This window comes from Candidatus Poribacteria bacterium, assembly GCA_009839745.1.
Taxonomy (GTDB): Bacteria; Poribacteria; WGA-4E; order WGA-4E; family WGA-3G; genus WGA-3G.
This window is the reverse complement of record VXPE01000108.1, coordinates 1-57671: the sequence shown is the minus strand read 5'-3', so window position 1 is coordinate 57671 and position 57671 is coordinate 1. Positions and strand designations below refer to the sequence as shown.

Below are 57671 nucleotides of genomic sequence, written 5' to 3'. Positions count from 1 at the left end.
CTCTGTCACACAAGCAATCCTTAACGATCCAGAGGCGAGTGATGTCAATGTCACTATTATTTCTAAAGACAAAGACCTCGAACAGTTGTTAATCGGCAACCGGGTTACAATGCTTGACCTCCATAACGATAAGATTATCGACGAACGGTCGCTGCTGGAGACGAAAGGCATAAAACCGTCTCAAGTTGTGGATACGCTTGCCTTAATGGGAGATACTTCAGACAATGTCCCAGGTGTTGCGAAAATCGGCTTGAAAACCGCATCGCAATTGATTCAGCAGTACGGCTCAATTGAAGGCATTTTTGAGAATATTGATCAGATTAGAGGGAAACGTCGCGAAAATTTGGAGAAGTCCCGTTTACAACTCGATCTTTCACGAGAGCTTGTAACCTTGAAGCGAGATGCGACTTTGGACTTCTCCATAGAACAAGCACGCGTCAAACCACTTGACCTCCAGAAGATCCTCCCCCTCTTCCAAGCGTTAGAACTCAAACGCTACGAGCAGGTTGTGCGGGAACTTACGGGGGGTGATTCTACGTCCACCGTTCCTTCTACACCAACGACCCGCAAGGAACGGGTTGCGGCGTTAGCACAGAAAACGGATGCCATTTTAGACAAAGGCGATTACGAGACCGCTGAAACGGGGGACTATTCGGCGATCGTTACGCTCGATCAACTGCAAGATCTCGTTGATACACTATCGGAAACCCAGGAGATTATCAGTTTTGATACCGAAACGGATGGCTTGGAACGCGACGCGAGGCTGTGCGGATTGAGTTTCTCATGGAAACCGAAGCAAGGTGTTTACGTTCCCGTGCGTTCCCCGCACCCCAAAGATCATCTGGATACAAACACTGTGCTTTCGGCACTTCGGCCGATTTTAGAGAATCCAGCACTCCCGAAATGTGGACATAATCTAAAGTTTGATGCCAGCATTCTTATCAGGAACGGGGTTAAACTCCAAGGTGCTGCTTTTGATACACTGCTGGCGAGTCAATTAGTTGATGCACAGATCCCCTCCCACAACCTTGATACACTGGCGTTGCTCCATTTAGAACACAAGATGATCTCGTTTGAGGAACTCACGACGGATTCAGATAGGACGGGCGAGGCAACCTCGCCCCTACAAGCGACGGACTTAGGTGAACTGTTTGAAACGGAGGCAGATCGGCAGAAAACAATCGATGAAGTGCCATTGGCAGAAGCCACAATTTACGCCGCAGAAGATGCTGACGTTACCCTCCGCCTCTATCATTTCCTGATGCCCAAACTTGATGAGATGGGGATCACAGCATTAGCGCGTGATATAGAGTCACCGCTCGCCCCTATTCTCGCTGAAATGGAGTATAACGGTATCGTTTGCGATAAGGAGGAACTCAAACGCCAAAACGTTGTGATTAGCGAACTTGTTGATGCTCGACAAAAGGAGATTCACGAAATCGTTGGATACCCGTGTAATATTGATTCACCGAGACAACTGGCACGGGTGCTGTTCGATGAACTCGGTTTCAAACCTGTGAAACGGACCCGGGGTGGCAAAGTCTCCACTGATGTGACGGTGTTAGAAGCACTCTCACTGAGAGAAGATATCAACGATGCGAAGACAAGTGTGCCGCGCTTAATAATTGAGTACCGCCAATTCCGTAAGCTACAGAGCACATATCTGGCGCAACTCCAGAATGCAGTTGACCCAAAAACAGAGCGTATCCACACACACCTCTATCAGCTAACGACAGCGACAGGACGTTTGAAGTCCGACCACCCGAATCTACAGAACATCCCTGTCCGAACGGAGATTGGCAGACAATTGCGGCGCGCTTTTAGGGCACCCGAAGGGCATAAGTTAATCTGTGCAGATTACTCACAGATTGAACTTCGCATTCTCGCACATTTCAGTGAAGATGAAAGTTTAATCGAGACGTTTACACAAGATTTAGACATCCACACAGCGGTCGCTTCGCAGGTGTTTGAGGTGCCGGCTGCCTCGGTTACGCGTGAACTTCGTGATAAGGCGAAGACCATCAATTTCGGTATCATTTACGGGGTTTCGCCAACGGGTCTCTCGCGTCGGATTAAGGGGATGCGTGTGAAAGAGGCGGCTGCCCTGATAGAGGATTACAAAACGCGTTTTCCGGGGATAGATCGTTTTCTACAGCAGTGCGTTCAGGAGGCATCGGATCATGGATATGTTCGCACGCTCACGGGCAGGCGACGCGCCATCCCTGAAATCTATGCGACCAACCGGAGTCGGCGAAGCCTTGGGGAGCGGCTGGCAATCAATACTGTGGTGCAAGGTTCCGCTGCAGATTTAATGAAGGCAGCAATGGTCCAAGTGCAGCATCGCATTGATAGAGACAAACTTCCCTTAAAAATGCTTCTACAGATTCATGATGAGTTAGTGCTTGAAACGCCAGAGGCACTCGCGGTGGAATATGCCGCGATTGTTTGTCAAGAGATGGAGAACGCGATGACGCTTCGGGTACCGCTTCGGACAGAGGCAGGAATCGGCGATAATTGGATGATCGCGAAATAAAATTATTCAACAGATAAAATTAATATTGACAAGTAATATAAATTGTGATATAATTCTATGTAAATTTGTTTAAGGGAAATGTGGATAGTGTCCGCTGGCAAAGTTACGAGTAGTGTTTTGACAGTTTTACGGTTTGGAACCGAAACATGCTCATTGTAAGTGTGACGAGGCTTCCAACAAGAGATTGATGAGAGTTACTTTTTCCCAATCCTTGCTATTTGGGCATTGCGTGCAATGTCCGCCTACGCTTGCTGCCAAATTTCTGCCTTTGAAAATGCTGACAGTGCTCAGTTTTCTCATTTTCCCGTATTTCTATTCCCTATACTGGTTTTTTGAGAGACACGGTTCGCGTGAATGTGCCGGTTGTCTTCGTGATGCTAGGTTAGGGTACATATAATTTCTAAAAGGAGAAACGAGATGAATATCTACGTTGGCAACGTGCCTTATGCGGCCACGGAAACCGACCTCGAAGAACTCTTTGGAGAGTATGGTCAGGTTGCAACGGCTACGATTATCCGTGACCGGTACGATGGTCGCTCCAAAGGGTTTGGCTTCGTTGAGATGGAAAACCAAGAGGACGGCGAGCGAGCGATAGAAGCATTAGATGGCCAAGAGATGATGGGACGTCCGCTGAAAGTTAATCCTGCACGTCCTCGCGAGCAACGTCGCGAGCCGCGCCGGTATGACGATTCAGACAGGAACATGTAGTCTGTTTTTAACAACTCCAATACAGTTCCAATGGCATAGACCTTTGGAATTGGATTGGTACATTGTCGCGATGGGATGGTAACGACTATTTCGCGTCCTGCTGCGCTGATAAATTTTGCCCCGGTTTGGGATTTGTTTTCTTTAAAACGAGCCTTGAACCGGGGTTTATCGGTTAAAATTGGACATAGGACGGGTTGTGGATACAGCGGTGAGCACCGCGCCGCTCACCCGTCCTGTGCTAAAAATGCTTAGTATTCCTTCTGCTTGAGGATACCCCATGTTACTGCGATTTTCCCTGCGGGTTCTACCGCAACGCCTAAGGCAGTCAAGCCATTATTCATAATATCAGTAATATCGGCATCTGTCAAAGGTGCGTGGAAGAGTCCGACCTCATCCATTGCCCCTGTGAACCAATTACCGTTAGGATCCCAAATACCACATCCGCCGATGTTCACGTTGAAATCGGACCTGCCGTGATTGGACCACCTACCGTTGACTGTGGTCGCCTCGCCATCCACGTAAACCTTCGTGAATTCCCCAGAAGCCACAGCGGCGACATGGTGCCATTCACCGGGCGGATGCTCATACGGATGATTATTACTACCAGCTGACGGCGTCCATAGTGCAACGGTATCCGGGTTAATAAAACCGAATTCCGGTGAATCGTTCTGTCCTATTAGTCCGATCCGATTCTCGGTGATCGTTCCCGGTTTTACCCACGCAACAACCGTGAATTCCTTCCTGCCGTTAAGAAGTTTTTTGTTTGTGTTGACACAACTGCCATCAAATGCTAAAGCACTACCGAATCGCCCATCCACCCAAATGGGTGCGTTGACAATCGTTCCATGGTTATTGTTTCCTGAAGCGTCCATCACTGTGCTTCCGCCCGCTTCGTCGAACAGCCAAATACCGACAACACTGCTCGGATCAATTGCAGCACTACTACTGTTCACCGTAACGAGACTGATCGCTATCAGCCCTAAACTAAACAGGATAAATGTTAAAGTGTTAAATTTCATTTGAATCCTCTCACTTTCTTTAGAGATTTGCCGCGTCGCAACGCGGACTGTTTCGTGGCACTACTCCACTGTCTGTCAAACTATCGGCGCATGTTGATTGCCTGATGTCCCGCGTAACATAGAAATAGGAGTTAAATATATTTTGACATATCTTGCATTAAAATGCAAGTTTTTTTTATAGCAACGCTATTTCATCATTATAGCAGACCTGTTCAATAATTAGCAAACGAAATTAATATCTGTCTCTTGAGCAATTTTCTCAGTTGACAATAGCATACTTCAGTACACGCGCGAATCGAGTTTATAGACTTTCCGAATCTACACGCCGACCGCTTTGCGAACCTTCGTCAGAATCGGTCCGGCGATGTCGCGTGCTTTTTGTCCCCCTTTTTCAAGTATTTTATCCAACTCATCTGGATCTTCCATTAAGGCATTATACCGATCACGTTGCTCGGAAAAGGTCGCTTCCAGCAACGCAAATAACTCTTTTTTCATCTCGCCATACGCGAGTCCACCTTCAAGATAGAGTTTCCGCTTCGCTTCAACGGCATCTACCTTCGCGAGATGACGATAGATTGCAAAGATGTTACATTCGTCCGGGTCTTTGGGATCTTCTGGTCGCTTGGAATCGGTTACAATGCGCATGACGGGTTTGCGTACTTGGTTAGAAGGCGCGAAGATCGGGATGACGTTGTTATAACTTTTGCTCATCTTTCTGCCATCGATACCGGGAATCGTCATCACCTCTTTCCGAATCACGGCTTCCGGAATCGTTAAGACGTTGCCGTAATTTTTGTTGAAAGTCAATGCAATATCGCGGGTAATTTCAAGGTGTTGCTGCTGGTCAAGCCCAACCGGCACGATGTGTGTTCCGAAAAGCAGAATGTCAGCTGCCATCAAAACCGGATAGGTGAAAAGTCCGGCGTTAATGTTCTTATCCTCTTCACGTCCCTCGGCGATATTGTCGTCAACAATCGCTTTGTAGGCGTGCGCACGGTTGAGCAAGCCCTTGGTTGTAAAACAGGATAACACCCACGACAACTCGAATACTTCTGGGATGTCTGACTGCCGGTAGAAAATTACCTCATCAGGGTTTAATCCCAATGCTAACCACGTCGCAGTGGCTTGATACGTTAAATGTGCCAATTCCTTCTTATCCCGGACGGTCGTGAGTGCGTGATAATCCGCTATAAAGTAGAGTGCTTGAAAATCCTTTGCGAGCTCCAATGCGGGTTTGATCATGCCGAGATAGTTACCGATGTGCGGTTGTCCTGTTGGCTTGATTCCAGTTAAAGTAATCTGTTTCAATTCCGTTCCATCCTCCTGTCCGGATTTGATTTTATCTTATTATAACCTGCTTGGGTTTATATATTCAATCAAACCTTTGCACTACGACCGTATCCCCCCATTTTATTCCCAATCCCTCTTTGGCATTCCCACCATTTATAGCAATTTCTAACAATCCGCAACTTCCAATCATTGCCAAAGGTTCGCCAATATCAGATTCAGCATAAGCACGGTTCAGTCGATTAAGTCTGGCACTGCCGACCCTAATTTCATAAATAGGTGTCTCCGCCGTAGACGTACTTTCTAAGCGAGCAATTGCGGTTTCCGATATATTTGTTATTGCATTTCCGAATCTGTCAATTTTAACAATTTGTCCTGTCAATGTATTACCGGTGAATTCGGGCACTTGAATCGGTAGTCGAACGAGGGTTTTCACCCGTGGACCGATGTCATCAAACGGCACGCCGAGCGATAGGTGTGCCGCGACGGGTGCGAAAATATCCCTACCGTGGAATGTATTGCTTACTTCTGGCAAATAGTATGCCGCGTTCTGAATCGCCACGGACTCTATGGGGTGTGCCCCCGCGTTCTCAGCACCATGCAATAGATAACTCAAAACGCCATTGTCGGGACAGACGAAGAATGCGTTGTCTATATGACTCACTATTGCCTGCCGATCGCTCCCTACCCCAGGATCCACCACGATAATATGAATTGTTCCTTTTGGAAAGTAGCTGCGGGCGGCATAAATTGAGAAAGCCGCTTCGTAGATATCTTGTGGTGGGATAGCGTGCGTGAGGTCAACTATCTGTGCCTTCGGATTAATACTGAGAATGACACCTTTCATGATTCCGACATAAGTATCGCTCGTGCCGAAATCCGTTGTTAGTGTAATGATACGAGAGCGTTCATTCATCGGTTACAGGTTCGCTTGCATCCATGTAAAACTTTTTCTTTGACCCGTGCCGTCGTTTTCTCTACCTTCATATTCGCAGCACCAGACACCCTCATAGCCTACTTCTCTGAGACAGCGGATTGCCTTCGCGAGGTCTATTTCACCTTCACCGAGTGCTTCGCCGCGGTAATCTCCACGTGAACCCGTTCCGTCTTTGAGGTGTGTGTGCAGTGTATAAGGTGCGACGATCTCGTAATATCTGCCCACGGTTTCCAAATCGTGGCCCGCCCACCGGTAATTCATTGTGTCCATATTCGCACCGACATATTTGGAACCGACGCGTTCAAAGAGCTCTACCTGCAGGTCTCCGTCATTTGTAACGATGCCGTGGTTGTCCACTGCCAAGTAGACCTCGTCCCGTTCGGCGAATTCAAGACACCGTGTGAGACATCCAGCCATTGCTTCAACCCATCGACTTTCTGGGACAGCGTCTTTTGCGGCGCCCCCCTCAGTGCGGAGCACCGAAGTGTCGAGAAGTTTCGCAAGTCCTGCGATGCGTTCCATCCGTGCCACTTGCGCCTGGATAGTTTCCTCTTCCAGCACAACGAAATCGTTCCCTGCAGCGAGTGCGGAGACCTGTAAACCGTAACCCTCAGCCTGTTTTCTCACGGCTTCTGCGTTTTGTTCAGGATTCTCGGCGTCGGGGTTCCATACATCGCTAATTTGCAGTTCGACGTAGCTGAACCCTGTTTCACTCGTAAATTTCAGAAAATCGTCAAGTGATTTACTTGCGTAATTGTAATGGATAAGTCCTAATTTTGGCATAAATTTATTTGCTCCGCTTTGAGTGTCCAAATCCGATAAAAGCAGCGACAATCCGCTCCCACCGTGTGTAAATAACCGCTGACCGTTGACAACTAAAAAAGACTTGCATCTTAAAAGTTGCTATGCTATAATACCCTTACTAAGAAACAGGTGTCAAGCAATTTTTCACTTTAACTATAGCAAATTTGGGTTTGCCAAATTCCTGGGAAAATGGAGAACCAATTAGGATTAAAGAAATAATGGAGAACTATAGCCGTTTTACGGATCCCAAGTTGCCTGAAATCTACGAGAAAGTCAAGACGGAAGAACGACTCTCCTTTGAGGAGGGGGTCGCGCTTTATGAAAGTCCAGATATTACGGGGGTTGGATTCATAGCGAATCATGCCCGCGAACGCCTCAATGGAAACGTCGCTTACTATAACATCAACCAGCATATAGATTATTCAAATGTCTGTATTCTACACGCCCGGTGCCATTTTTGTGCCTTCGCCCGGAAAAACATGCAAACCGAAGGGGCCTGGGAAATGAGTGTAGATGAATTTTTAGACAAGGCGATGTATTCTATAGAGCACGGATGCACTGAGATTCATAGCGTCGGTGGGTTACATCCTAAATTACCCTTCGATTACTATTTAGATATGATCCGCGGGCTCAAGGAACGGATGCCGCAGGTCCACCTCAAATTCTTCACAGCCGTTGAAATTCATCACTTCTCACGTATCTTTAAAATGTCGATAGAAGAAGTTTTAACGCAATTGCGGGATGCGGGTTTGGATTCGTTGCCCGGGGGTGGTGCTGAAATATTTGCGGAAGAAACGCGGGAGAAGATTTGCCCAGGAAAACTGAGCGCAGAAGGGTGGCTGGAAGTTCATGATATCGCGCATCGTCTCGGTATTTCGACGAACGCAACGATGCTTTATGGGCACCTTGAGACAAATGAGGACAGAGTCGATCATTTCATTCGGTTGCGGGAACAACAGGATAAATCCGGTGGTTTCGTGACGTTCATTCCACTTGCGTTTCATCCTCTCAACACCCGTATGGCGTATCTACCCTCGACGACGGGTCTGACCGATCTTCGGAACATCGCTGTTGCACGTTTGATGCTCGATAACATGCCGCACATTAAAGTTTACTGGATTATGACCGGCTTGAAAACTGCGCAGGTCGCCCTCCGTTTCGGGGCTGATGATATTGATGGCACTGTAACCGAGGAAAAAATCACACACATGGCAGGAGCGGACACGCCGGAGGCGGTTTCCGTTTCGACACTCACACACCTCATTGAGGAAGCTGGCTTCGTGCCTGTTGAGCGGGATACGCTTTACAATGAGGTCATTCGAGAGGGGAATCGGTGGTACAGAAAAGCCGCTTAAGGGTTGGGGCAGTCTCGTTTCTGAATACCAAACCGCTTATTTATCCTCTTTTAAAGGAAGAAATTCAAACGGATATTGCCTTGAGTGTTGACATACCGAGCCGCGTTGCAGCACTTTTAAGCAAAGGTGAACTGGATGTTGGATTAATTCCGATTATTGAATATTTTCGAGCGAATCCTTTGGATACGTCTTACTGTATTTTACCCAAAATGTCGATTGCGTCCCACGGAAGCGTCAAAAGCATCCAACTTTTCAGTCGCGTTCCGATTCCAGAGATTCGACGTATCGGACTCGATACGAATTCCCGAACTTCTATTGCCTTGCTGAAAATCCTACTCGCTGAGAAGTATCAAATCTCCGCAGCGTTCACAACATGTAGACCGACAATAAATCCGAAGACAGTCCTTCAAGATCACCAAGCGCCCTCTTTTGATGCGATCCTTCTCATCGGAGACTCAGCACTCAGGCATCTGGGTTCAACGGAATATAACTTAGATCTTGGTGAGGCGTGGTATAAGTTAACCGGTTTACCCTTTGTCTATGCGTGTTGGGTTGCCCGGACGGAAACGCAGCTTGGTAATTTATCGGAGGTGCTCCTCGAATCGAAAGCACGGGGTATCACACGCATCCCAGAAATCGCACGGATTGAGGCGCGAAAGCTTGATTTTCCTGAAAAACTTTGCCGCGATTATTTGCAACATCACATCAAATACGACTTGGATGCACCTGAGATCAAAGGTCTTGAACTGTATTATAAGTATGCCGTGAAGAACGATCTTGCGCCGCCAGATCGTCATATATCTTTCACTACCAGTTGAAAGGGGCGGAAAATGGAAACCGCTGAAGAAACGACTCGCGATATAGAGTTTGCAAAGCAATTTGAAGATTACCTCAAAAGCTATGGACTCCGTTTGACCCAAAAACGATTAGACATCTTAAACCAAGTCTTTGACTATCCGGGACATTTTCAGACAGAAGATCTCTTGGTTCAGATGCGTCGAAACGGTTACCGTGTGTCGCGCCCAACGATCTATCGGACGTTGCCGCTGCTGGTGAGAAGTGGACTGTTAACAGAATTCATTGACGCGCAGAAGAACACTCGCTATGAGAGTATTCATTCACTTCGGGAACACGCGCATCTTATCTGTCTGCGATGTAATCAGATTGTTGAGTTTAAAGAACCGCAAATTGATGCCTTGCAGAAAGCGGTGTGTGAAGCGCACGCCTTTAAACCCGTGCGTTTTCGCAATGAGATAATCGGTTACTGCGCTGAGTGCCAAGCAGAGTTAGAGCCAAAGACACTCGATGAAAACGAGGAAACTACTGTTTGAGTCAACTTGTTGTAAACTTTAAAAATTTGACAAGCGTTTGGAAATATGGTATAATAGTTTTCAGTATCGGATTTTCTACGAAAATCCTTTCAGTCCACAGTTTTCAGTTAAGAGTTCCCATTTAACAAAATCTTTTTGTAACTGACAACTGCTAACTGACAACCATGATCATGTATACGCCACAGGTAACCGAACATTACGAAAACCCGTGCAATATCGGAACTATTGTCGATGCGGATGGCACCGCCAGTGTTGGTTCTCCTGCTGACGGCGAAATGATAAAATTGACACTCAAAATAACGGATGACATGATCGTTAGGGCGAAATTTCGGGCATTCGGTTGCCCTACGGCTATCGCGAGTGCTTCAATGCTTACTGAACTCATTACGGGAGTTCATATCCCAGAGGCATTAGAGATTACCGCTGACCAACTTTCTGATGCGTTGGGAGGACTGCCACCGGATAAACAGCGTTACGCGAACACAGCTGAAAAAGTCCTAAAAATGGCAATTGCTGATTTTCTGTCCAAGAAGGGGGTGCAATGACTATGATTACTGTTACAGAATCTGCCGCCCAAAAAGCGACCACTCTCATTAACAGCAGCGAAACCTCAGATGAATCCGAACTCGGCTTGCGGATGCAGGTCGTCGGCGGTGGATGCTCCGGTTTCCAATATAATCTTGAGTTTGGCACCGCAAAAGGGACCGACAAAGTTTTTGAATTTCACGGCTTGAAAATCTTCATCGATCCTCGTAGCACGCTTTACCTTGCGGGTTCCGTATTAGACTACAACGACGGCTTGATGGATTCAGGCTTTAAGATAACAAATCCGAACGCTAAAAATACATGCGGTTGTGGTGAGTCGTTTAGTGTTTAGTACGTTTGGTCTGTTCTGTAGGCGCGCTGGCAAGCACGTCCGTAGAAAATGACCGCTTTAAAATATTAATCGTTATTCAAGCGCGCCTGAGAATTTCTATGATTTTCAGGCGCGCTTTTTGGTGGATTGGGTTTCCCAATAAATTTTATTTATTCGGTATTACACCCACGAAGATCTTAACTCGTGTACCTTCAGTGATACTAACGTCGCTGGACTTCCCTCGGCGTAGATTCCGATGTCTGCGTTGTCCAGATCTGGGAGGAAATAGGACGTCATTGAGAGTTCACCGTCATTTCCGAAGGCTTCAATAGAGATACGATCGACTAAAATTTGTAAGCGGATTTTCCCATTTTGTGGTACGAGGGGTCCGCTCCTTTCTAAGAATGTGAGTTCCTGTGCTGCAACATCGTAACGGACATCCTGCCCGCGAATTTTGAAACCAACGGCGGTCGCATCGTTCAGTGCCAGTTCAGCACGGATATCGAACAATTCACCTGTCAATCCTGCGAGTGGATCTTCACCCGGTTTGAGGGAAAGGTCGCTCCAGGCATGGGTATACGTATGGATGTTTTCGATCTCTTCAACGGGTTCTCGATGTAGACGTATCCCCTCTGGTGTCGTTCGAAGGGTCAACTTGCAGGGGAAACTCATCTGCTGATTAAAAGGCATATCCGGGGGTTTACTGCCACTCATCCAAGCGATTTGGATGCGTCTGCCATCGGATTCTGGCACATCGCTCCACGTTTGCGCTGCATAGAAGTTCGCACCGTAGTCGGCGCGCTGCGCGTCACCTTCGGGTGTAAAGGTCGTTCCATCGAAACTACCGATGTAATATTTTCCCGCCGCACCCCAGAAAACCCACTTCGTATTATCGGCATCGTCATCAACGGGAAGTTCAAAGATATCTGGACACTCTGTATCGGGAATCTGTAGGTCGGATAACCGTGTCCACTCCTTCAGGTCTGTTGAACCGAACAGGGTATAGTCATTCTGGTCGAGATAGAGTGCCATAACCCATTTCTGTGTGGGTTCGTGCCAGATTACCTTCGGGTCGCGGTTATCCCTGACGATATGCTCAATCACAGGGTTCCCTTCATATTTTGTCCAACTCCGTCCGCGATCGTTGCTGTAGGCGATGCTTTGTGTGAATGGCACCTCTTTCGGCGCGTGGCTGCCTGCAGATGTGTAGAAATTGACGAGCACTGCTTCGTCACCCGTCTGAAAACCGCCGGTATTCTTCCAGTCCACAACACCAGAACCTGAGAAGATTGTGCCGAGTTCATCTGGATGGATGGCATGCGGGAGTTGCTTCCAATGGACGAGGTCTGTGCTAACGGCGTGTCCCCACGTCATGTTGCCCCAGTCGATGCCGAATGGGTTGTGTTGAAAGAAAAGGTGAAACTCGCCTTTGTAGTGGATTAAGCCGTTTGGATCGTTGGTCCAATTGGTTTTCGGTGTAAAGTGGAACTGCGGACGATATGCTTCCTTGTAAGCCGTCTGAATCATTAACTATTTCCTTTCGGTTTTGATAGAATTCTTCTAAATTCTACCACAAATTTGTATGGGTAGCAAGGCATTTTCGCGTCAATGCCACACGATATACGTCGGCATCTCCAGCACCAATCCGATTAAACTCCAGACGCATCCAAGCGTATAATCTCCCAAAATCAATCCCAGAAAGAACGGCACTGCCTGTCGATAGAGTTTCACGCCTCCGATCTTCAGCACAGTCGCTTTCGCCAACCAACTCAGGAAAATCGGAAACCACAGACCGCCCATCCCTGTCCCGCTGACGAGGACATAACCCCCGGGATGCAGGGGCCACCACAGAAATCGGATCTTCATCAGCATCAGGAAGATCGTGAACAGGAAACTCCCACCGACAACCCCGAGTTCAGGCACAGCCGTCTCCCGCGGACTGACAAGCCACGTCTGTAAACGATTGAACGTCTCCCACCCCATATAGACGATCCAGCCGCGCGCCTTGCTCCCCGCACCCATATCGTAGAGGACGTGCAGATACGCCCAAAACGTTATCAGGATACCGAACACAATCGCCAAGATCATCCCGATGAGCAACTGACGATACCCAATCTGGCTCCGTTCTGCCAGACGGAACGCCTCCAACTCACTCGGTGTCGGATGCGCACGGAAACAGCGGACAAACGGGTAGAGAAACGTGAGTCCCGTCAGGTTGCCTGCCCCGAGACGCCGCGTGCCCAACGCAAGCACCATCGTCCGTCCGGGATCGACAAAGATAAGTTGATGCAACGGGGGTCCAATTTCAGCGCGGATACGCGTGATCCCGATAACCAGCGGGAAATAGAAGAGAAAAAAGAGTCCAATCGCCCAGAAGGTCATCCCCATCTGGAAACAGAAAAAGAAGAGACACAGCATCCCGATCGTGAACAGTCCCGCCGCAGTCCGATAGCGCATCGGTTCACGCGAATCGTCAGGTGCTGCTTCACCGCGGCGTTGAGCAATGCCGAAGACCTTCCGAAGGATGCGTCCGTAGTGCCGTCGTCCGATCCACAACGGGATACATCCGAACGCTATCCACGCCCCCGTTTGTTGTTCGAGATGATAGATATTCCGTGCCCCGAGCGCGTCCGTTACAATCAGTTGGAGGCGACCGAGAAGCCAGAAGAACCAACAGGAAAACGAGAGGTCTAAGGGTGTGAAGAACATCAAACCGATACTAAACGGGTAGAAGGAGATACGTATCGGTCCCATCGCACTCCACGGCTTCGAGCTGAATTGCCCAATCGTCTTGCCTTTAATCGGTAGGGCAGGTATATCAGGAAATAGATAGTTCAAACCGTTCAGCAATTCCGCGCTCCCTGCGAGCGCGAAACCGAGCCACATCCACGGCGAAGTAAAAAAGCGTTTCGGATTGCTCGTGAGTGCTAAAGGGAGCTGGACGATAGGATAGTTCAGTCGTTCATTTTCCGTCCACTGCTTCCGGAGAAAAACCGTCACCGCCAACAACGTCAGCCAGAGCGCAATCACGAAACCCGACCACGCCAACACCGGCGGTATCCATGCGTTTAAGGTGGGGGAGTTATAGAGTGTGGAATCCCCCTCGTAGAACCCGTCCAAAATGCGTGGGCTTTTAACGGCAATCCATGTCGGAACGTGATGCCCGAATAACGGAATCCATTCGTTTTCTGGCGTTGCGAATTGAAAGGCGTGAGCGAGGACGGGGATGAGGTAGCCCATCATGGTATGCCCACTGATAGTCGTCAGCATAACGACCATCACGTAGATGGTTTGCAGATCGGCTTCCGACATCGCCAGACGGGGCAGGAATCGCTGGAACAGTAGGTTGACGAGAACGAAAACAAGGAGGGTAAAAACGGCATTGAAAAACAGAGAGGCGATCGTCAGCTGTGTAGAGTGCCATACCTCGGTCCCCATCAGGCACCAGTAGCTATTAAAGACGACAAGCACCAGTCCAATCAGCAGAATATGCGGTTTGACAAGATTGGTTTTTCCGTTTCCGTTAGTCTCCATTCCCGCTCCTGCTGATGTGCCGTAATGCTTCCTGTAACGCCGCTGCGTTGCTGTATCTTTTCAGGGTATCCTGTGCTGAGGGATCGCTGAAGTCCCGAATCTCTTCACATAACAGTGGCAACGCTCGGACGACGTTATCCACGATTGTGATACTCGCTTGCTTCGCTGTGCGCGACATTGGGTTCAGATCGATGGTTACGACGGCTCTGCCCATCTTTCGGAGTGCTTCACATCTGTCGCCGTCCTCAAGCGGCACGAAGACGACATCTGCTTTAAAAATCCCGTCTGGATGCACGAACTTCCGATTGGAGTCGATATAGGAGAGTTGCGCCTCGGTTGTCGGCATCAGCACGTCGGGTGCGCCGTGTTTCAGGAGATATTCTCGGATCCTCTGCTCGCGTCCCGTCTCCGTGTGGAAAATATTGACCTCTAACGGCGCGTTCAGAACTTGTCCGAGTTCAATGAGTGCTTCAGGTGCCAACGCAGCGACATTGCCATTGACCGAAATGACGGGGTGTTCAGCAAGACATAGCATCGCCGCGGCGGCGTGGATTGCCTCCGTCGCGAAGGGTTGTGTCGTTTCCCCGATGAGGTAATCGAAAGCCTCCCCGCGTCCGTGCGCGATAAGCCCGTGGACAGAGGTAATCCCTTGTTCCACACCTGCAACGATGGTATCTCGTAACGTCAATGAAAGGTAACGGGGATGTGTTTTGGGAACGTCGCTCAATTGCGTAGCACCTCAGCAGAAGTTTCCTTCTATTATACTGCTCTTTGCATAAGTTTTCAAGGGTCCTGAACACCTCAATGCCACACAATATAGGTCGGTATCTGCAGCACCAGCCCGATGAGACTCCAGACACATCCGAGCGTGTAATCCCCTAAGATTAGCCCTAAAAAGAATGGGATTGCTTGTCGATAGAGTTTCACACCGCCAATCTTTAGCACAATCGCCTTCGCTAACCACCCCAAGAAGATTGTAAACCATAACCTCCCCATTCCAGAGCCACTGACTAACACGTAACCGCCCGGATGCAGGGGCCACCAGAGAAACCGAATTTTCATAATCATCAGGAAGATCGTAAACAGGAAACTGCTGCCGATAACGCCGAGTTCCGGCACACCCGTCTCCCGTGGAGCGTAGTAGAATTATAGAGGGTAGAATCTCCCTCGTAGAACCCATCTAAGATACGTGCGCTTTTGATTGCAATCCAACTGGGAATATTGTTTCCAAAAAGCGATAGCCATTCGTTTTCGGGGGTTGCGAACCGAAACGTATGCGTAAGCGCTGGGATGAGGTACCCCATCATCATATGCCCGCTGATCGTTGATACCATCACGACCATCACGTAAATGGTTTGCAGGTCGGCTTCCGACATCGCCAGACGCGGCATAAATCGCTGGAGCAGTAGATTGACAAGTACAAATCGGTATTGAGACGCTACAGGTTACGAACCTGCTTAAGAATCGAAAGTTAGCAAAGGCGTTATCTGATACGGCACTCGGAGGTTTTCTTGAGAAACTCAAGACGAAAGCCCAAGCATTGGGTATCCCGATTGTGCAGGCGGATCGCTTTTTCGCACGTTCTAAAATCTGTAGCACCTGTGGACATAAAAAAGACGACTTAACGCTATCAGATAGGCAGTATCAGTGCAATCACTGCGGAAGGTCCATAGACCGAGACACTAACGCAGCACTCAATTTAAGAACGCTCGCCGCGGGATACGCGGAGAGTTAAAACGCTTGTGGAGTTTCTATAAGTCCTCCACTTGCGGGAGGCGCGAAATGACGAAACAAGAATCCCACCGCTTTAGCTGTGGGAATGTCAACAAATTGGATAACTCATCAAGACAGTTTTGTCACCGAGGTTTAGTTTGGCAGATAGGAACGAATCTGCTATCCTTTACCAGATAGATGCGGATATGTGTACGCATAGATTTTTCGGCTCAATTTCTGGGATAACCGCTAAAATTTTCAGGTTTTTTGTAAAAAAGCAAAAAAATGCGGTTTTACTCTTAACTTTTTTCGTTTGGGTGTCATATATAGTGGCAAATGCAACAGGTTGTATTGTGGTTACATTCCAGTGGACTACCAGTTCTCAATCAAAGGAGTTCGTTATGTTCAAAAACAGCAGGTTCGGGGATATTTTCTCAAGCAGAAGTCTTCTCGCGGGTTTCGTTTTCTTTTTGCTGTGTGTCGGTAGTAGTTTCTTGTATAATTGGCACGTCCGTCGCACCACTCAGGACGAATTGGCGCAATCGTCCGTGTTGCTGCAGCTTGAGCGCAAAAACAAGACTCGTCCTGCGGCAGACGCTGTAGATACCAGTCCGGTGGACTTTGAACAAGCGGAAACATTTCTTGAACCGGTTGAGACGTTACCACCCATGCTTACCCAAATGCCCCAAAACGATGCCGAGTTTAAGGTGCCCCCTGAATTAGAGATGGATGTTGTTGAGCCTTCAGAATTGAGTCCAGAGGTAGCAGCTCCGTTTGATTTCAAAACAACTCCGTCGGGGTACCCGCTGACTCCATATTGGGATCGATCGATGGAGTTGCAGGAACAACTCAGCTACGAGCACAAACTCATCGATCATGTCTTGGTTAAACTCTGGAATCAGGACGTACGCGATTTCGTAGGGGGATCTATTGGTAAAAATGGCAGAGTTCATCCCCACTATGTCAATACGCTCTACGTCAAATGGAAAGAGATCCGTTATCCGGATGGGACGCTGGGCCCCGTCATTAGCAAAAGTTTTGGAGGAGGAGATGTTCGTTTTGAACAAAAAGATATTTTCGACTTGCCTCCACCAAATGTACGATTAATTGACTTAGATTCATCTGAAGGCCAAGGTATTGATCCTTATGCCTTTTTAACTTCACAGGAGTTACCATAATGAAAATCTTCAGTTTTCTGCTCATTACCAGTCTCTTATACTTTATCATGTCTTCTAGTAGTTCTTCAACTTTGAACTTAAGGGATATTTTTTCGTTTGTAGTAGGGCAATTCATTGCCCGTTCTTGCGTTATCGACGTGCGATAAATCGCACGACTACGAACCTACCTATAAACTCAATCTTGATGCAATACTAGTAGTCTAGATGCTGGTGTTTCCGCAAGTGCAAGTGCTTCTACTTATAGTTACAGCAGCGGGAGTCATTCCAGTGCAAGTGCAAGCGCATCCTCTAGTGACGATATAGCATACGGAGGCCTGTCTATTTCGGCCTCAGCAGGTTCTGATTCTGATAGTGAAAGCCGGAGATATTCCGGTGCAACATCTGCTTCTGTTAACGCATCTACCGATGGAATTACGAGTGCCAATGCCTCGGCATCAATCGGAGGTGTTGATAATAACGGAAATGGACAGCAGGATTATGATAGTGCATCTGCATCTTAGTTTTCATGCTTACAAATATAGGACTTACGCAATTTACCGGTAGGTGCGGCTTAAAACCGTACCTGCCGCATGAATGGGGATAGGATCCCTCCTCAATTTTGCGTGAGTCCTCTTCAAAATACATCTGAAATGGTAGCATCCGCGAGCTGTTGTAGAGCGTAATTTCACATAGGGTGAAACTCTCTCAAACCGAAAGTCTTGAAATAAAATACTTTTCTTGACAGATAGAGACAAATATGCTATCCTTCATAGTAAAATCCATAATGACGTGGACATTGTGGAGAACTTTCTTTGGAGGCACGAGGAGGTTTCTTATGAAACTGAGGTGTCGATCGGAAGGCATGAAATGTCCGTCTTACACCCATGAAGGCGTTTTTAAGGCGACTGATGAAACGCTCAGCCGTTTTGAAAGTGATCTGAATCGGTGTGCGAACTGCACTGCTTACGCAACGCCGGCTCTTCCAAGTATTCAAGAAGATTTATTGCAAATCGCTCGGATAACGCTCTGGAAGAAAGGACCTGCTTTTGACCCAAACCACCAGCGAAAGGCATCCTTTCGTAGTTATATCCTTCCATGGGTCTGTGGAGCATTGACACGCGAAAAGAAGAAAGAGGTGCAACACTCCTGGCGGTTTACGTCTGTTTCCTATGAGGATGACGCTTCTCAAGAAAACTCAGAGGCACATCGCAACGAGCAAAGGAGAAGGGGGTTCGCATTGCCAGACGAGCGAGATGACTTTGTGGATAGACTCATCTATGAAATGTGGAACGCCGATTTCGAGAAGGCACTGCCGCGACTCCTACAACGTTTGACGAAACGTGAACAGCAGGCGTTCACCTGCATCCGACAGAACCTGAAGCAGGTGGATATAGCGGAACGACTCACGCTGAGCAATCCGAGAATCAATCAACTCCTGAAACAGGTGGAAAGCAAATTGAGACGTGAATGTCAAAATCTGGGACTCATTGAATAGAGGCAAATATTATGAACGACGCATAGCGGCGATTGCCACTGCCAGCCTCAACGCTGGAGCGCAATCGCCTTTCTTTTTTTAAGCCTCTACTCTCTCAATAATCTCCCCGGTTTCCCGGTCCCTGAAGATGCGTTTCATTCTGCCATCCGGCATCCGTTCACTCTTGAGAGGGGCATATCGCTCATCGGCATCCGCCTCGGTGGTTTGTGCATCGGCGGTTTCTGTTGTACCCCGCCACTCCTGAAGTTCAACGACTTCCCACTGTTTAGATTTCGCGGATTTATAACAAGCATCGATAATAGCGTTCACGACGTAACCGTCATAGAAGGTTTCCATCGGTTCACGTCCTTCGTCAATCGCGTTGAACATATCGAGGAACATATCGCGATAGCCAAGCTCCGCAACCTCATCACCAACGGGGAAGAGCCAACCCGTGTCGCTCTCTGCTTTCTCAGCGACGTATCCCCCCTGCCCGACAGCCGTGAACATCTCATAACCTGTGCGGAGCCAGTGGTTGAGCCAGATGGTTCCTTCACTCCCGGAGACCTCGTCACGCAAATCCATGCCGCCTCGGAATGCCCAGCCGACCTCGAATTGTCCCATTGCTCCACTCTCAAATCGGATAAGCGCAATGCCGTGGTCTTCCGCATCAATGGGATGTACGAGCGTGTCTGCCCAGCACATCACCTCAAGCGGTCTGTTATTTTTCCCGACGAAGTTTCGGATGATCTCGATGCAGTGGCATCCCATATCGACAATGGCACCACCGCCTGCTTGCTCCAGATCCCAGAACCAATCACTATGTGGACCCGGATGCGTCTCGCGGGAACGCACCCACAGGATCTTACCGAGGGCACCGTTGTGGACGGACTCTAACGCTTTGAGGGTTTTGGGGGGATAGACGAGATCTTCAAGATAACCGCCAAATACACCGGCGTTTTCAACGATGTCCAACATCGCTTTCGCCTCTTCAGCAGTGCGTCCAAGAGGTTTCGTAGAGAGGATGCTTTTGCCGGCTGCTGCCGCGAGTTCCACGGCTTTCAGGTGCAAGTTATTGGGTAATCCAATAACAACGGTATCCGTTTCAGGGTGATTGATCGCCTCTGAGAGATCGGTTGTTGCGTGCGGGATGTTCCACTCTTCGGCGAACGCTGTCGCGCGTTCTTCGCGCCGTGAATAGACGCTGTGGACGCGGTCTGCGCCGCGCTGGTTGTGGAGTGTCATCGTGTAGAACATTCCGATGAGTCCAGTGCCGAGCATCGTGACGTTATGGCTTCTGAGTTCTGACATTGCTTTTCCTTTAAATGAAAAGATAGTGATTTGTTACAGGAACATTCTTAACTTTAACCATCAACATCGACTCCGGTATAAATGTTAAAGCACGAGTTGATGGTTAAAACTGACAACTGATAACTGACAACTATTGGGCTTTGTATCCTGCGATGACCCCTCCATCGTTAACTGTCCAACAGTTATTCGAGTCGGTTGCATGAACGCCTTTAAAACTATCAATTCCACCCACTGATGCAGGGGGCTTGTTCCAAGTTTTGCCGCCATCGGTTGTGTGTAAAATAGTGTTATAGCCGCCGACTACCCAACCGACCATGGCATCAACGAAGATAATATCGTGGAGATCGTCGTATGAGTCGGTTTTTTGCTGATTCCACGTTGCACCGCCGTCGGCGGTATGAAGAATTAAGCCGCCTTGTCCGCATATCCAACCCATGTTTTCATCAACGAAGTGGATACCAAACAGGTTATCATCGACGCTGGCAAGGTTCCGTTTCTCCCAGGTTTCACCGCCATCCGTGGTGTGCAGGAGCGTTCCGAAGGAACCGATAACCCAACCCATTGTAGGGGAGACGAACCAGATATTTTCAAGGTTGTTCCGGGTCTCGCCGACGCGTGCCCGTTCGGAACTCCCTACCCACGTTTCGCCGCCATCGGTTGTTTTGAGGATCGTGTTCTCGCTTCCGGCAATGAAACCGGTTGTTTCACTAATCATCTGGATACCCATCAGATTGGCGCGAAGGCGTCCTGGCCTACCATCACGTCCGGGGGTATCGCTCATCGCCATTTTCCGTGTCCAAGTTTTACCCCCGTCTTCGGTCTTCAGGATAGTCGCTCTACCGCCAGTGATATAGCCGACGTTTTCATCTACAAAGTAGATATTATAGAGCGGCGCACCACCGCCACCACCGAACATACCCGCTGGGGGACCACCCGCACCGGGGGGACCACCGCCACCCCCCGGACGTCCGCCTGGTCTTTGCACGGCACCGGGGGGACGCATATCAACTTCGATTTTGCCCCAGATTTTGCCACCGTCCGTCGTCACCAATATTAAACCGTTATCTCCAACGACCAAACCTCTCTCGTTATCCATGAAATAGACATCTTGTAATCTGGCATCAATTCCATCATCTCGGACGAAGTTGTCTTCACGCAGGATCGTCCACGCTGCTTCGGAAACTGTTGCGAAACAAAAAAGCATCGCAACTCCGAGTAAAGCGATAATCGTTCTAATCATGATAATCTCCTTTTTTAGCTGACTGAAATGCATTGTAAATCTGGCGTGCTCTGCTTTCAACATCCCCTAAGTAATTTTGACCTATTTGTTCGGTGTAAAGTTCGGTTAATTCACCACTTGCTTCACCGAAGGCTTTGGCGAACTTCCGACAGACGTCCTTATCGCTGCCAGAGGCGTAGGCTTTGGTTTTCGCATCCGTGCCGGACTTTCGGACCTCAACACATTTATCGTGAAACTTGAGATAACTTCCGTCGCCAACAAATCTGACATCCTCAAGCGTTGAGAAGTCAAGGCTCGGCAGGGCATCTGAGAGGATAGCGCGTGCTTGTTCTATATCTATTATCCCATCTCGGAGCGCAATGGCAATGCCGAGAAAAAACAGGTCGTTTTTATCGCGTTTCATCTCGCCTTCACGCTTCGCTGCCCGGAGTTTTTCAGGATTCGGCTCCGATTCGTTGTAATACGTGATGTCCTCTCTCACGTCATACATCGCTGTGATTTGGCTCTCTGCAAAGACAGCTGCGAGATAATCAGAGAGGGTGATATTCGCCGCTTTACAATGTGCTGCGAGTGCCGTAACCAGAACCATGGATTCACCTGCCGATTTTTCGCGCATCGCAATCGCTGTGCGACCGCTTTGGCTCTGGATGAGTTTTTCGGGACCGGTAATCATTCCTCCGCTCTCTTCACCTGCGAAAATCAGTCGCGGTTGGACACCGAGTGAAATCGTTTTACCGTAGACATCTTGAACAACAACGGGTGCCTCTGGGGCATCAGCCAACTGTCGTTCAATCTTTTTCATAATCGCGGCGATCTCCTTGAAACCGACAGGAACGTTAATGACCTTCACAGTGTTCGCATCACCCCACTGATCCCAAGCGAGCGCAGAGGGGGTTGTCTTAATCATGAACCGCGGATGATCTTTCCAAAGACCGGAGGTTTTCAGTTGCTTGGCGTAGAAGTCCATCAACATAAGGAACGCTTGATTCGGCGTATAAATCGTCAAGAGTCGGGCGTCACCGAGATCAAGAAAATCAATGCCGAGTTGTTCCAACGTTTCTGATCGTGATGCATCCTCTATTTCACAGACGATGAGTCGGTCGCCATCTGGATCGGTCGCTTCGATAATGGTTCCGATAGGCTGCGATTTGAGTTTCGTTGCGTAATCTGTGGATGTGACGACATTGAGGATACTAAAGTCGCAACCGAGATCGTAAAATTCAGTTTCACCCGTTTTCGGATTCCGATCGAGTTTTCCGATGTTGTGATAGAGCGGGTCCGCCTCAACGTGGAGCCAGCGAACAGAGTTGGCGATTCCCAACCGTTCAAAGATGGCACGCATCGGACGATACATACACCCACCAACACAATCGACAACAATCGAAGGTTTCGTCTCGCGGATGAGTTTGAGATTCGCATCTGTAGCAACGCCGTCTTTGAGATAGCCGACATACAGCTGCACGCCGTCGTGAAGTTCCTCCAGTCGTTCAAAATCGATGTGAGCGTCGCTAACGGCACTGAACTGAATGGGATAGCCGTCCGTCTCAGCGATTGTGAGAATCTCTTCAATTTTGTTGACGAACCGCATGGATTCCTCGGGCAGGTATTGGCTTCCCTGATTGTTGAGGTCTTTGGTGGCGTTTTTTGTGCTGACGGAATGGCTTGACGTGACATGTTCGCCGCCGTCTAAATCAAGCATAAAGATCAAAAAGGATGCCATCCAGATGGGGAGGGTGCCAAATGATTTCGGCACATACGTCCGAATCCCTTGTGCGGCTTGGATACGGGCGATGTGTTCAACATATTTCTGCGAGTTGTAGCGCACCTCACATCCTGCGAGCTTTTCAACCAACCTTCCATCTGTGGTTTCATTCGCGACGAGACTTTTTCCGAGCGTTGCTAAAATAATCCCAATCTGGTTAATCGGGAAGCGGGTGTCCCATGGGTATAAAATATTTTGTGGCCCGCGGATACCGGCGGTCGAGACCTGTGCTTCTTTCGCGTAGTTACGGAACCATTCCCAGAGGTTCAAACGCGCAATCAGTTCCTTATCAAGTTGGAACGTGAATGCTTTTGGTTCATCTTGCGGAAACAGGGGTGTTTTTATGGAATCCGGCGTATTCTGCTCAACGACTGCGAAGAGCTGCTGTTCAGTACGATCCCTCTTATGGCGATAGCTTTCGTCGACTGTGATAACCATCAACGCCCTCCTAACGAGGATAGGAATTTGGTAAACATGTTATCATATTTCCTTATTTTTTTCAAATCTGAATCGCAGATTCCCGTGTGCCCCTGTTTTCTATTTGACGATTCAAGTCGCCTGTGTTATAATTTTTTAAAAGAGCCATTATTTCTAAAACAACCTAAAAAATAAAAAGGTGGCTTATGTGTTAAAATAGATAGTGGAGAAATTTAATGTCTGTTGACCACGCAACGACAGGGCGCGATTTTCTAGATCCAGTACTCAAGGAAGTCATGGCGTTTAAATTTGCACAACTGTCGCTCCCTGTTGAGACGCAAGTAGAGATCAGTCGTTTGCCTCGGACGATGGATGCGCTTGTCGTTCTGGAACAGGAAACCGAACGTTTAAAAGTCCATAAACAAACGATTTTCAATTATTTCCGCATCCATAATCAGATTGAGTTTAAGGGTAAAGAGGATCCCTTAACACAGTCTGAATACCACCTGATTAGGGGTCGCAGTTACCTCTACCTTGGTGAAAAGAATATATCGTCTTCTTTAATGACGGTTACGATTATTTCTGCTCGCCAACCGAGGAAACTCCTTTATCACTCTAATCTTGATGTGAAGTGGGAGTCAGAAAGTGCGGGGCATTACAGAAGTACAGACATCTTTCCGGTGAACCTATTTGTGTGCAACGAACTTGAACTTGTCCCGAAAAATTATCCGCTTCTCCTTTTTGCTACCTCAAAGGAGAAGTTTCGGCAATTTGTTGAACGTATTGTAGGCGAGGAGGATATAACTTACATTTATTATGCTTCGCGCATCGAACCAGCACTTACAAAGGAGATATTAGACATGGCAGGAAAACAGAGTTTATACGAAAAGCAACTCCAACAGATCGTTGATGTTATGGGGACCGACCTCCTGAAAAAAATGACCCCCGAAGAACGTATGGATGGTTTAACAGTTTCCCAACGGGTTCAAGGTTTAACAGTTTCCCAACGGGTTCAAGGTTTGACAGTTGGTGAAAGATTAGCAGGCCTTAGCCAAGACGATTTACAAAGTTTGGAACCAGATATGAAAATGGCACTCCTGCAGCTATTGGAGCCGTCAAATGGAACGCCGCAGGAATAAAGCAAGCGCACCGTTTTTGGATGCCGAAAGGGTATTATAACGACTTGTGCTAATTAACATGTCGTTTCTTCTGTTTTCACAGGTGTTTAGTTTTATGAAATATAGGACTTACGCATACTGCTCTTTTGTAGCATAAACTTTTAGTGTGGGTTTCCACCAGAACACTGTGTTTTCCGAAAAATCTCATCTCACAGAACAGACGACAGTCAAAAGTGCGTAAGTCCTGAAATAAACATATCGTCCCTACGGGACTGAAAGGGGGTGTATGCCGTTTTTCTATAAACATATCGTCCCTACGGGACTCAAGAGGGGCAGAACTCGTGAGAAACAGATAAAAAAATGGCACTTCTGTGAAGTTGTGTTTTACAAACAGTTATTTAGCACAAGGCGTGAATTGTTAAAGGATAGTGTCATTTTTGGTTTCTATAGTATGCTACAAAGATGTAAACTTATTTGCCAAATCTACTATAAGTGTAAAAGTAATGTGGCGTTCCATAGTAGACGAGGCAACTTCGGTCCTACCGTTCCCGTTCTGAAACCAGTAGATCAAACGAATTGCTCTGCCATCCGCCTTCCATAACGATGTTGTCCCGCGTTTCACGCAGACGATCGACCATACGTGCCTTCATACGGCGGAGGACGTGCTTGTATCCGAGATGGTTCGCCAAGTTATGGAGTTCATGAGGATCGCTCTTCATGTCGTAGAGTTCGTCCTCACTGTATGGGTTATAGACGTATTTCCACGAATTCGTCCGTACCATCCTGACAGAGGCAAGCGTCGGTTCATACCCGTGAAATTCAGCGAACACGTCATCGGGCCAATCCTCTACCGTTTCCCCTCTTAACAACGGCATAATGGACCTTCCATCGAGCTCCGGCGAAGCTTGCGAGCCGATATTAGGACGTTCGGGCATCTTTGCACCCCCGAGTTCCAAAAACGTCGGCATAAGATCCACAAGATTCACGAATTCATCACACGTCGTTCCGGGTGATGTCGTGCCGGGGTACCGGATGACAAGCGGAATGTGGTGTGTCTCTTCATACATGTGGAACCCCTTGTTGAAAAGCCGATGGCTGCCGAGCATATCGCCGTGGTCGGTTGAAAAGATAACGACGGTATTTTCTGCTAAGCCGTTCGCCTCAAGGCAGTCGAGAATTCGGCGCACTTGGTCATCAATGAAGGTGCAGAATCCCCAATAAGCCGCGATGACCTTCTGCCAATCGGGCCATGTCAAGTGACTGGCGTTCCACCGGAGCATCTCCTTCTGCTGGATGAGCGGTTTGTTGATGAATTGTTCGTCAAAGTTGCCCCACCGTTCAGCAGTGTCGGGATCATACATCGTGTCGTAAGGTGCTGGCACGGCATACGGGAAGTGCGGTCCAAAGAAATTCGCAGCGATCATAAAAGGGTGTTCAGAATCGGAGTAACCGTTGATGAGTTCGATCGTTTTGTCTGCCGTCCACGCTTCCATCGTCCTTTCAGCCGGGAGCGGGTGTCTCCCATAGAAAGGTGCCTCCCCACCCCACTCATACGGCTGGACGGCATCCCTGTCAATTCGGAAATCAATCCCGTCCTCGCGGAGCCATTGGTGCCACTCGCGATAGGGATGCCACTTATCGTAACCCCAAAACGCTGTGTCGCCTTCCTTCGCAAGATGCCACTTACCGATGCAGCTGACCCGATACCCTGCCTCGCCAAGAAGTTTAGGATACGCCGGTTTGTCGAGGATCTGGTTCGCAAACACGGCGTTGAAGTTGCCCATGTTTGACAACTGTCCGTGATTGTGGGGGTAAAGTCCAGTGAGTAGAGAGCCGCGTGCTGGTGAACAGAGCGCGATAGGGGTGTAGGCATTGGTGAACCGCATGCCTGTTGCGGCGATTTCATCGATAGCAGGTGTTCTGCAAATAGGTGCGCCGTTGCAACCGAGTGAATCGAAACGTTGTTGGTCGGTAAGAAGAAAGAGAATATTAGGAGATTGTGCCATTTTTTAATTTTTCCTTGCGGATAAGTCATAGCATCTGTGAACTTAGTAATTTTCGTGTTCGAGTTGCCTGCTCCGTTGTTGCAGGCTTATGGTTTGATACTATACCGTCCATATTCCTGTTTCGGTCACGACTTAACCAACCCCCTGTGCGTAATGTAATGGAGCACAGTCCAGGGGCCCATAGTTAAAAAGGTTCGGAGACGATAGCGATGTTCTTCGGTCCCTTGAAGTCGAGTTCAATTCGCTCAAACTGGACCGAATGTCGCCGATAGAAATCCTCAATTGCCGTCAACAACTCGTATTGCCCACGCCGTTCTTCATCCCAGAAATTGCAACACGGAATGATCACGGCGGGTCGAACCAGTGCCGCCTCTCCCAACTGCCGCAACGCACCATCGGGATGGAGCCCAACCAACAGGTCATAATAATCTGCCATCTCAGGCTCAAATTGATCGGGACGATGGTCGATGCCTTTGAGGACTGTGCGACGCGGATCAATGAGTTCACATGCAAAATTTTTCTTTTTGGTGAGAAGACGGGTTAATATTCCCTTCCCACCAGCAACATCGGCAATAGCGTGGATTGTGTTGCCGTATCGTTCGGCGATGAAATCTGCAACAACTTCAAATCGCTCAGGATCCCCATATACCGGGTGTTGTTTTCTACTCATTTTAGATTCTCCGGATTCAATGCTTCTAATTCAGGATGAACAAACCGGCCGTCCTTCCGAATCAGGTTTCCGTCGAAGTACATCTCTCCACCCCCATGTTCTGGTGTCTGTATCATGACCATATCCCAATGGACCGCGGAACGGACACTGTTATCCGCCTCCTCGTAAGCCTGACCGGGTGTGAAATGAAACGATCCGGCGATTTTCTCATCGAACAGAATGTCAAGCATCGGGTTCGTGATATACGGATTGAAGGCGATGGAAAACTCACCGATATACCGCGCCCCCTCGTCTGTGTCAAGAATATCGTTCAGTCTTTCGGTGTTATTCGCCGTTGCCTCAACGATTTTACCGTTTTCAAAGCCGAGGCGAATATCAGTGAAGGTCGTTCCCTGATAGATTGTGGGTGTATTGAAATGGATAGTGCCGTTGATGGAATCTCGCACAGGCGCGGTGAAGCATTCACCATCGGGAATATTCTTTTCGCCAGCACACGGGATCACAGGAATATCCTTGATGCTGAACCGGAGATCGGTGTCTTGCCCGACGATGTGAACTTCATCCGTTTCCTCCATCAGAGACGTGAGGGGTTTCATCGCCTGTTCCATTCGGCTGTAGTCAAGCGTGCAAACGTCGAAATAGTAGTCCTCGAACGCTTCTGTGCTCATCTGTGCCTGTTGTGCCATTGCCGGGTAGGGCCACCGTAGAACGACCCATTTTGTGTGTGGCACGCGGATATCGTTGAGGGGACGTATCCAATGCTTTTGATAGCGTTGCATTGCTTCTGCTGGGACATCAGACAGCTCTGTGATATTGTGGCTCCCACGGATACCGATATACGCCTGGACCTTTTTTATCCGATATATTTCGTATTCACCAATCAATTTTATTCCGGCATCGTCTCCGTTGAGAATAATTTCACGTTGGATGCGGTTCTGCTTGAGTTCCACGAGGGGTATACCACCCGCTTTCCGAACGGCTCGGATGAGGGCAATGACCATCTCTTGTGGGATGTCTATGCCTTCAATGAGCGTGAATTCACCGGGTTGGATTCTCGTGGAATGGGTTGTGAGAACATTTGCGAGTTTATCAAGTCGTGGATCGTGCATATTTACCTCAAAAAAAATATTGTAATTGGACAGGACTTATGCAATGCGCAGTCTTTTCGTCTACAAACTGATACACTTTGGTGAAATGCTTGTATTTACAAGGGATTTGCGCTCGTAGTGAGGCGATTTATCGCTTCTCCGCGTAAGTCCTAAGATATACGTTCCAGCCTGTGAATCATCGCCGATTATAACAATACTGGGGATTTCCATCGCTCCAACTTATAGACTATATTTCTGTCAATTCTGGGACATGTTCGTCTTCATATTTTTCAATCAATACACTGATAACTTCCATGAGTGAAGCCAAGGGATGATCTTCATCCTCACCTACGACATCGATTAAACTATCCAGTACCTCCGTCAGCCGTTGGTATTCGCTTTGTGCGTGAGGAACGAATACGACCTCTGTTAGCAGTGGCCATACATTTTGAACTGTTTGTACTTCCCGTAACATGGTTTATTCCTTCCATTTGCTTTTATTATATTCGTCGTGTGTTAGCACTGCCCGAATATAGACTTTTTGGCGATTGTAGTGTATTGCCGTAATAAGACGTGCCTTGTTGCCACTAATATTGAAAATCGTTAATTTTCCGACTTGATCAGCATGAGGAAACGTTGTCCGCAGTTCAGCAAATGATCGGAAGTTGCCTTGTTTCATTAATCGATACCAATGTTCAAGTGATGCTTGGGTATTCCGATATTTCTGGGTGAACTCATTTAGGCGTCTTCGCGTAATAATATGCATGCGGTACAATGGGTAAGACTTAAGCCGTGGTAAATAGTCATTTGTTTTTTTATTATACATGTCAATCTTGGGAGTAGTCTATCACAATTTGAAATAGATAGCAAGTTTTGGAAACCTGTAAGATTTGAGGTATTGAAACAAAAGCGAAAATCTATTAGAATGGAGTTCAGACAGAAAAGGAAATTTATTTTTTCAGGATCTCTTGGAGGTAATTCGATGAAAGGTTCATCTCTATTGTTCTGCTTCGTGTTAAGTGTTGTCTTCTTATACGGAGGGGTTTGCCCTATTTCGGCACAGGCACCGAGAACTGCCAAAATCGTATTTGTGTCTGCCCGTGATCTTAACCGCGAGATTTACCTAATGAATCCCGATGGGAGCGAACAGGTGAACTTAACGAAAAATCTGGCAGACGATCTTTTTCCTGTCTGGTCCCCGACTGGCGAACAGATTTTATTCGTATCCGATCGCGATGGTATGCGAGATCTATATCTCATGGATGCTGATGGCGGGAACGTCGAAAAAGTATTCAAACGGACAGCACGCAGAGAAAACCCAACGTGGTCACCCGATGGAAAACAGATCGCTTACGAGCGGGGTGAGGTTATCTATATCGCTACGATAGGTAAGCAAATGGAAGAATTGGTCGCCGACGGTTTTGATCCGGCGTGGTCACCTGATGGTAGAGAAATTGCCTTGACATTAAATCCGTTTGGGTCCCATCGTCTTGTCCTTCTGAATATTCACACACGGCGGCAAAGGCAAGTCCTTCCGCAAGGGGTCTCCGCATGGCAAGCAGATCCGGCATGGACAGTTACGGGCGACAAACTCTCTTTTTCTTGGAATAAGAATCCGCTTCCAGTCCCACCGGATGCGATGCCCGGCAAACCTTTCCGCGTCCCACCGGAATGGCTCAGTCAGGAAACAATTTACATTATGAATTCTGATGGAACTGACGTGCAGCAAATTGTTAACGAAGCCGGTCCGAAAGCGAAAAATCCGGTCTGGTCGCCACTCGGCGATGAAATCGTTTATACACAAGAGATTGCTGGTCACCTCCAACTCTTTAAAGTTGATGTAGGCAGTCAAGTGGTAACACAACTGACACATATTGGCGTGCCGTATCAGGCGAACGCGTTAGCCGACTGGTTCGATCCTATAACATTGGATGTGTTGCCGCAACCGCAGCTGCTACCTATTGAGTGGGGGAAAATAAAAAAGAGGTAAATATATTGGTGAGGTGATGGAAGTAATGAAAGCACGTCAACTCTCTATTGGATATATTACGGTTATTGTGATGCTGGTGCTACATCTTCTGCCGGTCTGGGGTTTCAAGTATTTCCCGACGCAAGATGGAGCGAGTCATATCTACAATTCCTACGTGGTGAAGGAATACCACAATCACGAGAACTACCGATTACGCGAAGTCTACGAACTGAACGCCACGATCTTCCCCAATTGGACCTCCCACGCGCTCCTTGTCGTCCTGTTATACGTTTTTCCACCGCTCGTTTGTGAAAAGATAGTGCTTACGCTCTGCATCGGTCTCCTACCGCTGTCCCTTTTCTATTTCCTCAATCGTGTCGAGAAAAAGAATATAGTGTTTGGACTGCTTGGGTTTATTTGTGCCTACAACTACCTACTCCACATGGGTTTCTACAACTTTGTCCTCAGTATGTCCCTGTTTTTCTTCACAATGGGTTACTGGTGGCGAGTCAAGGATAAACTCCGGCTGACAAACATCATTGTCATATACGTATTGTCGTTGGTGACCTACCTCACCCACTATCACTCTTACGCGTTGCTTATCATGTCATTGACGTTCTTCCCGCTCTTCTTATCGACTTATGATGTGTTACATCGGGTATGGAGCCATAAGGAGACATCACAGCCACTCATGCACCGACTCAAGGTAAGTATAGGGATGCACAAACCGACACTGACTTTCATAGGGAGTCTTATACCTGCTTACTTTATCCTGTTCTCCTACTACTTCTACCTTTCCAACAACCACGGAGGTAACAGCAACCATAAGGGTTTTGAATGGTTAAACGACTACTTCTTTGGCATGAAATCCTTGGTCTCTTTCCGAGACGATCATGTGCTGATCGGACGTGTACTGCTGATCTTTTTTGCTATCGCTATTGTCCTGACAATCACCAACAGAATCTGGCAGTGTTACAAATTCCATAAATCAGAGGCATGGAAAGAGACAGGCGAACGGCTCTGGACACGTGCTGTGTCACAAATGGACGGGTTTCTGATCATGTCTGTCGTTATCACAGTGATGTTTTTCATAGCCCCTTGGTCTGGCTACAGCGGTGGCTGGATAAATGACCGGTTTCATCTCTACATATTCCTTATCTTGATTCCATTCTTTGCCGTCAATTTGCATCGGCATATAAACGTTGCTGCGGGAGTGATTATCATTGCTCTATCCTTATGGCATCTCGGTTACAACGTTCACACGTATACCTTGTTGAACCGAGACATTGCCAATGCTATCTCGTTGGAGGGGATGGACGAAAAGGATACAATTCTCACGAGTGAACCGGGGGAATGGGGTGGTTTTTCAGATTCGCTCGGTTTTGAACCGAAATACGTTGAACCCTTCGGTCATCTTGAGTGTCTGTTGGCGGTGCATAAAGGGATCGCTTATCTGGATAACTACGAGGCAAATACAGACCATTTTCCGCTACGGTATAAGGAAGCGTATAAGGAAAAGGAACATCTTGCGGATTTCGCTATCATCTGGCGGACAGAATATGGCGATGTTAGTGGTTTGGAAGAAGAGTATGATCTTATCGATGCTAACGACTATAATCGACTCTACCGTCGCAAACGCACGCCACCCGATCCACAGATGTGGAATGGCGGAACCGTTGTCTCCTTTGACATGCAGCCCGAAGAGGGGCAGACAGCACCCGGACATATTCCTGTATATGTGGATACAATTTACACTGATGGAAAATACGGCTGGTTAACAGTGTCAGCGCGTGAAGCGTCACAAAGCAAATTTGGGGTTTCACAACCTTATGCAGATAGCATTTTGGGGAAAGAAGATGCCGTTTTCCGAGTCGCGCTTCCTAATGGGACCTACGAAGTGATATGTTATTTCAGTGCAAATATAGTAGATGAAGAGGATAGATCTGAACCGTTAGAAGTGAATCTTATCGCGAATGGTCAGAAACAAATTCAGCGGTTGCAGATTCCTGTAGGAAATGAGACGATTGATAGCCGTTACACTATCACAATTACAGATGAGCATTTAACGCAAGTGGTATATACCCATGTAAAAGGTAGATATAACAGGTGGGGCTGGAGCGGTTTTACGATTCAATCAACAGATGGCGAGCCGCGCTTCCGTATTCCCGAAAAAAATAAGGAATAATGAACTAACTGTCAACAAGTTAACACCTTTTACTCCCACCCCTGTTGGACGGAGGTAGCGCACGAGATGAAGGACAGCAGCTTCGATCTGTTGTTTTCGCTCTCATTCTGTTCGAGGTAGGTCCCCGAAAGTGAAATCAGTTCTCTTGCATGGGTATGAGATATTATTTCAATCATTGTTTTTCTATGTCTGTTGTGTTGGAAAGGATTTTTGAAGGATCTCTCTGGATCCTCCTTCCGGTCCTGAAGGTGCCTCTGCAAAGGGTTCAAAGCCCATCTTCTTATAGAATTGACGTGCTGGCTGACCTTCCGGATTATCCTCTCCGAAGGTCGTGACAAATAACTCAGCAGGTGGTTTGATCAAACCAAATACATGCTCTAAGAGAACCGTACCGACACCCCTGCGACGCCATTGCTGGTCCACAGATAACCAGTTGATATGGTGTTCTCTGAAGGACAGAAACAAACCTCCTATCAACGGGGCTCCGGCTGACCGATCTTGTTCTCGAACACAGTAGGCACTCTTCCGATCTATGTTTTTGCGGAGTGCGCGATGAAAATCAGGCTGGTCAACCATCGGTCCGAAGAGAAACTCAACCTGCGATGCTAATTCAAGCCAACCCGGAATATCGGCGCGTGTGGCGATCTGTACCTTCATTGGAGCTTTTCCTTTCCAAGGTCAAAGAGTATCTATATTATTCCTTGTCTACATCTTGATTTAACACAGTAGTTCGGGAAGGTCTTTTATCGAGTTTGCCCGTACTAAAGGAGATGTGCCGGACAATTTCACATCTCGATCCTGGTACCACGCTGCCTGAATCGTCTTCATACCGACAGATGCCGCACCCTGTAGTTCATCGTAACCGCCATCGCCAACAAAATAGGCTTCAGAAGGTTGAACACACATCCGTGAGCAAGCCAGCTCGAATATCTTCCTATCGGGTTTCATTACGCCGACACTGCAGGAAAATACGACAGGATCTACATGATCTTGGAGTGGGCAAAATCGCCAGGCGAGGACCTCTTCTGGTAAGGCATTGCTGATAAGTCCCACTTTCAGTCCACGCGCCCGGACTGCGCGCAACATTTCAAATATCTCAGGCTCAACACGACGCAAGACTTTTGATTTCCATACCTCATGCTCTTGGGCAGCCGTTATAATCTCATTTTTCGTGAGTGGCGACTCGGTGGCTATGCAAAGATCGGTGAAGTGCGCCAGACAATCAGGGAATTTTCCCATCATCGCGGCATCACCGTTCTCCTCCCACCAAAGCGAAGATTTATCTTCGGTCGTGCCCAGTCGCTCATGAAACGGAGCCCGTGCTTGGAAATCTTTTCTCGTTTTTTCGGTGATAAGCGTTTCAAATAAATCAAAGAAGACTGCTTTCAAGTCACTGCTCCGTTAGGTTGATAATTTTTTTCATATTATTTGTGGATTTACATGAAAACATACCCTTGATGCGATCGTCGTGTAGTCTTTGAGACATCAACTCTCCAATACATCCAGACAAGATTTTAAGCGACGATCTTGATCGGCATATTGTTTTAGCCACTCAACGACCGTTTTGCCGTCCCCGAGTCTGGCGTGTAAATCGGCACCGTGTTCTACGAGATATTGCGTCGTTTCTACATGTCCATGACCGGCTGCGCAGTAGAGGGGAAAATGCCCGTGATCTGATATTAGATTGACATCCGCACCACTGCCGACCAATTGTTCTACAATTTCCAGGTCCCCGTTTCGAGTCGCATGATGCAAGGCTGTATCGCCACGGGCGTAACGCTCCTGCACTAACTTTGGGGTGTCTCGGAGCATTGCGTTAACTCGCGACACATTGGCTAAGAAAACGGCGTATATAAACTGACGTGCAATTTCGCTCGAGGGTTTGGCATGTGCATCTAACCCCCCATACGTAATGAGTAGTGATACGACTTCTTTATTGTCTGGCACTTCGCCAGCATAGTGAATGGCATAGCCATCATGGGCTGCCAAATCGGCACCACAGTCTATGAGATATTTAACAACATCGTAGTGCCGTCTTAATCCGGCATGAAATATAGGACACCATGCGTATCTGTCGTCTTGGTTGACCAGATGAGGGTACTGTTCAACGATTTTCTTTAGGGTATCGAGATCCCCGTTGGCTGCTGCGTCATGAATTGAAATGAATGTCATATCTATTCTCCGTGTGTTAGGTTAATTACCACACATACAAATGGGGTTCTTTTTCCCGAATCAACGCCTTCACCTGCGTCGATTCGATTTGCAGAGCAATCTCTTCGCTCCCCATGTAATTGCGCCATTCTGTATCGGGAAGTAAATCCATCTTGTAAAGGATTTCCCGAATTGATTGACATATCGTGTGGATGATCTCGCTGCGCGTTTCATGATTGTTTGCCGATTCGAGTTTCTTGAGAGAGGGTTCTATCCTGTCCATCCATTTCAGAAGGCTTTGTGCCTGCCAGTGTAGCCATTTCCAGTATACGGGAAAGCGTTTATTGAGCAGACACAGGAGTCTGAGAGTGCCTTCCACAAAAGCACCCTGGCCGATGAGTAAACCTATACCATCTCCACGTTTCGCTAAACGATAGCACGAGTTGTAGTCGCCATTGTGCCAAAGTCCCCAGAGATCACTCGCGATCTTCCACTTCCAGATGTCTACCGGGTAGTACGCCTTTTGAAAAGCGGATATGCGTTCGCTAAGGGCATTGGACGGGTCGTAGAGAACAAAACCTGACGACGCATAGCAGAGGTTGTTATCATCGGCGGCAGCCCATTCCTCGATCGTCACAGGTGGATAGGCAGATTCGTGAAAATCATGATAGACTGCGTCGATGGTGTTTATCCGTATGGTCTTCGGTTCCAATTTGGTCGTGTCAATTCCTAAGAACGCATCTGGGATAGCCGCCTCCAGAGCTTGAGAAATAGAAGAGCCATACTCGGCGATATCCTCTTCCGGCAGCAGGAGTTGGCACTTACTGGGTCCCCAGTCGTGATCGCGTGACAGCTCGTCATCGGCACCAAGAACATCGGATCCTAATCCGATGATTCCAGCACTAAGGCGGGGAAGGACATCTGGAAAGCGTTTTTTTAAAACGGGTAGAAAGACTTCATTAAATAAAACTTTACAGTATACGTGTCCCTTCAGCGGTAACGCATAGTTTTTAGGATTGAATTGCGAAGAGTCTTGTTCTTTCATCAGCTCCTCTTAGATGATACGACGGTTTGATTCAATGTTTGCTATAGGACGGACGTAAAATTGTGACGCGCCCTGTAAACTGCTGGCGAGGTTTCAAACCTTAGCCGAGCGCATTCACTACAGCGTCGCCGACCTGTGAGGTCGTGGCTTGACCGTCAAGGTCCGGTGGGAGGATTTTCCCTTCTTCGACGACCTTTAGGACGGCTGCATCTATTGTTTCTGCCGCTTTCCCCTCACCCATGAAACGCAACATCATCGAACCAGAGATAATTGCCGCCAGCGGATTCGCGATGCCCATTCCCATGATGTCGGGGGCACTCCCGTGAACCGGTTCGAACATCGACGGGAATCGGCGTTGCGGGTCGATATTGCCGCTCGGAGCCAACCCCATGCTTCCGGTGATAATCGCGCCGATGTCCGTGAGAATGTCCCCAAACAAATTACTGGCGACGACGACATCAAAGTCCTCGGGTCTCCGCACGAAATCCATGCATGCCGCGTCCACAAGCAACGATTCTGTCTCTATGTCGGGATACTTTGCAGCCACTCGCTCAAAGGCTTTGTCCCAGACAATCATGCCGTAACCTTGGGCGTTCGACTTGGTGACCGAAGTGACTTTGCATTTTTTGTCTCGTGCCCGAGCCTGCTCGAAGGCATAAGTAATAATGCGCTCGCAGCCGTGACGCGTAAATACGCCAACCTGCACACCGACCTCTTCGGGAAACCCTTGGTACTGGAACCCACCGACGTTGGCATACTCCCCTTCTGTGTTCTCTCGTATCACCACTAAATCAATATCCCAGGCACCTTTACCCTTGAGGGGTGTGTTAATGCCGGGATAGAGGACACTCGGTCGCTCACAGACGTATTGATCGAATCTACGTCGGATCGGCAACAAAAGCCCATTGAGCGTCACGTGATCTTGGATATCAGGATGTCCGACTGCCCCGAGGTAAATCTGGTCGAACGTCGCCAAGGTGTCAAGTGCATCGACTGGCATCATGTGCCCATGCTTGAAATAGTAGTCTGAGCCCCAAGGGAACTCCACAAAGTCCCATTTGATGTTATACCTGTCGGCGATGGTGTTGAGGACCTTGAGTCCTTCTTCCATCACTTCAATTCCAATGCCGTCTCCTCGAATTACCGCAATCTTGTATTCAGCCATATTTTCTCCTGCTAAAGTGGTGTCTACGTTTTGGTTTGGCGAAGGTTATCTTGGACCACAACTGAAGATAGAGGGTTAGGCAGTATTGTGTCCATCTGAGAACACAAAATCAAAAACCAACGCATCTCCGATTGGCACATAACCGATTTTGATGTAGATGCTGTTAGAAGTTGGATTGGCTAAAGGTGAAAGTGGTAGATTTGTGACGCCTCTCGCCTCAAATACACGCATTCGCTTGTCTATGCTGGCTGATACATCGAGCATGCCTTCAACCCAACACTCAGAAAAGACTTGGGCTTCTGTCTCCGGTCCAACGACTCCCGGTATCTGGATGTCAATTTCACGGAGGTGATCTACAAGATGAACGATAGCGGTTTGGATGTTCGCGTTAATTCTGCTTAAGATGATTCTCTTAGGGGGTGTCATGAGTGAAACGCCAACGACTCTTCCATGCTCCAAAATACTCAATAGCAGCGGCAATTCGGATCCGTAATAGTATGGGTCCTCAGCGAGCCTATAAGCCAAACCGATCGGCAAATTATTTTCACTCTCATTCTGTTCCAGATAGGCACCAGAAAGTGAAATAAGTTCGCTTGCATGGTTGTGAGATTGTATTTCGATCATCGTTTTCTATTGCCTCTAACGTTTTTTACTGACTCTGGTTGATTTTAGAATTACCTATTAGTATTTTATCCTAATTCTGCTCACTATTCAAGTGTAGTGCTCGGTATCGCGATCAGGAGAGTTGAATGGTTCTTTGATGTTAGGCATTGCATAAGATGGAAGTTTATGCTATGCTCTCATGCAAAGAAGGAAATCAGAACTATCTCTGACACTTAAGCAAAGGAGAAACCGATGCCGAACACTCAAGAAATTGGTTGGAACGCTGTTAGTAAAACCGGGGTCGTTGCCGCGGGGGGTGCGAAAGCGGTTGCCGCGGGGATCGAGATTCTGGAAGCGGATGGCAATGCGGCAGACGCAGCGGCGGGAACGATTCTTGCACTCAATGTCACCGACCACGGTGCCTGTTCTATTGGGGGTGAGGTGCCACTCCTTATCTTTGACTCGGAAAAACAGGAAGTGAAATCGCTCTCCGGGCAAGGACGTGCACCGCTTTCACAGACTGCCATCGATTGGTACATGGAAAACGGGATTCCAAACGGCGACATCAAAATGGCACCCGTCCCGTCGGTTGTGGACCTCTGCACAACGACACTCAAACTTTACGGGACCAAAACGTTTGAGGAGATCGTCGCACCTACATTGGCACTCCTTGATGCTGGTGAGGCAGATTGGCACCCTGATTTGGCGGTCACCCTGCGTCGGATGGTTGAATCGGAACAGAAGACATCTGGGAGCCGTGAGGACAAAATCCAAGCGGCAAGCGATCGTTTCTACGGACGAAACGGTGCTGATACCGACATTGCCGATGCATTAGAAGGTTTTTACATTGACAAGGGCGGGTTCCTCCGTAAGACAGACCTCGCTGCGCATGTTACGCTTATTGAGGCCCCTGTAGCAGTTGATTATCGCGGGTATAGGGTATACAAGTGCGGTCCTTGGACGCAGGGTCCCTATCTCTGTCAAGCGTTGCGTTTATTGGAAGGTTTCGATCTCAAAGCGATGGGTAATGCCTCGACCGACTATGTGCATGTGGTTACGGAGGCACTTAAATTGGCGATGGCGGACCGCGACGCGTATTATGGCGACCCAGAATTTGTTGATGTTCCAATGGCCGCATTGCTTTCGGATGCCTATACCGAAATTCGCCGACCGCTCATTGATATGCAGAAAGCCTCACACGAGGCGAGACCCGGTGATGTGGATAATATGGAACCCCTAAAGGCAGGTGGTGTCTTTCGACCCGGAGTGGGGGGAACGACGACCTGTGCGGTTGCTGACCGATGGGGGAATGTCGTCGCTGCGACACCGAGTGCCAACGTCTATCACGCAGGCGGCATGGTCGGACCGACGGGTGTCAGTTACGGCAACCGTTTGCGTAGCCTCAATACAACGCCTGGACATCCGAATTGTATCCAGCCCGGAAAGCGTCCGAGAATCACGCTAACACCGACACTCGTTCTCAAAGAGGGTACCCCGATTTTAGCGATAAGCGTTGCCGGTGGGGATCTACAGGATCAAGCGACGATAAATTTACTGCTCAATTTCGTTGAGTTTGGTATGCAACCCGAAGCGGCTGTCACAGCACCGCGTTTTGCCACTGCGCATCACGAAGATTCGTTCGATCCGAATCCGAACCGTGTAGAGACGTTCGGGCAAGCGGGTTCGTTAACGATCAACGATAGTGTGAGTGAGGGTGTTCGAGAGGAGCTTGCCGGTCGCGGCCATCAAGTTAGAGCACACAGAGGTGCCATTGCCGCGCCTTCCATGATCCATATCGACACAGATAGTGGAACCTGCTACGCTGCTGGTGACCCAGCTGCTGGACGACACGCGGCAGGCTTAGGATAAAAATGATGCCCTGCTGTTCCTAAAAAAAATCGCGTGGGTGGATATCTTCAACGAATAAACTGATATTATGCATCAAAGTCCCCTCTCAAGATACGCTCGGAAGGGGATAAGGCATCTTCATCGTCTAATGCTACCTCAATCTCTGACTTTTTCCATAGGGGACCCACATGCATCATATTGAAAGGCTCAATTTCTGTATTCCTGTTGACCTTGCGACAAACATATAAAGATTCAGCGGGAACGAGATCGGGCAGAAGCGATGAATGCGTTGTCACAATAAATTGGACATCTTCAAGACGCATACGGGTTTCCAAAAACTCGGCGATACGCTGAATTCTACGAGGATGAACGCCGTTCTCTGGTTCCTCAAATCCTATCAATGTAGGAGGTGCCTCAGCACTAACAAGTGCTAAGAGTCCTAAAATTCGGAGTGTGCCTTCCGACAGGACGCGGGCAGAAATGCGCTTTTCACCTTCACGAAGATCCAATTCGACCTCGCCTAATTCGTTAACACTAACATCAATTCCCGTTATAGATGGAATCATCGTCCGAAGCGATTTCTCGACGGATTGAAATTGTTGCTTATTACGAGTTTGCAAGGTATTGAGAAAGGCTGCGAGGTCCTCCCCCATCGATCCGATATCGTAAACCGCCTTGATTGGGTTTGGGAGTCGCATTTGTTCTCTCGGCTCAAGGTAGAAGGTAAGCCAGTTTGCCAACTCTCGCTGCATGGCAATCAAATGCGGATAGTGCGGTGGATAGTGTGATCTCGAAAGAATGCTGTAGTCAAGATAGCGTTCATAGTAGAGGGGATGTGCCTGCCCCTCCATCCGTAGATGCAATCGATTTTCCATTCGCTCTAAGAAAGGCTTCCTGTTCTGTTTTGGTCGTCCCTCGTCGGTTAATGCTGTGAGATGTTCATCCGCCACGCGTAGAATTCCTTGCTTTGGGAGCATTTCAATCTCAATCCGATACCGCAGGTCCTCCTCGCGCACGGGGGGCAGTCGGTCTGAAGTAGATTTATCTACACTTTGTGTATTTTTCGCTGCTGTTTCCCTTATTTCCTGAATACGCCGATTGACACTGTCAATAACAGCAGCAGAAAGCTGGACATCTACCTCTACAGTAAAGGACACACTTTCTTTTTCCAGAAGACTCTTGATGCCCTCGTCCCTAAAAGTAAACGATTCCAACGGATGTCCTCGATATGGCGGGTCAAATGCTTCTTCCAAGGTTTGGGAGGTCGTTATCCGGGACAGAAGTTGCAGGGCATCAAGGAAATTGCTTTTTCCCGAAGCGTTAGGACCAACGAGCACGGAAAGAGGTTTGAGATTTAACTCAAGATCCACGAGTGATTTATACCCTTGAATTCTGATTCGCTTCAGCATAGTAATATGCCTCCGTTCAATACCCCAAACTCCGCAGATACTCTCGGTTTACAACTGCGGCTTCAGCGGGTGGACGCGGCGGATAAGGACGGTCGAGTTCGACAGAGACCCATCCGTCATAACCGACGGATTCGAGTCCTTTTAGCGCAGCTTTGACATCAAGTCCCAGGTTTCCCGCGCCCAGTTCCGCAAAGCGTGCTTGTTCTCCGAAACGGTGTGTTCTATAATCCCATGTTTCTGGATCGTCTGAATGGCAGTCTTTGAGATGGACATGCCCAATTCGATGCCGCAAATTTTCGCTCTCAAAAACCTGCATCGGATCACTGCCAGCGGCGAGCATGTGTCCTGTGTCAAATAATAACCAGAGACTCGGTGCTGCTCTCAAAAGGCGTTCCGCATCCTCGACCGTCTCAAGCAGGGTGCCGAGATGTGCGTGATGGAAGCCTTTGATATTGTGTGCGTCACAGAACGCGAGGACATCGTCTAACGTTCGGGCGGCGTTCTCGAAATCGGTATCGCTTGGGTCGGGTCCACCCCATTCTGAGCGTCTCAACGAAGGGACTTCAGCGGCATCATTGCCCAGAGCGATATTAAACTTAACCCTGTCAAGTCCTGCTCCGCCGGCGTTGACAATATGAAGTCCGAGACTCCGTGCGAGCGTCGCCATTTCAACGAGTTCATCGGCTGTTTCTATTCCTAAACCTTCGACACCGTCCCACCCAGCGTCAGCGACTTCACGCAACACTTTTTCCGGATTATCTCGCTGTTCACCCCCAAATTGAATGAGGTGGCAGGCAAGTCTGAATCTTCCCATGGATATTTCTCCTTACTTACGGGAATTGACGGAATGAAAGTCTCCCAATGCTTTAGCTTTGGGATGAAAGTCCGCCCTTGTAAATTAGACCAAAACGTTCCTTAAAATATTTGACATTGACACAAAATTGTGGTATAATGAATATCAGCACTTGGATAGGGTTTCCACCTCTACCGCTTGGTAGAGTCCTATCCGAACCCGTGGAAAGGTTCATAAAGTGCGAAGTGCTATACCACTCTAAAAGTATATTGAGACCGTTGACACATAAATCAGCGATTTGCTGACATATTCCAAGCAGCGGTGAAAGTCTGCGGGTTGTATTGCGGTCTCGCCTAAAATCTTTTCTCTCCATACTGGAGAGAGGCAGGCAGGGATACCCGTGGAAGTTTTTCGCACGATATGCCCTACTGACGCTTTTTCAGTCTATAGGGGAATTGCCTGCGGGTGGAGACGGAATAAGACGGTGGACTTTTTGAGAAAACCGCACTGTCTACGAAGCCGAAGCCCCACGCTTTAGCGTGTGGGTGGTATCACCGACGTAGTCTGTCTTTTGAGGCAAGTCAACATGAGCGATAGGTTGGACGGTATTTCCAACTGGAAGCGATGATTGTGGCATAGCAATTTCTATTTGTATGTATACTCCCACCGGTGATATTGACCAAAATCGGCAGCGGAGGTTAATAGATCCGGCGCGAGCGTGTGTTTAAAACTGTCTGGTATAAACAATCCTGTATTTGAGCGGTCCTCATGAAAAATAGAATTTCGAGCCGCGCGAACCACATTGTGTTGTTCCTTCACCGAGAGCCGAGGTTCAATAAATCCTTCAATCCACAATCCACGGTAGGTTAATGTATCAACGGGTATGAAATGAACAGTCTCCGGCACGTTAGTGGCGGACTCACAAGCCAACGGATCCCAAAGAAAAAGACTACGCACTTGAGCCTCTGTTACAAAGCCCGCCTTGGAAAAAGCACGTTGGCTTGCAGAGTTATCCACGCGGATGGATGCCGCAGCGCAATGCACTCCCAGATGAGAACCGTAGGTTAACGCTTCCGCAATGAGAGAAGTCCCAATACCCTTTCCCTGACTTGTAGGGCGAACAAGAATGAGATCTATTTCCCATCGAGGGACTCGAATAGGGACCAGAAATGCCGAGAGGAAACCTGCGACTTCGCCACTGTCCATTGCAACGAAGACTTGATGCTCAGGCGACGAGGTGTGATCCGTGAACACGTCAAAGAGCAGCGATTCTTCCCATGTTTCCTGTAATATTAGATGAATTACTTGGGCATCATCTGGACGCGCCAATCTAATGTCCAACATGTTCCTTTCTTTGTTTAAAGTTGGACGCTTATCTCGCAACTTTTTTGAGCAGCCCCCAAGTCGTCGCAGCCTTATCAAACTCGTAAACTGCGGCGACATGCGACCACTTATCGTTCGGAATCTCGTTTTTTGTGCTGTTCCATGTGCGTCCCCCAGCACCGGGGCATCCCATCCACACTGAGGGTCTACCTTGATGGATACTCAGATAATACGTATGGGGTCCCGCCTGCCCGCGCACATTACGGTAATCGCCGACGCTCTCTGGGTATACCCATACCTCCATCGTCAAGTTTTTGGTAATTGCCAGACTGTCAGATGCTTCCGCGGCGACCACCCCTTTCTGAATCTGTTCGTTAAAAAATACCCCCGAATTGACCTTTCCATCTTTCTCCCATTTCGCATCGCCTTCGAGCGTTCCGTGGTTTCCCTTGCCGCTCAGGTCTTCAATCTCTTTTCCCTTTCCTGCATCGAACGAGTAGTAGAGAACCATTGCGTCGTCCTCAATCGCTTCGGTTACGAAGGGGAATATCAAAATGAATGCCACGCTCAGAATATAGGAAACTATTCGTCTCACTTTAAACCTCCATGTGTTTACGGACAACAATAGAATTGAATATCCTGCCTTCATGAGGCTCTAATCTCCGGTAGTACTCTAACTTAAATGATCGTTGTAGGACTTCAAGAAGTACCTCTGTCTTCCAGAAAGAGAAAAACCGTTTCGGCTCATATCTGTCTTTTTCCCAGATACCCTCAAAGTTTTGGTCTCCCCAAATGCCAATATACATTATACCGTTTTCGTTGAGTCGTCCTGAAATTAAATCTAAAACCTGATCAAAGTCCCGCTTCGGTATGTGTAGGAGACAATTCATCGTATATACCGCATCAAAACGCTCATTAATCTCGCCAAGATTGTAGCAATCCAAGACTCGCGCAGAGATCCCCTTTTCTGCGGTGAGTTTCACCATTGTTGGTGTATTGTCGACCGCCAGAACGCGGATCCCTTGCTTTTGAAAAAACAGCGCATCCGCGCCGGGACCACACCCAATTTCAAGGAGCGTCTCTCGTCCTTCGTCCTTCAGGAATTGTAGAAATTCCAACCGCTCTCGGACCTTAAATGCGTCAGGAGAGTGAGCGGCTCTTTCATGGGCGTACTTCTCGTATGACTTCACAAGTCCGTCAGTGAATTGCATCGTGTCGGTAAACGCTCCTATCGAACTCCAATTGGTACTTCAACGATTAGGTCTTAACGACCAATAGGTAGGCGCGCGTCAATGTCGATTTTATAGATTTTCCGTCGAGCGACACATGGGATAGGTGGCTCTATACGCCTCACATTTGAGAGTTCCCAACACACATAGTTAGGGATCCACTCTACTCCTTGCGATTCCGCTTCTTCAGGGGTCCAATCGTGAATGCCTGTAATATCGACAATTGCGCGTGCCAGTCCGTTCGGGTCTTCTTGTCCCTCTTCGGTCAGATAAATCTCATTTTCTACAAGCACGAGATTCAGAAAGGGGATCTTCGGCGGCAGCCAACGCCGGATTTCGACCATCTTTTTTCCCGCAACAATACGCTGCACGGACGGTGAAACTATGGACAGTACATCAACTATCAAATTGGCTACTTCCAGTCGTCATCTGGCGGGTAGATCATGGAACTGCCGCTCCCTGCGCCTTTAAAATCGTTCTCAGCGAACCAGTCTTTGACGGTATCTCGCCACTTAATGAAGTGTGGGGCTTTCAGATGCTCTTGGAACGCTGCTTCGTCTACATAAACCTCGTAGAGCCAGATCCGGTTCGGATCGGCACCGTCCTGAATCACATCAAATCTCAGGCAACCGGGTTCATCAGCAACGGAGCCTTTCGCGTCGTCTATCATGGCTTCAATGAACGCATCTCTGTGCCCTTCCTTAATCTGAATCGGTGCAATAATAACAAACATACTTTTCTCCTTCTATAAACAATTTTCAATGTGGATTCTATTTTCACTTCGGCATGCAGATGCCGAAGTCACATTAGCCTATCACGATTAGGAATAGATGTCAATTGAATGGTTGTCAGTTATGAGTTTTCGGTTGTTGGAAAAGGGTAGGATATTGAAACACCGACATGGATGTGTGCGGCTGTCCCATGTGATTTTCATTTTGTTTCCCGCAGGTCAAGAACGGCTTCGTAATGCTTGGTGATCTGTCCGTTATACTTCGTTTCAATAAGATTAACAATCCCTTCAAACAGAAAATGTTTATTCTTGTCTGGCAGTGCTATGTGATCGGAATAGGTGCTGAGCAGTTTAATGTATTGCTCAGATGAATACGTTTGCGTCCATGGGTAGGTGTGTTTAATTGGAGCTTGAAAGGCTTCCACACCGGGAAAGTGTGTGGCGTGTGTTGGGCGATGCGTGGTCAGCGGCGCGTAGTATTTATCGTAGAGAGTCTGACTTTCCGCAAAGAATCCTTCGTCCTTTCTGACGTGCTGGTTCGAGAAAACGGCAAGGAAACCCTTTGATTTAAGCACTGCGGATGCCTTCAGATATCTCACTTTTGGATCTACCCAATGGAAGGCGGTGGCAGAGATAATCAGGTCAAACTTTCCATCTGATTCCCATTCCTCAAATGCGTGTTCTACAAATGAAACGTTTGGAAACACCTTCAACTTTTCTTTCGCAACGGCGATTAAATCGGCACCAATATCGAGACAGACCAATTCGTATCCGCGTTCTGCAAAGGGACGTGTCGCTTTCCCAGTCCCGCAGCCAACCTCAAGGATGCTGCTATGGTCGTTGAGTCCAGAGAGGTCCAAGACATCCTGGATCAGTTCTTCCGGATATCCCGGTCGGACATCTTCATAGAGCATTGGAGCAGTATTAAACGTGGTCTTGAGTTCAGTATTTGACATGGAATGTTCCTTAAGCCTCGCCTATCTTCTGGTGTGTAAGTAATTTTATATTTTACCATAGTTGCGGTTATATAACACCATTCACTTTTTAAGAATTTAGGGGCATTTAGCTTTCCATTTTTATTTTTTTCACTGATATGGTATACTCTTTAAACCAGTTATGGGTGACACAGCTACAAGCGGGGCAAGTCGTTTCTGCCACCCTTCCACCGTAGCTACGGAATAAAAGAACTGGAACTGACTAATCTAATGACTGGCAAATCCTATTTTTTTGAGAAATCAAATACAACAGAAAGTAAGTCAGACACAGAGGTAATGAATTCTATACCTTTCTAAGATGAGGAGTCTCTATGCCTAAAAATCGTCCCCTGATCACAGACGAAAATTATCGTTTTTATCACGCCTCTTGTCTTGATATGTCGGAATGCCAAGATAATTCTATCGCTCTGACAATCACCTCACCTCCTTATTGGAACGCGATTGACTACGATACCCACACCCAGGATGATGAAGCGTGGTATCGGGAGCGGAACTATGACGGGCTTGGCAAAACATACGAGGACTGGATCGCAACGCTTAAAAAGGTGTTTCTTGAAGTCTATCGAGTCACAATGGATGGCGGGTTCTGTGCTGTTGTTATCGGGACAATCCTCCACAAAGGCAAGCACTATCCGGCACCTTTCGACTTAACAAGTCAATTGAACGGCACGGACTGGCACTTCCACCAAGATATAATATGGAATAAGGTCACGGGGGGTGTGAGGCGTGCTGGCTCATTTATTCAGCACCAGAAACCCGGGTACTACTATCCGAATATAATGACCGAATACATACTCATATTCCGTAAAGGTGATAAGCCCAGATACGGTTCACAGCCTACGCTCCCAATAGATGATGTATTCAAACGTGATATAGCCAACTCGATTTGGCATATCGCACCCGTGCCACCTAAAACGATTGACCATCCGTGTCCATTCCCAGATGAACTCGTCCGACGTTTAGTGCTACTCTATTCTGAAAAAGGAGATGAAATACTTGACCCCTTTTTGGGAAGTGGACAAACCGCTCGCGGAGCTTTGAGGTTCAAACGCAAATGTGTCGGATACGAGATAGAATCCAAATATATTGAATTAACGTGTCAACGTCTGTATGAAGAACCGAGACGGAAATATCACCTCCTACCAAAGATGGAAAAACAGAAAGTGTTACCTGAAGATCAAATGACGATGTTCGATTCGTAGATACAAGGGAAGAACAGTGGCACAAAACCGACAAATGTCTTTGTTCCAAGAGACAGAGACCGAAGACTACCAAAAAACGGAGGAAGAAACGACGAACTTCGACATAGAGAGGAATTGCTTCAAGCACTTGCAGGAAAATCTAAGTGCAGAGATTTTGGATACGTTGCTCAAACACCGTCAAATCGTGCTGTCGCGGTGTTGGCTCACTTTTACTATAAAATTGATCGCAACTTTTAGTAAGCGAATCAATTGAACGGGTGAATCCGCGCAACTTGAGCTGCACATATAGGGTCTTTAACCAGTCAGACCATGCAGTATCCATATTTCCGTATACCAAGAGGGTTCCGTATAAATCAAAGAAGATCCCGTTAATTGTCATTTAAGTTGCAGCTCCCAAGGTAGATTCCGTTATTGCATGGGTAGGGAGGACTCACCTTTAACCGCAAAAAAGGAATGAGAGACTCCAAAAGGTCTGTAGCGACCTATTCTACACCAACTGGTTTCCGCGTAAGAGTGGGTGGTCTTTCATCACCTCGCCGTCGCGATTTCGCGTCCCCGATGGCATGTAATGGAGGACCATCGCCCGACGGTCTCGGGGTGAACGGTTCGGATCGGTTTGGTGGAGGGTCATGCAGTGGTGAACCATCCCGCATCCGGCTTTAACTGGCACTGGCACGGCACGATCTGCATCGGCATTCACCTGCAACAACGCTGGTAACTTACCTTTCTCCGACGCAGCGCGTCCATGCGCCGCCAGTCCTTCTACATAACTGCCGGGGATAACGTTCATACAACCGTTCTCCTCGTCGGCATCATCGAGGGCTATCCAGATGCTCACGAGATTGGGTGGATTGCACTGCCAATAGGCATTGTCTTGATGCCAATACACTTCACCGCCGTGATGGGCGGGTTTGTAGAGAGCCTGATCGTGAAATAACTGGATATCGGGTCCGATTAAACTCTCTGCGATGTCTAACAGCGGTTCATGGTAGAGTAACTTCCGAAATTCCTCATCCAAACGCCACATCTCCATAATCTGCAACATTTCTTCGTCGCGATCGGCGTCTTCATCGCTCTCCGAGTCCCCGACGACTGCGAGGTTACGCAATCCCTCCCCGATGGTGTCGCGTCTCTCTGCAAACAGCGCGTCGTAGTGTTCACGTAGCACGGTAAGGTGTTCATCATCAATGAGTCGTTTTTCTATGTTGAGATAGCCTACACGTTTGAATTGTTCGACCTCTTGGGGCATCAGTTTCATTTTTTAATTTCCTTGCGGTTCGTTGAGGCCCGGCTGTGTAGACGTCGGTTCGTTCCGTATATCCAGCCCGGCCCGTTGGTTGGGCTTACGCGTTTTCTCTACAAAGATTCAGTCTACATCACAGTCTTCAAGAATATTTTGATATGTCTGCGATGCTACGTTGTATGCCTCGCGAGCGGCATCGCGTTCCTCTTCTCGAATGCGATTAACCTTCGCGTTCCAGCAGACTTCCACGGCATCTAAACACCATTGCGCACTTCTGCGACTCGCTCGGATCGGTTTTCCATCTACAATGACAAAAACCGGGTTCGTGTGAGACGACGGAAAGATCCGTAATGCAACCCAACTCGATCTGTCAATAGCTGTCTCGAATTGGACGGGGACGATTTCACCGTTGGCGACGATTTCTTGCGTCTCAACCGCCTGACCGTTGACGATGAGTTCAACAAGCACTTTCCGTTCTTCCGCAATACGTGCCCGTTCGATATCCCAGTACGGTTTTTGATCCAAAGGGCGATTTTGTATTTCGGGATTAGGTGTCTCATTGAGCCGTGCGGCGACGCGAGCGGTAATTGTTACTGTGTTGGGTGCTTCCAGATCCAACTGACTGATTTGTCCGGTCGGTGACTTTTCGCCAACTGGCACGCCACCGACGGTAAAGTCTAACAGATGACTTTTACCGTCTCCGACGTAGGAACGTCCATCCCGCAATCCGGCAGCCCACGCATTGAAGTCAAGGGGACCGGCAGGCATTTTTACGTATATGCGACCTAATCCGACGCGCTCACCGTAAATGCAGGGGAAGTCCGTCTCACCACTGATTCGAGTGCGGAACCCACAGTTCAGGGTATGATACCAGATACGCAATTCCCAAATAGCGGGTGTGTCTACAGTAGAGATGAAATCAACAGCGTCATGAACGACATCTACGATATACTCGTTAGCACCGAAACCTTCACACGACTTTCAGGGTTGATATTGACACCCGTCAAACAGTATGCGTCGAGAATGTTTTGGATGTCAACAATTGCTTGTGTGTGGTCATCGGAAATCAAGGCTTCCTGGATTGCTGAAAGATCGTCTTCAGAGAGGGGTGAGCCGAGATAATCCAACGCCTCAATCAGTCGTTGGGTCGCTGATGCGAACGGTTGAAACTCCACTTCACGGACGAGACTCAGTTCATCGGTGAAACCTACGGAAATAACAACTGAAAACAGCATCCAACTGATAAGTATCAAGTAAAACGGACTGCAGGTTCCTTTTTTTACAAGAGGGTTGTATCCATTTACCATCCATTGCATACGGCGTTCCTCCGAATCGCTGGTTGGTTCTATCGCTAATGCCGTAGTCTATCATATTATGGGACGGGTGTCAAGTTCATAGTTGTCCGAATCGAAATTCTAAAGTGACGCATGCCAAATCAATTGGACCTCATGTCACATGATAGTCCACCCCATACTGCACCAAACCTAATCGTCGTGCCACACCTTGAGAAGCCAGATTGTCCCACGATGTGCTATAGAGAGGAATGCGGTTCAAGGCACGGACAGCGAGTGCCCAAGCCGCGACAACCGTCGTCGCATATCCGCGTCGACGATAACCAACCAGCGTATCAACACCTGCTTCGTGAGCACGTGATGATACGCGGACACTTCGGCAAATTGACACCGCCTGCGAATCCTCTATGACTGCCGAATAGGGTTGGAAACTGTTTAGTTCCGACACCATTTCGGCAAAGTCTCCCTTTAGGAGTCCTGAATTTTTACATGATAGTTGGACGATATTTGTCGGGGGTATAATATCTTTAGGAAAGCGATAAGCAGGTCCGATCCAGACGTGTTCAATCGGGGCATGACTTTGAAGGATATCCTCGAATTGCCTACGGTTCCTTGGAATTTTCTGGGAATTCGTGGACAACGGTTCAGCAGCAGCGACTTCCTTCAGTTGTGCAATCACATCGTCGGGAAGGTCGTGCCGGAATCGACAGATTGAACCTGCGTTGGTGTATCCAAAGAAGAAACGAGGTGCTGGTTTTGTGTCACCATCAGGTTCATTGATGCGCTGAAGGTGCCCATTCTCATCCTGCGTGAATAGTGCCTCAACCTGCATTTTCATCAGTTCTGCGTCAGATACATGTTTTTCCATGGCCCAAGTCATTTTCCAGTATAAGACTTCCCCTAAACTGTTTTCCTATGCCTGCTCACATTTATTAAAGTCCACTAAGGCTTTTACATACGCGGTTGTGGATCTGCGTAAGCGTTCAATCCGTTCCTTTGGGATGGGTCCGCTATCCTCTTCAATACACAGATCGGATATAACGCGGATACCGACATATTTGATATTATTAATCGCGCAGACATCCACAATCGCCGACGATTCCCAATTCACTGCGACGGCTCCACTCTCTACAGCGATTTTGTCCCTCACTTCACGATTGTATACGTCCATATCCCCACAGATTACCGGGGCTTTTGTAAGCGTAACTTTGGGATCCGTTGATAGGGTGGTTGCGAATGTGTTTATTGAATAGTCGGAAGCCTGAAAAAGTCGCGCTCTCCATTCATTTTGCTCACGCTGGATCTCTGACCGATTTGGCACGTCGTGTTCGGAGACACCCGTAATCACGACAATGTCCCCGATATCTAAGGTATCGACCAATCCACCGGCAAATCCGAACTCAAAGAAGGTGTCTACCTGATATGTGTCTATTATCATTTGACACATGGATGCCGCGCGGACTTTGCCCATTCCTGACTGCATGACGACCCATTTTTTGTTTCCATCGGACCCTTCAAACTGGAGTCTGCTGTTCCAATCCACCGAATCACCAACCTCCTGACCCAAGACGTTCAGAAGCGTATGCGTTTCGTCGGCGTAAGCCGTCATAATACATAGTTTTGCGCTCACAAATTTCACTCCATTAATTAATTCGATTTTCGGAATTCACGGTAACTTTCATACCGAGACTGCGAGATGTCCCCTTTTTTCAGGGCATCTTCCACGCGACAGCCTTCCTCATAAGTATGCGTGCAAAGGTTCTTCGTACAACGCTCCCGTAGTGAGTTTATCTCTGGAAAATAGCGGTCCATCAAGCGCGCTTCGATGTCCCAAAAATTTAGTTCTCGCAGTCCGGGTGTATCGGCGATAAACCCGCCGAAATCCAAATTGTAAAGTTGGGTTGCAACGGTCGTATGTCTACCGCCACGTCTCGGGTTCACTGTGTTGGTTTTCAGTTTCAAATTGGGCTGGATGGCATTCAGGAGCGAAGATTTTCCGACTCCCGATAATCCGGTAAATGCCGAAATCTTGCCTTTCATCCACGCTTTCAAATCCTCGATGCCCTCGCCGGTGGTTGCACTCGTGTGGAGTGTCCGATACCCGATTTTTTGGTAAACTGTGGCTATCGACTCCACTTCTGATCGATTTTCGAGCATGTCGATTTTATTCAAACAGATAAGCGGTTCAATGCCTGATGCCTCGGCGATAACGAGGAATTTGTCCAGCATTTGCTGCCAGATCGGCGGTTCTTTTACAGAAGAAACGATGACAAGTCCATCGAGATTCGGAATAAGGATAACCCTTTTAGATTGTGTTCCCCTGCGTTTATATTGGCTCTTGCGGCGCATAACGGCTGCAATCGTGCCATGGGTTTCATCGATCACCTGAATTTTGACGCGATCCCCAACGTAGACCTGCTGGTTTGTGCTAAATGCATCTCGTTTTCCGCGTAGCGAACATTGATATTGATCCGCATCACACTGCACGATGTAAACACCGTTGCTCGCACGCATCACGATACCTTCGGGAAGTCCGATCAATTTTTCGGTGTCGAAGAGATAGCCTGTCCGTTTGAGGAGTTCCTCATCGGGTATAATGCGTGCGGACTTGATCGCACTGAGACGCCTGACCCGATCTTTGACGAGCATCTTTTCCGCCTTGAGCAGCAATGCGACAACAACGGGTTTGTCTGTGTCGTTGTCAAGTGCATTCTCGGCATCCCGAATCGCTGGATTCATACCGAGATACACCCTACTGTAGGTGGCGCGCTCCCGCCAATCAAAAACCGAGTAATCACCTGCGATAATTTTTTCCGCTTCACTTAAAGTTGTGCCTGCGTAAACAGACATTGCCATTATGTTTTAATTCCCTTTGTGTTGTCTACCCCGAATCGCTTCAAATTTTTGCGAATGATTCAAAGAGACGTTCGTTAAGACGCTGATGGAATGTGATAATGTTTCATTTGCATACAATTTTGGATGCACTTTGGGAGGCATCACGTGAACGATGTGCTGATTTTTCTTGACGTGTTTTACGGAATTGGTTATTCTTTTGCTGAGTGAGGAATTAATCGAATGTGATAGAAGAACCCGTCGAATCATTTTATTAAGGACAAGGAGAACACCAATGAAGACGTATCGTGCTGCTGTTATCGGTTGTAGTCGGATGGGTGCATTTATTGATAACGAAGTCCCCGATTATGAAGCGATTAAGTTACCGTATTCCCATGCTGCAGGCTTTTTTGCCGAAGAACGGACCGACCTTGTCGCATGTGCGGATCTGCGTCCGGAAGTCATGGAACATTTTGGAAACCGATACAATGTCCCAAAAGCGAGGCAATACACCGATTATCGGGATATGCTTGAAAAAGAGCAGCCTGAGATTGTCAGTGTTGCCACGCAACCCGAGCATCGCGCCGAAATTGTTATTTACGCCGCAGAACATGGTGTGAAAGCCATCTACGCAGAAAAAGCGATGGCAGCGTCTATGGACGAAGCCGCAGCAATGGTAGCTGCCGTAGAAGAAAACAATGTCGCCTTTAACCTCGGCACAAATCGCCGGTGGCATACAGGTTTCGACAAGATGAAAGAGATCATTGACAGTGGCGAAATTGGCAACCTACGCACCCTAATTATCTATTCAAATGGCACACTTTTCAATTCAGCCAGTCATCACTTCGACCTAATTTTACGCTTGAATGGCGATGCGTCTGTGAGTTGGATCACGGGTTATCTGCCGCAAGGTGATTCGGTTTTTGATGGCGATGAACTGCGAGTTGATCCGTCTGGCGGTGGAACAATCCAGTTTGAAAATGGTGTGACGGCACATGCACTGCTAACCCCGCGGAGTAGTGAATGGGAAGCAATTTGTGATGGTGGAACCGTTACGTGCTGGAACAACGGGTGGCAGTGGCATCTCCGTAAACAGCAAGACATACCGGGGTGGCGGGCATGTCAGGTCCCGGAAGCCTTTCCTGAATTTGAAAATACCAGTAGCACAGCAAACTTGGTTAAAGACCTTGTCCACGCCCTGGATACAGGGGAACCGACCCGAGGCGGTGTCCGATGCGCGTATGCGAGCACTGAACTGATTTTTGGCATCATTGAATCGCATCTACACAACGGCGCACGTATTGAACTTCCACTGAAAGACTCGAAAGTTCGTTTACAAAGAAATCCAACTGCAAGACAACCCAGGGTGGAGTAATCATAGCTAATATGGAAGTATACTCTCAATTTTAGGGTGTCAATCACGGATTTCAAGGGACGCACACCGAATATCCTCTAATTCCTGAGCACTGAAAACGCGTGCACGGTAGAGATTTCGATACTCTTCGGAGACACTCTGACCGAATATCATCAGATCGTCCGTATTAATCGTCACGGTTACGCCGTTGTCGAATAAGATGCGAATGGGATGTGAGGCGAGGTCCGGCACACTGTCCAACATCACGTTGCTTGTTGGACACACGTTCAATTGTATCTGATTCTCTGAGAGCCACCGCATCACTTCGATCGATTCCGCGGCACCGATGCCGTGTTGAACCTCATCCAAATCAAGGACTTCAACGGTTCGTCGGACCTCTTCCGCACCCCCGAACTCGCCAACGTGCGCTTTGAGTTTCATCCCTACTTCGCGTGCCTTACTGTATAAAGACTGCACGGCTTCAGGCGCACACGCCTCTTCGTGGCTATACAGATCGATTGAATGAAAAAACTCCAATTCTATTGCTTGATGTGCCAATTTCATCCATTTTGGATCGTTAGCACACTCGCGCGCAAAACCGAGTTCAGGACGCAAATCAATTTGCTCCCGATAGCTCTCAACCAACGTTTCAATAAATGCGCGAAGTTCGGTTAACCCACCTGAATAGAACTTAAACAACCGAATATCGAAACTCATTTCAAGCATAACGACTCCATCTTGGATTGCCTCACGGATCGCTGACACCACGATGAACTCAAAACCTTGGCGGTGGTCTAAGTGCGGTGCTAAAGCAGCATCTATGTATTCCATCATCCCGCCAAGCCCTTTCATTTTGAGAGGCGGTTTGGTTAACGGATGTCCGAGCCAACGTTCCGTATTTTCTCGACGTGCACTTAAGAAAGAATGACAGTGAACGTCGATTTTAGGTGCTGCTCTTATGGCGGTCAAGTTATCTGTGGAGAGTGCTTCAACGAAATCAATAGACATTGGCTTTTCAGACCTATATATCTTTCTTCGCAACAATAGCAAAACTCACGTTGTAAGCCATCTCGTGCGTCCAACTTCCAGGTGTAGCATTAATATCCGGCTGGATCCAAGAACGCTCCTCAACCCGCTCAATCTGAAAACCGTTGTCCACAAGTCCATTGAATATATCGCTCAGGTAGTGCCGGAAATCGTATGCCCCGTCTGGATACCTATAAACGCGTTCAGAATACGGTTCGGTAACACGGTAGAATTCACCATCCCATTCCCAAAAATGATTGGCAGGATTGCCGAAATCTACGCGATACTGACCTCCCGGACGGATGATCCTCGACACGCCTCTATAGATTTCATGAACGGATGGCACCCAGCTCATAGAGGGTCCTTGGTAGATAAGGTCATACGACGCATCGTCAATTGTGGCAAGATCACGGATATTGGTGCAAATTGTCTCGACTGGATAACTGTAATGCCTCGCGGCAGTGATATCTCCGTCAAGCTGCCCCCGCGTGAAATCAATCACAGTCACATGGGCACCAAGCAGACCAAATACCGCTGATTGCTGTCCTCCACCTGCGGCAAGACACAACACATCCTTGCGCGCAACATCTCTGAGTAGGTACGCAGGATAGATTTGGTAAAGGTGATACGGAACCGGATCGAGTTGATCCTCAGCATATTGCAGAATATCATCTCTATTGAGGTCAAGCCACGGCACAGTAAAGCCGTTCTTTTTCAAGACTGCGGCTTCCCACCGCGCTCGATTGGCAATCGTAATTTCGTCATTCATACTATTACACTTTCTATCCACGCTTCATCAATTTCGAGACCGAAGCCGGGGGCGTCCGACGGAGCGACATAGCCGTCTTTGATAACAGAAGTGCCGGGCAACTTGACCATCTCCTCCAAAGGGACACCAGGGGCAGATACACCTTCGGAACGTTCACCCCACGTGATCGCGGGCATCGCAAAGGCGAGATGTTGACCATAGGGATAGTTCATGCCGCCGTGTGTAATCACGGAAATTCCATTCGCCTCAGCAATGTGACAGATTTTTGCTGCCGATGTAATGCCGCCGCACCACAAAACGTCCGGTTGGAAGATGTCAACCAGCCGTCGTCCTGCCGCCTCCGCAAAGACAGTCGGCAGATACCAGTGTTCGCCAGTAGCGAGCGTTTGCCAAGGGAGGCGTTGACGCACCGTCTCATAGCCAACAAAATCATCGGAACGGATATAGTCCTCCATCCACTTCAACCCGTAAGGCTTCATCGTTTCACAGACGCGGACGGTATGTTCTATGTCAAAACCGGTCCAAGCGTCCAACATCAAGTCAACGTTGTCGCCAATCGCTTCCCGCGTCGTTGCTACCAATTCTTCAAGTTTGCCTAAGCCTTCTTTTCCCTGCTCTGGACCCCACGGGGTGAAGAGTTTTGTGGCTTTGAACCCGAGTTCCATGTACCATTCCTGATCGAACCCAGAGGCGTAGCAGAAAATCTTTTCCTTTTGCGGTCCGCCGAGGAGTTCGTAAACCGGTCGTCCCAAAATTTTACCTTTGAGGTCCCACAGCGCACAATCCACCGCACTGATGGCGTAACTCGTCAAGCCGGTCGCGCCGAAGGCGGCTGACAATCGTACCATCATATCCCACAATTTCTCGGTTGCCATACAATTTTCGCCAACGAGGAAGGGGGCAAAGTGATCTGAGATGATTCGGGTCACGGGACCCCCGTAAAGTGAGATACCAAAACCCCAAGTCCCATCTTCCGCTGTTATAATGCAGGCGGGACGTTTCCATTCCGAGTAGGAAACGTGCCCCTCTTTTCTGTTGAATGATGGATAGCGCGTAATGGGTCGATTCAATTGATATGTCCCGGATCGACTCGGTGTGCGCGGCGTTGTTGTCGGTTTCGGGTTTAGTTCGATTTCTACGACACGAATTTCTTTTATGTTCATAAGATTTCCTTCCTACATCGGATGGGGTTATAAACTTAACAATTCCGTTACTTATGGCAACTGAGAACTTCAAAGGGGACGATTCTGGAATATCCAAGTTTAATATACACCATCATCGGAGAAATCGCAACGGAGAAATTCGCGATCAGAAAGTTTGACTTGTATCATGATCCACAAATAGATTAGGACGGTCAGACCTATGCTGCTTAGGTTAATTCAGGTCAATTTATTGCTTCAACTTTGACTTTATAGTCTTGGTTTCGTATACGGTTTGCCGCCTCGATAATCGGTTCAGGATTGAGACCTACTGCCTCGATGGTCGAGACACGCCAAGTGTAGGGCATTAAAGATTCTTCTCTGGAGTGCCTTGATCCACAACCACTCAGGAATAAGACAGAGCAGAGGAATAGTACCAAAATGCTTGACTTCAAAATGGTCAAGTAGGTTGTTTTGATCATTTGGTAACCTGCTCTCCTTTTAGTAGGTTAGACTGAAACTCCCATACAGACTAAATCATGCGATTTTTCTTGCAAGAAACCGTTTTTTCGTGTATGATGACTTGTGAAGACATTGTTATCTTTTGGGATTCTGCTTATTTAAAGTATAGCATCTTTAGTCGTTTTTCTCTACCAAAAACTGTGTCTCTACTTTCCACTGCTGAAAGGGTGGGATACAGGGCGATGAACAGTATATAAGGAGATAAGAGGTGGAACACAGAATAAGCGTTATTATGGTTTTAACCGTTGCCGTGAGCCTTTGGTCTACAGGCGCGTTTGCGGCGGATCTGACAGAAGGACTCGTCGGTTATTGGCCCCTTGATGGAAATGGGGACGACCTATCGGGCAACGGGAATGATGCCCAATTGGAAAAAGGCGCGAAATGGTCTGACGACGGTTGGGTGAACGGTTCCGTTGAATTCGACGGTGGTGGCGGACACGTCATTGTTGATGATACGTTTGAATTGACAACGACCGCAATCACGGTGATCGCCCGAATCAACGGCTGGAAAACGATAGATTGGTCGG

Annotated in this window: 57 protein-coding genes (1 of these 57 running past the window's edge); 17 read left to right on the top strand and 40 right to left on the bottom strand. The window is 48.1% G+C overall.

Going from position 1 to position 57671, the window contains the following annotated elements:
* Together polA and F4X88_16280 are read left to right on the top strand one after the other, a co-directional pair.
* On the top strand, positions 1-2533 hold the 3' portion of the coding sequence (polA, locus tag F4X88_16285) for a DNA polymerase I (GenBank protein ID MYA57840.1). 362 nt of this gene lie to the left of the window's left edge; 2533 of the gene's 2895 nt are visible here — the last part of the coding sequence; its start codon lies beyond the left edge, outside the window; it ends in the stop codon at positions 2531-2533.
* A 417-nt stretch (positions 2534-2950) separates the two neighbouring features.
* The gene (locus F4X88_16280) at positions 2951-3241 is read left to right on the top strand and encodes an RNA-binding protein (GenBank protein ID MYA57839.1); all 291 of its coding nucleotides are present in this window, start codon (positions 2951-2953) and stop codon (positions 3239-3241) included.
* 248 nt (positions 3242-3489) lie between these two features.
* Here the strand turns inward: F4X88_16280 and F4X88_16275 are convergent, their stop codons facing one another.
* The 4 genes from F4X88_16275 to F4X88_16260 all read right to left on the bottom strand — a co-directional run bounded on the left by F4X88_16275 (position 3490) and on the right by F4X88_16260 (position 7267).
* Positions 3490-4260: a LamG domain-containing protein gene (locus F4X88_16275; GenBank protein ID MYA57838.1), complete on the bottom strand. Its 771-nt coding sequence runs from the start codon at positions 4258-4260 to the stop codon at positions 3490-3492.
* Between the two features lie 318 nt (positions 4261-4578).
* Positions 4579-5568: a tryptophan--tRNA ligase gene (gene trpS, locus F4X88_16270; protein MYA57837.1), complete on the bottom strand. Its 990-nt coding sequence runs from the start codon at positions 5566-5568 to the stop codon at positions 4579-4581.
* Between the two features lie 64 nt (positions 5569-5632).
* Complete coding sequence (locus F4X88_16265; GenBank protein MYA57836.1) at positions 5633-6463, bottom strand: SAM-dependent chlorinase/fluorinase; 831 nt, start codon at positions 6461-6463, stop codon at positions 5633-5635.
* A gap of 3 nt (positions 6464-6466) precedes the next feature.
* Entirely contained in the window at positions 6467-7267 is an 801-nt protein-coding gene (locus F4X88_16260) for a sugar phosphate isomerase/epimerase (protein ID MYA57835.1), read from the bottom strand.
* A 239-nt stretch (positions 7268-7506) separates the two neighbouring features.
* On the opposite strand from F4X88_16260, the gene mqnE reads away from it, so the two are divergent.
* From mqnE to F4X88_16235, 5 genes are all read left to right on the top strand, one after another.
* Entirely contained in the window at positions 7507-8643 is a 1137-nt protein-coding gene (mqnE, locus tag F4X88_16255; GenBank protein MYA57834.1) for an aminofutalosine synthase MqnE, read from the top strand.
* A complete protein-coding gene (locus tag F4X88_16250; GenBank protein ID MYA57833.1) occupies positions 8622-9461 on the top strand; it encodes a menaquinone biosynthesis protein in 840 nt (279 codons plus the stop codon). The genes mqnE and F4X88_16250 overlap by 22 nt, the downstream gene beginning before the upstream one ends.
* Positions 9462-9473: 12 nt before the next feature.
* Positions 9474-9974, top strand: coding sequence for a transcriptional repressor (locus tag F4X88_16245; protein ID MYA57832.1), 501 nt, complete (start codon positions 9474-9476; stop codon positions 9972-9974).
* A 170-nt stretch (positions 9975-10144) separates the two neighbouring features.
* Complete coding sequence (locus F4X88_16240; protein MYA57831.1) at positions 10145-10519, top strand: iron-sulfur cluster assembly scaffold protein; 375 nt, start codon at positions 10145-10147, stop codon at positions 10517-10519.
* Positions 10520-10521: 2 nt separating this feature from the next.
* A complete protein-coding gene (locus tag F4X88_16235; GenBank protein MYA57830.1) occupies positions 10522-10851 on the top strand; it encodes an iron-sulfur cluster assembly accessory protein in 330 nt (109 codons plus the stop codon).
* 159 nt (positions 10852-11010) lie between these two features.
* Here the strand turns inward: F4X88_16235 and F4X88_16230 are convergent, their stop codons facing one another.
* The 4 genes from F4X88_16230 to F4X88_16215 form a co-directional block, all read right to left on the bottom strand.
* Complete coding sequence (locus F4X88_16230; GenBank protein ID MYA57829.1) at positions 11011-12357, bottom strand: glycoside hydrolase family 32 protein; 1347 nt, start codon at positions 12355-12357, stop codon at positions 11011-11013.
* Positions 12358-12435: 78 nt separating this feature from the next.
* Positions 12436-14364, bottom strand: a complete 1929-nt coding sequence (locus F4X88_16225) for a hypothetical protein (GenBank protein MYA57828.1) — start codon at positions 14362-14364, stop codon at positions 12436-12438.
* Complete coding sequence (locus F4X88_16220) at positions 14354-15091, bottom strand: phosphopantothenate/pantothenate synthetase (protein MYA57827.1); 738 nt, start codon at positions 15089-15091, stop codon at positions 14354-14356. The genes F4X88_16225 and F4X88_16220 overlap by 11 nt, the downstream gene beginning before the upstream one ends.
* A gap of 74 nt (positions 15092-15165) precedes the next feature.
* A complete protein-coding gene (locus F4X88_16215) occupies positions 15166-15483 on the bottom strand; it encodes a hypothetical protein (protein ID MYA57826.1) in 318 nt (105 codons plus the stop codon).
* 304 nt (positions 15484-15787) lie between these two features.
* Here F4X88_16215 and F4X88_16210 point away from each other — a divergent pair, with 304 nt between their 5' ends.
* The 3 genes from F4X88_16210 to F4X88_16200 all read left to right on the top strand — a co-directional run bounded on the left by F4X88_16210 (position 15788) and on the right by F4X88_16200 (position 18729).
* The gene (locus F4X88_16210; protein ID MYA57825.1) at positions 15788-16099 is read left to right on the top strand and encodes a transposase; all 312 of its coding nucleotides are present in this window, start codon (positions 15788-15790) and stop codon (positions 16097-16099) included.
* Positions 16100-16478: 379 nt separating this feature from the next.
* Positions 16479-17255, top strand: a complete 777-nt coding sequence (locus F4X88_16205) for a hypothetical protein (protein MYA57824.1) — start codon at positions 16479-16481, stop codon at positions 17253-17255.
* A gap of 736 nt (positions 17256-17991) precedes the next feature.
* Positions 17992-18729, top strand: a complete 738-nt coding sequence (locus F4X88_16200; GenBank protein MYA57823.1) for a sigma-70 family RNA polymerase sigma factor — start codon at positions 17992-17994, stop codon at positions 18727-18729.
* Between the two features lie 78 nt (positions 18730-18807).
* Here the strand turns inward: F4X88_16200 and F4X88_16195 are convergent, their stop codons facing one another.
* The 3 genes from F4X88_16195 to F4X88_16185 all read right to left on the bottom strand — a co-directional run bounded on the left by F4X88_16195 (position 18808) and on the right by F4X88_16185 (position 23459).
* Positions 18808-20019, bottom strand: coding sequence for a Gfo/Idh/MocA family oxidoreductase (locus F4X88_16195; protein ID MYA57822.1), 1212 nt, complete (start codon positions 20017-20019; stop codon positions 18808-18810).
* 130 nt (positions 20020-20149) lie between these two features.
* Entirely contained in the window at positions 20150-21322 is a 1173-nt protein-coding gene (locus F4X88_16190; GenBank protein ID MYA57821.1) for a hypothetical protein, read from the bottom strand.
* Positions 21252-23459, bottom strand: a complete 2208-nt coding sequence (locus F4X88_16185; protein MYA57820.1) for a hypothetical protein — start codon at positions 23457-23459, stop codon at positions 21252-21254. Before F4X88_16185 ends, F4X88_16190 begins: the two co-directional genes overlap by 71 nt.
* 215 nt (positions 23460-23674) lie before the next feature.
* Between F4X88_16185 and F4X88_16180 the strand changes: the two genes are divergently transcribed.
* Positions 23675-24577, top strand: a complete 903-nt coding sequence (locus F4X88_16180) for a hypothetical protein (GenBank protein ID MYA57819.1) — start codon at positions 23675-23677, stop codon at positions 24575-24577.
* A gap of 518 nt (positions 24578-25095) precedes the next feature.
* Here F4X88_16180 and F4X88_16175 read toward each other — a convergent pair.
* The 5 genes from F4X88_16175 to F4X88_16155 all read right to left on the bottom strand — a co-directional run bounded on the left by F4X88_16175 (position 25096) and on the right by F4X88_16155 (position 29086).
* A complete protein-coding gene (locus tag F4X88_16175) occupies positions 25096-26562 on the bottom strand; it encodes a sulfatase-like hydrolase/transferase (GenBank protein MYA57818.1) in 1467 nt (488 codons plus the stop codon).
* Positions 26563-26746: 184 nt separating this feature from the next.
* A complete protein-coding gene (locus tag F4X88_16170; GenBank protein ID MYA57817.1) occupies positions 26747-27232 on the bottom strand; it encodes a hypothetical protein in 486 nt (161 codons plus the stop codon).
* Positions 27229-28341, bottom strand: a complete 1113-nt coding sequence (locus tag F4X88_16165; GenBank protein ID MYA57816.1) for an aminopeptidase — start codon at positions 28339-28341, stop codon at positions 27229-27231. The genes F4X88_16170 and F4X88_16165 overlap by 4 nt, the downstream gene beginning before the upstream one ends.
* 226 nt (positions 28342-28567) lie before the next feature.
* Complete coding sequence (locus tag F4X88_16160; protein MYA57815.1) at positions 28568-28795, bottom strand: hypothetical protein; 228 nt, start codon at positions 28793-28795, stop codon at positions 28568-28570.
* A 3-nt stretch (positions 28796-28798) separates the two neighbouring features.
* Positions 28799-29086 (bottom strand): type II toxin-antitoxin system HigB family toxin, encoded by a 288-nt coding sequence (locus tag F4X88_16155; GenBank protein ID MYA57814.1) that lies wholly within the window; start codon positions 29084-29086, stop codon positions 28799-28801.
* A 159-nt stretch (positions 29087-29245) separates the two neighbouring features.
* On the opposite strand from F4X88_16155, the gene F4X88_16150 reads away from it, so the two are divergent.
* Together F4X88_16150 and F4X88_16145 are read left to right on the top strand one after the other, a co-directional pair.
* Positions 29246-30310 (top strand): hypothetical protein, encoded by a 1065-nt coding sequence (locus F4X88_16150; GenBank protein MYA57813.1) that lies wholly within the window; start codon positions 29246-29248, stop codon positions 30308-30310.
* 25 nt (positions 30311-30335) lie between these two features.
* Positions 30336-32474: a hypothetical protein gene (locus tag F4X88_16145; protein ID MYA57812.1), complete on the top strand. Its 2139-nt coding sequence runs from the start codon at positions 30336-30338 to the stop codon at positions 32472-32474.
* A gap of 183 nt (positions 32475-32657) precedes the next feature.
* Here the strand turns inward: F4X88_16145 and F4X88_16140 are convergent, their stop codons facing one another.
* From F4X88_16140 to F4X88_16115, 6 genes are all read right to left on the bottom strand, one after another.
* Complete coding sequence (locus F4X88_16140) at positions 32658-33131, bottom strand: GNAT family N-acetyltransferase (protein ID MYA57811.1); 474 nt, start codon at positions 33129-33131, stop codon at positions 32658-32660.
* A gap of 60 nt (positions 33132-33191) precedes the next feature.
* Complete coding sequence (locus F4X88_16135) at positions 33192-33863, bottom strand: HAD family hydrolase (GenBank protein MYA57810.1); 672 nt, start codon at positions 33861-33863, stop codon at positions 33192-33194.
* 96 nt (positions 33864-33959) lie between these two features.
* Entirely contained in the window at positions 33960-34646 is a 687-nt protein-coding gene (locus F4X88_16130; GenBank protein MYA57809.1) for a hypothetical protein, read from the bottom strand.
* Between the two features lie 25 nt (positions 34647-34671).
* Complete coding sequence (locus tag F4X88_16125; protein MYA57808.1) at positions 34672-35670, bottom strand: DUF4037 domain-containing protein; 999 nt, start codon at positions 35668-35670, stop codon at positions 34672-34674.
* Positions 35671-35770: 100 nt separating this feature from the next.
* A complete protein-coding gene (locus F4X88_16120) occupies positions 35771-36835 on the bottom strand; it encodes a 3-isopropylmalate dehydrogenase (GenBank protein MYA57807.1) in 1065 nt (354 codons plus the stop codon).
* A gap of 75 nt (positions 36836-36910) precedes the next feature.
* Positions 36911-37459, bottom strand: coding sequence for a hypothetical protein (locus F4X88_16115; protein ID MYA57806.1), 549 nt, complete (start codon positions 37457-37459; stop codon positions 36911-36913).
* 231 nt (positions 37460-37690) lie between these two features.
* Here F4X88_16115 and F4X88_16110 point away from each other — a divergent pair, with 231 nt between their 5' ends.
* Positions 37691-39307: a hypothetical protein gene (locus F4X88_16110; protein MYA57805.1), complete on the top strand. Its 1617-nt coding sequence runs from the start codon at positions 37691-37693 to the stop codon at positions 39305-39307.
* A 65-nt stretch (positions 39308-39372) separates the two neighbouring features.
* Here F4X88_16110 and F4X88_16105 read toward each other — a convergent pair whose 3' ends face one another.
* The 8 genes from F4X88_16105 to F4X88_16070 all read right to left on the bottom strand — a co-directional run bounded on the left by F4X88_16105 (position 39373) and on the right by F4X88_16070 (position 45726).
* Positions 39373-40695, bottom strand: a complete 1323-nt coding sequence (locus tag F4X88_16105) for an AAA family ATPase (GenBank protein ID MYA57804.1) — start codon at positions 40693-40695, stop codon at positions 39373-39375.
* A 16-nt stretch (positions 40696-40711) separates the two neighbouring features.
* Entirely contained in the window at positions 40712-41509 is a 798-nt protein-coding gene (locus F4X88_16100; GenBank protein ID MYA57803.1) for a sugar phosphate isomerase/epimerase, read from the bottom strand.
* Positions 41510-42133: 624 nt separating this feature from the next.
* A complete protein-coding gene (locus tag F4X88_16095) occupies positions 42134-42931 on the bottom strand; it encodes a GNAT family N-acetyltransferase (protein MYA57802.1) in 798 nt (265 codons plus the stop codon).
* Entirely contained in the window at positions 42861-43460 is a 600-nt protein-coding gene (locus F4X88_16090) for a LamG domain-containing protein (protein ID MYA57801.1), read from the bottom strand. The genes F4X88_16095 and F4X88_16090 overlap by 71 nt, the downstream gene beginning before the upstream one ends.
* Positions 43408-44022 carry a class I SAM-dependent methyltransferase gene (locus F4X88_16085; GenBank protein MYA57800.1) on the bottom strand — a complete coding sequence of 205 codons (615 nt, stop codon included), beginning with the start codon at positions 44020-44022 and terminating at the stop codon, positions 43408-43410. The genes F4X88_16090 and F4X88_16085 overlap by 53 nt, the downstream gene beginning before the upstream one ends.
* Positions 44023-44075: 53 nt before the next feature.
* On the bottom strand, positions 44076-44447 hold the full coding sequence (locus tag F4X88_16080) for an ASCH domain-containing protein (protein ID MYA57799.1): 372 nt from the start codon (positions 44445-44447) through the stop codon (positions 44076-44078).
* 5 nt (positions 44448-44452) lie between these two features.
* Positions 44453-44773 carry an antibiotic biosynthesis monooxygenase gene (locus tag F4X88_16075; GenBank protein ID MYA57798.1) on the bottom strand — a complete coding sequence of 107 codons (321 nt, stop codon included), beginning with the start codon at positions 44771-44773 and terminating at the stop codon, positions 44453-44455.
* A 197-nt stretch (positions 44774-44970) separates the two neighbouring features.
* Positions 44971-45726 (bottom strand): class I SAM-dependent methyltransferase, encoded by a 756-nt coding sequence (locus F4X88_16070; GenBank protein ID MYA57797.1) that lies wholly within the window; start codon positions 45724-45726, stop codon positions 44971-44973.
* Between the two features lie 350 nt (positions 45727-46076).
* Between F4X88_16070 and F4X88_16065 the strand changes: the two genes are divergently transcribed.
* On the top strand, positions 46077-46967 hold the full coding sequence (locus tag F4X88_16065) for a site-specific DNA-methyltransferase (protein ID MYA57796.1): 891 nt from the start codon (positions 46077-46079) through the stop codon (positions 46965-46967).
* Between the two features lie 139 nt (positions 46968-47106).
* Here the strand turns inward: F4X88_16065 and F4X88_16060 are convergent, their stop codons facing one another.
* The 7 genes from F4X88_16060 to rsgA form a co-directional block, all read right to left on the bottom strand.
* A complete protein-coding gene (locus F4X88_16060; protein MYA57795.1) occupies positions 47107-47346 on the bottom strand; it encodes a hypothetical protein in 240 nt (79 codons plus the stop codon).
* 108 nt (positions 47347-47454) lie between these two features.
* Positions 47455-48225, bottom strand: a complete 771-nt coding sequence (locus F4X88_16055; GenBank protein MYA57794.1) for a phytanoyl-CoA dioxygenase family protein — start codon at positions 48223-48225, stop codon at positions 47455-47457.
* Positions 48226-48333: 108 nt separating this feature from the next.
* Positions 48334-48978, bottom strand: coding sequence for a hypothetical protein (locus F4X88_16050; protein MYA57793.1), 645 nt, complete (start codon positions 48976-48978; stop codon positions 48334-48336).
* Between the two features lie 173 nt (positions 48979-49151).
* Entirely contained in the window at positions 49152-49526 is a 375-nt protein-coding gene (locus F4X88_16045; protein MYA57792.1) for a hypothetical protein, read from the bottom strand.
* A gap of 130 nt (positions 49527-49656) precedes the next feature.
* A complete protein-coding gene (locus tag F4X88_16040) occupies positions 49657-50382 on the bottom strand; it encodes a GNAT family N-acetyltransferase (GenBank protein ID MYA57791.1) in 726 nt (241 codons plus the stop codon).
* A gap of 33 nt (positions 50383-50415) precedes the next feature.
* A complete protein-coding gene (locus tag F4X88_16035) occupies positions 50416-51132 on the bottom strand; it encodes a 5'-methylthioadenosine/S-adenosylhomocysteine nucleosidase (protein MYA57790.1) in 717 nt (238 codons plus the stop codon).
* 17 nt (positions 51133-51149) lie between these two features.
* Positions 51150-52358: a ribosome small subunit-dependent GTPase A gene (gene rsgA / locus F4X88_16030; GenBank protein MYA57789.1), complete on the bottom strand. Its 1209-nt coding sequence runs from the start codon at positions 52356-52358 to the stop codon at positions 51150-51152.
* Positions 52359-52629: 271 nt separating this feature from the next.
* On the opposite strand from rsgA, the gene F4X88_16025 reads away from it, so the two are divergent.
* Positions 52630-53709, top strand: a complete 1080-nt coding sequence (locus F4X88_16025; GenBank protein ID MYA57788.1) for a Gfo/Idh/MocA family oxidoreductase — start codon at positions 52630-52632, stop codon at positions 53707-53709.
* 39 nt (positions 53710-53748) lie between these two features.
* Here F4X88_16025 and F4X88_16020 read toward each other — a convergent pair whose 3' ends face one another.
* Genes F4X88_16020 through F4X88_16010 form a run of 3 tightly spaced genes read right to left on the bottom strand, consistent with a single transcriptional unit; the run spans position 53749 to position 56646 of the window.
* Positions 53749-54696, bottom strand: a complete 948-nt coding sequence (locus F4X88_16020; protein ID MYA57787.1) for an adenosine deaminase — start codon at positions 54694-54696, stop codon at positions 53749-53751.
* A gap of 13 nt (positions 54697-54709) precedes the next feature.
* Positions 54710-55483, bottom strand: a complete 774-nt coding sequence (locus F4X88_16015; GenBank protein ID MYA57786.1) for a class I SAM-dependent methyltransferase — start codon at positions 55481-55483, stop codon at positions 54710-54712.
* Positions 55480-56646: a hypothetical protein gene (locus tag F4X88_16010; GenBank protein MYA57785.1), complete on the bottom strand. Its 1167-nt coding sequence runs from the start codon at positions 56644-56646 to the stop codon at positions 55480-55482. The genes F4X88_16015 and F4X88_16010 overlap by 4 nt, the downstream gene beginning before the upstream one ends.
* Before the next feature lie 706 nt (positions 56647-57352).
* Here F4X88_16010 and F4X88_16005 point away from each other — a divergent pair.
* A partial coding sequence (locus tag F4X88_16005) for a hypothetical protein (GenBank protein MYA57784.1) occupies positions 57353-57671 on the top strand: 319 nt, incomplete at its 3' end.

Coding starts and splice junctions, on each gene's coding strand:
- F4X88_16280 (MYA57839.1), top strand. CDS start 2,951: ATGAATATCTACGTTGGCAACGTGCCTTATGCGGCCACGGAAACCGAC.
- F4X88_16275 (MYA57838.1), bottom strand. CDS start 4,260: ATGAAATTTAACACTTTAACATTTATCCTGTTTAGTTTAGGGCTGATA.
- F4X88_16265 (MYA57836.1), bottom strand. CDS start 6,463: ATGAATGAACGCTCTCGTATCATTACACTAACAACGGATTTCGGCACG.
- F4X88_16260 (MYA57835.1), bottom strand. CDS start 7,267: ATGCCAAAATTAGGACTTATCCATTACAATTACGCAAGTAAATCACTT.
- mqnE (MYA57834.1), top strand. CDS start 7,507: ATGGAGAACTATAGCCGTTTTACGGATCCCAAGTTGCCTGAAATCTAC.
- F4X88_16245 (MYA57832.1), top strand. CDS start 9,474: ATGGAAACCGCTGAAGAAACGACTCGCGATATAGAGTTTGCAAAGCAA.
- F4X88_16240 (MYA57831.1), top strand. CDS start 10,145: ATGTATACGCCACAGGTAACCGAACATTACGAAAACCCGTGCAATATC.
- F4X88_16235 (MYA57830.1), top strand. CDS start 10,522: ATGATTACTGTTACAGAATCTGCCGCCCAAAAAGCGACCACTCTCATT.
- F4X88_16230 (MYA57829.1), bottom strand. CDS start 12,357: ATGATTCAGACGGCTTACAAGGAAGCATATCGTCCGCAGTTCCACTTT.
- F4X88_16225 (MYA57828.1), bottom strand. CDS start 14,364: ATGGAGACTAACGGAAACGGAAAAACCAATCTTGTCAAACCGCATATT.
- F4X88_16205 (MYA57824.1), top strand. CDS start 16,479: ATGTTCAAAAACAGCAGGTTCGGGGATATTTTCTCAAGCAGAAGTCTT.
- F4X88_16200 (MYA57823.1), top strand. CDS start 17,992: ATGCTATCCTTCATAGTAAAATCCATAATGACGTGGACATTGTGGAGA.
- F4X88_16195 (MYA57822.1), bottom strand. CDS start 20,019: ATGTCAGAACTCAGAAGCCATAACGTCACGATGCTCGGCACTGGACTC.
- F4X88_16190 (MYA57821.1), bottom strand. CDS start 21,322: ATGTTGAAAGCAGAGCACGCCAGATTTACAATGCATTTCAGTCAGCTA.
- F4X88_16185 (MYA57820.1), bottom strand. CDS start 23,459: ATGGTTATCACAGTCGACGAAAGCTATCGCCATAAGAGGGATCGTACT.
- F4X88_16180 (MYA57819.1), top strand. CDS start 23,675: ATGTCTGTTGACCACGCAACGACAGGGCGCGATTTTCTAGATCCAGTA.
- F4X88_16175 (MYA57818.1), bottom strand. CDS start 26,562: ATGGCACAATCTCCTAATATTCTCTTTCTTCTTACCGACCAACAACGT.
- F4X88_16170 (MYA57817.1), bottom strand. CDS start 27,232: ATGAGTAGAAAACAACACCCGGTATATGGGGATCCTGAGCGATTTGAA.
- F4X88_16165 (MYA57816.1), bottom strand. CDS start 28,341: ATGCACGATCCACGACTTGATAAACTCGCAAATGTTCTCACAACCCAT.
- F4X88_16160 (MYA57815.1), bottom strand. CDS start 28,795: ATGTTACGGGAAGTACAAACAGTTCAAAATGTATGGCCACTGCTAACA.
- F4X88_16155 (MYA57814.1), bottom strand. CDS start 29,086: ATGCATATTATTACGCGAAGACGCCTAAATGAGTTCACCCAGAAATAT.
- F4X88_16150 (MYA57813.1), top strand. CDS start 29,246: ATGGAGTTCAGACAGAAAAGGAAATTTATTTTTTCAGGATCTCTTGGA.
- F4X88_16145 (MYA57812.1), top strand. CDS start 30,336: ATGAAAGCACGTCAACTCTCTATTGGATATATTACGGTTATTGTGATG.
- F4X88_16140 (MYA57811.1), bottom strand. CDS start 33,131: ATGAAGGTACAGATCGCCACACGCGCCGATATTCCGGGTTGGCTTGAA.
- F4X88_16130 (MYA57809.1), bottom strand. CDS start 34,646: ATGACATTCATTTCAATTCATGACGCAGCAGCCAACGGGGATCTCGAT.
- F4X88_16125 (MYA57808.1), bottom strand. CDS start 35,670: ATGAAAGAACAAGACTCTTCGCAATTCAATCCTAAAAACTATGCGTTA.
- F4X88_16120 (MYA57807.1), bottom strand. CDS start 36,835: ATGGCTGAATACAAGATTGCGGTAATTCGAGGAGACGGCATTGGAATT.
- F4X88_16115 (MYA57806.1), bottom strand. CDS start 37,459: ATGATCGAAATACAATCTCACAACCATGCAAGCGAACTTATTTCACTT.
- F4X88_16110 (MYA57805.1), top strand. CDS start 37,691: ATGCCGAACACTCAAGAAATTGGTTGGAACGCTGTTAGTAAAACCGGG.
- F4X88_16105 (MYA57804.1), bottom strand. CDS start 40,695: ATGCTGAAGCGAATCAGAATTCAAGGGTATAAATCACTCGTGGATCTT.
- F4X88_16100 (MYA57803.1), bottom strand. CDS start 41,509: ATGGGAAGATTCAGACTTGCCTGCCACCTCATTCAATTTGGGGGTGAA.
- F4X88_16095 (MYA57802.1), bottom strand. CDS start 42,931: ATGTCGCCGCAGTTTACGAGTTTGATAAGGCTGCGACGACTTGGGGGC.
- F4X88_16090 (MYA57801.1), bottom strand. CDS start 43,460: ATGAAGGCAGGATATTCAATTCTATTGTTGTCCGTAAACACATGGAGG.
- F4X88_16085 (MYA57800.1), bottom strand. CDS start 44,022: ATGCAATTCACTGACGGACTTGTGAAGTCATACGAGAAGTACGCCCAT.
- F4X88_16075 (MYA57798.1), bottom strand. CDS start 44,773: ATGTTTGTTATTATTGCACCGATTCAGATTAAGGAAGGGCACAGAGAT.
- F4X88_16070 (MYA57797.1), bottom strand. CDS start 45,726: ATGTCAAATACTGAACTCAAGACCACGTTTAATACTGCTCCAATGCTC.
- F4X88_16065 (MYA57796.1), top strand. CDS start 46,077: ATGCCTAAAAATCGTCCCCTGATCACAGACGAAAATTATCGTTTTTAT.
- F4X88_16060 (MYA57795.1), bottom strand. CDS start 47,346: ATGACAATTAACGGGATCTTCTTTGATTTATACGGAACCCTCTTGGTA.
- F4X88_16055 (MYA57794.1), bottom strand. CDS start 48,225: ATGAAACTGATGCCCCAAGAGGTCGAACAATTCAAACGTGTAGGCTAT.
- F4X88_16050 (MYA57793.1), bottom strand. CDS start 48,978: ATGCCTGCCGGTCCCCTTGACTTCAATGCGTGGGCTGCCGGATTGCGG.
- F4X88_16045 (MYA57792.1), bottom strand. CDS start 49,526: ATGCAATGGATGGTAAATGGATACAACCCTCTTGTAAAAAAAGGAACC.
- F4X88_16040 (MYA57791.1), bottom strand. CDS start 50,382: ATGACTTGGGCCATGGAAAAACATGTATCTGACGCAGAACTGATGAAA.
- rsgA (MYA57789.1), bottom strand. CDS start 52,358: ATGGCAATGTCTGTTTACGCAGGCACAACTTTAAGTGAAGCGGAAAAA.
- F4X88_16025 (MYA57788.1), top strand. CDS start 52,630: ATGAAGACGTATCGTGCTGCTGTTATCGGTTGTAGTCGGATGGGTGCA.
- F4X88_16020 (MYA57787.1), bottom strand. CDS start 54,696: ATGTCTATTGATTTCGTTGAAGCACTCTCCACAGATAACTTGACCGCC.
- F4X88_16015 (MYA57786.1), bottom strand. CDS start 55,483: ATGAATGACGAAATTACGATTGCCAATCGAGCGCGGTGGGAAGCCGCA.
- F4X88_16010 (MYA57785.1), bottom strand. CDS start 56,646: ATGAACATAAAAGAAATTCGTGTCGTAGAAATCGAACTAAACCCGAAA.